Origin of the sequence: Azospirillum palustre, assembly GCF_002573965.1 — a bacterium.
Taxonomy (GTDB): domain Bacteria; phylum Pseudomonadota; class Alphaproteobacteria; order Azospirillales; family Azospirillaceae; genus Azospirillum; species Azospirillum palustre.
In genome coordinates this window covers 56272-112662 of record NZ_PDKW01000042.1, presented here as the reverse complement: position 1 = coordinate 112662, position 56391 = coordinate 56272, and the positions used below count along the sequence as shown (strand labels likewise).

At 67.6% G+C, this 56391-nt stretch carries 52 protein-coding genes (2 of these 52 cut by a window edge); 21 read left to right on the top strand and 31 right to left on the bottom strand.

Translation table 11 applies throughout. The features are described 5' to 3' along the window. The 3 genes from atpD to CRT60_RS18370 form a co-directional block, all read right to left on the bottom strand. Window positions 1-517: the start of a F0F1 ATP synthase subunit beta gene (atpD, locus tag CRT60_RS18380; RefSeq protein ID WP_098738009.1), read on the bottom strand. The gene continues 947 nt to the left of window position 1, outside the view; 517 of the gene's 1464 nt are visible here — the first part of the coding sequence; it begins with the start codon at window positions 515-517; the stop codon falls past the left edge of the window. A 238-nt stretch (window positions 518-755) separates the two neighbouring features. Beyond that, a complete protein-coding gene (locus CRT60_RS18375; RefSeq protein WP_098738718.1) occupies window positions 756-1301 on the bottom strand; it encodes an isoprenylcysteine carboxyl methyltransferase family protein in 546 nt (181 codons plus the stop codon). 11 nt (window positions 1302-1312) lie between these two features. Beyond that, window positions 1313-2371, bottom strand: coding sequence for a type III polyketide synthase (locus CRT60_RS18370; protein ID WP_098738008.1), 1059 nt, complete (start codon window positions 2369-2371; stop codon window positions 1313-1315). 204 nt (window positions 2372-2575) lie between these two features. Here CRT60_RS18370 and CRT60_RS18365 point away from each other — a divergent pair, with 204 nt between their 5' ends. The 3 genes from CRT60_RS18365 to CRT60_RS18350 all read left to right on the top strand — a co-directional run bounded on the left by CRT60_RS18365 (window position 2576) and on the right by CRT60_RS18350 (window position 4637). Beyond that, the gene (locus CRT60_RS18365; RefSeq protein ID WP_098738007.1) at window positions 2576-3124 is read left to right on the top strand and encodes a tetratricopeptide repeat protein; all 549 of its coding nucleotides are present in this window, start codon (window positions 2576-2578) and stop codon (window positions 3122-3124) included. A gap of 209 nt (window positions 3125-3333) precedes the next feature. Then, window positions 3334-3807 (top strand): RNA polymerase sigma factor, encoded by a 474-nt coding sequence (locus CRT60_RS18360; RefSeq protein WP_204562000.1) that lies wholly within the window; start codon window positions 3334-3336, stop codon window positions 3805-3807. Then, complete coding sequence (locus CRT60_RS18350; RefSeq protein WP_143273319.1) at window positions 3804-4637, top strand: anti-sigma factor family protein; 834 nt, start codon at window positions 3804-3806, stop codon at window positions 4635-4637. The genes CRT60_RS18360 and CRT60_RS18350 overlap by 4 nt, the downstream gene beginning before the upstream one ends. Window positions 4638-4729: 92 nt before the next feature. On the opposite strand, the gene amaB is transcribed toward CRT60_RS18350, so the two are convergent. Both amaB and CRT60_RS18340 read right to left on the bottom strand, forming a co-directional pair. Beyond that, window positions 4730-6226 (bottom strand): L-piperidine-6-carboxylate dehydrogenase, encoded by a 1497-nt coding sequence (amaB, locus tag CRT60_RS18345; RefSeq protein WP_098738004.1) that lies wholly within the window; start codon window positions 6224-6226, stop codon window positions 4730-4732. Window positions 6227-6305: 79 nt separating this feature from the next. Beyond that, on the bottom strand, window positions 6306-7964 hold the full coding sequence (locus CRT60_RS18340) for a thiamine pyrophosphate-binding protein (RefSeq protein WP_098738003.1): 1659 nt from the start codon (window positions 7962-7964) through the stop codon (window positions 6306-6308). 127 nt (window positions 7965-8091) lie between these two features. Between CRT60_RS18340 and gcvA the strand changes: the two genes are divergently transcribed. After that, on the top strand, window positions 8092-8997 hold the full coding sequence (gcvA, locus tag CRT60_RS18335) for a transcriptional regulator GcvA (RefSeq protein ID WP_098738002.1): 906 nt from the start codon (window positions 8092-8094) through the stop codon (window positions 8995-8997). Between the two features lies 1 nt (window position 8998). Here gcvA and CRT60_RS18330 read toward each other — a convergent pair whose 3' ends face one another. The 7 genes from CRT60_RS18330 to CRT60_RS18300 all read right to left on the bottom strand — a co-directional run bounded on the left by CRT60_RS18330 (window position 8999) and on the right by CRT60_RS18300 (window position 16692). Continuing rightward, entirely contained in the window at window positions 8999-10792 is a 1794-nt protein-coding gene (locus tag CRT60_RS18330; protein ID WP_098738001.1) for an ABC transporter ATP-binding protein/permease, read from the bottom strand. A gap of 78 nt (window positions 10793-10870) precedes the next feature. Then, entirely contained in the window at window positions 10871-11845 is a 975-nt protein-coding gene (gene yddG / locus CRT60_RS18325) for an aromatic amino acid exporter YddG (protein WP_098738716.1), read from the bottom strand. 189 nt (window positions 11846-12034) lie between these two features. Then, window positions 12035-12808 carry an HNH endonuclease family protein gene (locus CRT60_RS18320; protein WP_098738000.1) on the bottom strand — a complete coding sequence of 258 codons (774 nt, stop codon included), beginning with the start codon at window positions 12806-12808 and terminating at the stop codon, window positions 12035-12037. Between the two features lie 145 nt (window positions 12809-12953). Next, window positions 12954-13898 (bottom strand): SDR family NAD(P)-dependent oxidoreductase, encoded by a 945-nt coding sequence (locus CRT60_RS18315; RefSeq protein WP_098737999.1) that lies wholly within the window; start codon window positions 13896-13898, stop codon window positions 12954-12956. Between the two features lie 497 nt (window positions 13899-14395). Next, window positions 14396-15583: a phosphoserine transaminase gene (locus tag CRT60_RS18310; protein ID WP_098737998.1), complete on the bottom strand. Its 1188-nt coding sequence runs from the start codon at window positions 15581-15583 to the stop codon at window positions 14396-14398. 154 nt (window positions 15584-15737) lie between these two features. Beyond that, window positions 15738-16205, bottom strand: coding sequence for a hypothetical protein (locus tag CRT60_RS18305; protein ID WP_244592597.1), 468 nt, complete (start codon window positions 16203-16205; stop codon window positions 15738-15740). 121 nt (window positions 16206-16326) lie between these two features. Continuing rightward, window positions 16327-16692 (bottom strand): hypothetical protein, encoded by a 366-nt coding sequence (locus CRT60_RS18300; protein WP_244592596.1) that lies wholly within the window; start codon window positions 16690-16692, stop codon window positions 16327-16329. A gap of 186 nt (window positions 16693-16878) precedes the next feature. Between CRT60_RS18300 and CRT60_RS18295 the strand changes: the two genes are divergently transcribed. Continuing rightward, window positions 16879-17106 (top strand): hypothetical protein, encoded by a 228-nt coding sequence (locus tag CRT60_RS18295; protein WP_098737996.1) that lies wholly within the window; start codon window positions 16879-16881, stop codon window positions 17104-17106. Here the strand turns inward: CRT60_RS18295 and CRT60_RS18290 are convergent. Next, entirely contained in the window at window positions 17097-17864 is a 768-nt protein-coding gene (locus tag CRT60_RS18290; RefSeq protein WP_098737995.1) for a glycosyltransferase family 2 protein, read from the bottom strand. The two genes, CRT60_RS18295 and CRT60_RS18290, sit on opposite strands and share 10 nt — an antisense overlap. A gap of 111 nt (window positions 17865-17975) precedes the next feature. Between CRT60_RS18290 and CRT60_RS18285 the strand changes: the two genes are divergently transcribed. Continuing rightward, a complete protein-coding gene (locus tag CRT60_RS18285) occupies window positions 17976-18368 on the top strand; it encodes a DUF423 domain-containing protein (protein WP_098737994.1) in 393 nt (130 codons plus the stop codon). Window positions 18369-18440: 72 nt separating this feature from the next. Here the strand turns inward: CRT60_RS18285 and CRT60_RS18280 are convergent, their stop codons facing one another. Continuing rightward, window positions 18441-18830: an ArsR/SmtB family transcription factor gene (locus CRT60_RS18280; protein ID WP_098737993.1), complete on the bottom strand. Its 390-nt coding sequence runs from the start codon at window positions 18828-18830 to the stop codon at window positions 18441-18443. 336 nt (window positions 18831-19166) lie between these two features. On the opposite strand from CRT60_RS18280, the gene CRT60_RS18270 reads away from it, so the two are divergent. From CRT60_RS18270 to CRT60_RS18240, 7 genes are all read left to right on the top strand, one after another. Continuing rightward, window positions 19167-19394 (top strand): sulfurtransferase TusA family protein, encoded by a 228-nt coding sequence (locus tag CRT60_RS18270; protein ID WP_098737991.1) that lies wholly within the window; start codon window positions 19167-19169, stop codon window positions 19392-19394. Between the two features lie 205 nt (window positions 19395-19599). Beyond that, the gene (locus CRT60_RS18265) at window positions 19600-20529 is read left to right on the top strand and encodes a histone deacetylase family protein (RefSeq protein WP_098737990.1); all 930 of its coding nucleotides are present in this window, start codon (window positions 19600-19602) and stop codon (window positions 20527-20529) included. A 189-nt stretch (window positions 20530-20718) separates the two neighbouring features. After that, window positions 20719-20982, top strand: coding sequence for an exodeoxyribonuclease VII small subunit (locus CRT60_RS18260; RefSeq protein WP_244592595.1), 264 nt, complete (start codon window positions 20719-20721; stop codon window positions 20980-20982). 1 nt (window position 20983) lies between these two features. Beyond that, window positions 20984-21886: a polyprenyl synthetase family protein gene (locus tag CRT60_RS18255; protein WP_244592594.1), complete on the top strand. Its 903-nt coding sequence runs from the start codon at window positions 20984-20986 to the stop codon at window positions 21884-21886. A gap of 25 nt (window positions 21887-21911) precedes the next feature. Further along, entirely contained in the window at window positions 21912-23825 is a 1914-nt protein-coding gene (gene dxs, locus CRT60_RS18250) for a 1-deoxy-D-xylulose-5-phosphate synthase (protein WP_098737988.1), read from the top strand. Between the two features lie 184 nt (window positions 23826-24009). Next, window positions 24010-25041 carry a sensor histidine kinase gene (locus CRT60_RS18245; RefSeq protein WP_244592593.1) on the top strand — a complete coding sequence of 344 codons (1032 nt, stop codon included), beginning with the start codon at window positions 24010-24012 and terminating at the stop codon, window positions 25039-25041. 95 nt (window positions 25042-25136) lie between these two features. Beyond that, the gene (locus CRT60_RS18240) at window positions 25137-25880 is read left to right on the top strand and encodes a TlyA family RNA methyltransferase (protein WP_098738713.1); all 744 of its coding nucleotides are present in this window, start codon (window positions 25137-25139) and stop codon (window positions 25878-25880) included. A gap of 52 nt (window positions 25881-25932) precedes the next feature. Here CRT60_RS18240 and CRT60_RS18235 read toward each other — a convergent pair whose 3' ends face one another. From CRT60_RS18235 to CRT60_RS18210, 6 genes are all read right to left on the bottom strand, one after another. Beyond that, entirely contained in the window at window positions 25933-27168 is a 1236-nt protein-coding gene (locus tag CRT60_RS18235; RefSeq protein WP_098738712.1) for an extracellular catalytic domain type 1 short-chain-length polyhydroxyalkanoate depolymerase, read from the bottom strand. 56 nt (window positions 27169-27224) lie between these two features. Next, window positions 27225-27644, bottom strand: coding sequence for a CopG family transcriptional regulator (locus CRT60_RS18230; RefSeq protein ID WP_098737986.1), 420 nt, complete (start codon window positions 27642-27644; stop codon window positions 27225-27227). A 187-nt stretch (window positions 27645-27831) separates the two neighbouring features. Further along, the gene (locus CRT60_RS18225) at window positions 27832-29694 is read right to left on the bottom strand and encodes a right-handed parallel beta-helix repeat-containing protein (RefSeq protein WP_098737985.1); all 1863 of its coding nucleotides are present in this window, start codon (window positions 29692-29694) and stop codon (window positions 27832-27834) included. A 348-nt stretch (window positions 29695-30042) separates the two neighbouring features. Beyond that, window positions 30043-30810, bottom strand: coding sequence for an amino acid ABC transporter ATP-binding protein (locus CRT60_RS18220; RefSeq protein ID WP_098737984.1), 768 nt, complete (start codon window positions 30808-30810; stop codon window positions 30043-30045). Beyond that, the gene (locus tag CRT60_RS18215) at window positions 30807-31487 is read right to left on the bottom strand and encodes an ABC transporter permease subunit (RefSeq protein WP_098737983.1); all 681 of its coding nucleotides are present in this window, start codon (window positions 31485-31487) and stop codon (window positions 30807-30809) included. Before CRT60_RS18215 ends, CRT60_RS18220 begins: the two co-directional genes overlap by 4 nt. Before the next feature lie 107 nt (window positions 31488-31594). Next, window positions 31595-32368, bottom strand: coding sequence for an amino acid ABC transporter substrate-binding protein (locus CRT60_RS18210; RefSeq protein WP_098737982.1), 774 nt, complete (start codon window positions 32366-32368; stop codon window positions 31595-31597). A gap of 396 nt (window positions 32369-32764) precedes the next feature. Between CRT60_RS18210 and CRT60_RS18205 the strand changes: the two genes are divergently transcribed. Further along, complete coding sequence (locus CRT60_RS18205; RefSeq protein ID WP_244592592.1) at window positions 32765-34768, top strand: methyl-accepting chemotaxis protein; 2004 nt, start codon at window positions 32765-32767, stop codon at window positions 34766-34768. A gap of 190 nt (window positions 34769-34958) precedes the next feature. After that, the gene (locus tag CRT60_RS18200) at window positions 34959-35636 is read left to right on the top strand and encodes a dienelactone hydrolase family protein (RefSeq protein ID WP_098737980.1); all 678 of its coding nucleotides are present in this window, start codon (window positions 34959-34961) and stop codon (window positions 35634-35636) included. Here the strand turns inward: CRT60_RS18200 and CRT60_RS18195 are convergent. The 3 genes from CRT60_RS18195 to CRT60_RS36220 all read right to left on the bottom strand — a co-directional run bounded on the left by CRT60_RS18195 (window position 35548) and on the right by CRT60_RS36220 (window position 37686). Next, window positions 35548-36306: a protein-methionine-sulfoxide reductase heme-binding subunit MsrQ gene (locus tag CRT60_RS18195; protein ID WP_098737979.1), complete on the bottom strand. Its 759-nt coding sequence runs from the start codon at window positions 36304-36306 to the stop codon at window positions 35548-35550. The genes CRT60_RS18200 and CRT60_RS18195 overlap by 89 nt on opposite strands. A gap of 2 nt (window positions 36307-36308) precedes the next feature. Next, window positions 36309-37256: a protein-methionine-sulfoxide reductase catalytic subunit MsrP gene (gene msrP, locus CRT60_RS18190; protein WP_098737978.1), complete on the bottom strand. Its 948-nt coding sequence runs from the start codon at window positions 37254-37256 to the stop codon at window positions 36309-36311. Window positions 37257-37362: 106 nt separating this feature from the next. After that, window positions 37363-37686: a hypothetical protein gene (locus CRT60_RS36220; protein WP_161958090.1), complete on the bottom strand. Its 324-nt coding sequence runs from the start codon at window positions 37684-37686 to the stop codon at window positions 37363-37365. 328 nt (window positions 37687-38014) lie between these two features. Here CRT60_RS36220 and CRT60_RS18180 point away from each other — a divergent pair, with 328 nt between their 5' ends. From CRT60_RS18180 to CRT60_RS18160, 5 genes are all read left to right on the top strand, one after another. Beyond that, the gene (locus CRT60_RS18180) at window positions 38015-43942 is read left to right on the top strand and encodes a HAMP domain-containing protein (RefSeq protein WP_211100116.1); all 5928 of its coding nucleotides are present in this window, start codon (window positions 38015-38017) and stop codon (window positions 43940-43942) included. Further along, the gene (locus tag CRT60_RS18175) at window positions 43939-46326 is read left to right on the top strand and encodes a response regulator (RefSeq protein ID WP_244592591.1); all 2388 of its coding nucleotides are present in this window, start codon (window positions 43939-43941) and stop codon (window positions 46324-46326) included. Before CRT60_RS18180 ends, CRT60_RS18175 begins: the two co-directional genes overlap by 4 nt. Window positions 46327-46389: 63 nt before the next feature. Further along, window positions 46390-46764 carry a hypothetical protein gene (locus CRT60_RS18170; RefSeq protein WP_098737976.1) on the top strand — a complete coding sequence of 125 codons (375 nt, stop codon included), beginning with the start codon at window positions 46390-46392 and terminating at the stop codon, window positions 46762-46764. An 85-nt stretch (window positions 46765-46849) separates the two neighbouring features. Next, window positions 46850-47119: a DUF5985 family protein gene (locus CRT60_RS18165; RefSeq protein WP_174473790.1), complete on the top strand. Its 270-nt coding sequence runs from the start codon at window positions 46850-46852 to the stop codon at window positions 47117-47119. Continuing rightward, entirely contained in the window at window positions 47119-47394 is a 276-nt protein-coding gene (locus CRT60_RS18160; RefSeq protein ID WP_098737975.1) for a DUF5985 family protein, read from the top strand. Before CRT60_RS18165 ends, CRT60_RS18160 begins: the two co-directional genes overlap by 1 nt. Before the next feature lie 22 nt (window positions 47395-47416). Here the strand turns inward: CRT60_RS18160 and CRT60_RS18155 are convergent, their stop codons facing one another. Further along, window positions 47417-47848 carry a hypothetical protein gene (locus tag CRT60_RS18155; RefSeq protein WP_098737974.1) on the bottom strand — a complete coding sequence of 144 codons (432 nt, stop codon included), beginning with the start codon at window positions 47846-47848 and terminating at the stop codon, window positions 47417-47419. A 225-nt stretch (window positions 47849-48073) separates the two neighbouring features. Between CRT60_RS18155 and purT the strand changes: the two genes are divergently transcribed. Continuing rightward, window positions 48074-49243 carry a formate-dependent phosphoribosylglycinamide formyltransferase gene (purT, locus tag CRT60_RS18150; protein ID WP_098737973.1) on the top strand — a complete coding sequence of 390 codons (1170 nt, stop codon included), beginning with the start codon at window positions 48074-48076 and terminating at the stop codon, window positions 49241-49243. 64 nt (window positions 49244-49307) lie between these two features. On the opposite strand, the gene CRT60_RS18145 is transcribed toward purT, so the two are convergent. The 7 genes from CRT60_RS18145 to CRT60_RS18115 form a co-directional block, all read right to left on the bottom strand. Next, window positions 49308-50486 (bottom strand): calcium-binding protein, encoded by a 1179-nt coding sequence (locus CRT60_RS18145; RefSeq protein WP_098737972.1) that lies wholly within the window; start codon window positions 50484-50486, stop codon window positions 49308-49310. Between the two features lie 242 nt (window positions 50487-50728). Further along, complete coding sequence (locus CRT60_RS18140; RefSeq protein WP_098737971.1) at window positions 50729-51964, bottom strand: MFS transporter; 1236 nt, start codon at window positions 51962-51964, stop codon at window positions 50729-50731. Then, window positions 51965-53131, bottom strand: coding sequence for a thiolase family protein (locus CRT60_RS18135; protein ID WP_098737970.1), 1167 nt, complete (start codon window positions 53129-53131; stop codon window positions 51965-51967). A 163-nt stretch (window positions 53132-53294) separates the two neighbouring features. Continuing rightward, window positions 53295-54782, bottom strand: coding sequence for a class I adenylate-forming enzyme family protein (locus CRT60_RS18130; protein WP_244592590.1), 1488 nt, complete (start codon window positions 54780-54782; stop codon window positions 53295-53297). A gap of 19 nt (window positions 54783-54801) precedes the next feature. After that, window positions 54802-55350: a biotin transporter BioY gene (locus CRT60_RS18125; RefSeq protein ID WP_098737969.1), complete on the bottom strand. Its 549-nt coding sequence runs from the start codon at window positions 55348-55350 to the stop codon at window positions 54802-54804. A 27-nt stretch (window positions 55351-55377) separates the two neighbouring features. After that, window positions 55378-56028 (bottom strand): energy-coupling factor transporter transmembrane component T family protein, encoded by a 651-nt coding sequence (locus CRT60_RS18120; protein WP_098737968.1) that lies wholly within the window; start codon window positions 56026-56028, stop codon window positions 55378-55380. Beyond that, window positions 56028-56391: the 3' portion of an energy-coupling factor ABC transporter ATP-binding protein gene (locus CRT60_RS18115; protein ID WP_098737967.1), read on the bottom strand. It continues 311 nt past the right edge of the window; the window shows 364 of its 675 coding nt (coding positions 312-675); its start codon lies off the right edge, out of view; it ends in the stop codon at window positions 56028-56030. The genes CRT60_RS18120 and CRT60_RS18115 overlap by 1 nt, the downstream gene beginning before the upstream one ends.

Here is a 56391-nt window from a genome sequence, read left to right as displayed (position 1 = left end):
CGAACATTGCCGCCTTGCCGCCGCGGGCCATCGGGGCCAGCAGGTCGATCACCTTGATGCCGGTCTCCATCAGGTCGCGGCGCGGACTGCGGCGGGCCAGCGGCGGCGGCTGGCGGTGGATCGGCGAGCGGGGCGTGCCGGGGGGCAGCTCCGGCCCGTCGTCGCGCGCAAGCCCCATCACGTCGAGCAGGCGGCCGAGCACCGCCTTGCCCACCGGGGCGGTCAGCGGGCCGCCGGTGGGGCGTGCCGGCGTGCCGCGCCGCAGGCCGGAGGTGCCCTGGAGGGCAATGGCGCGGGCGGTGCGGGCGTCCAGATGGCTCTGCACTTCCGCCACCAGCCGCTCAGGACCGTCCCACAGGATCTCCACCGCTTCGAACAGCGGCGGCAGGACCGCTTCGGGAAAGCGCAGGTCGATGACGGAACCGCGGACGGCGACCACCTGTCCCGGTTCCCGCTGTGGATCCGGGGCGGACGAACGGTCGGTGGATGCCGTTTCGGCGGAAGACTGAACGGACATGGTCACTCCGGCCGGTTGGGCAGGATGGGAACCGTACAGGATGGCGGTGGCGACGGCGGCGTCGCGGAAAGAAGCCCCACCCAGCCTTCCCCCGTTGGCCGGGGGAAGGGGCGCCGGAGAGCGGCGCCGTCGGGGTGGAGGGCAACGCGTCAACCAGATCGACCACCAGACCCAAGGATAGACCCGTTTGCCGCGTTGCGGCATTGCGTCAAATCAAACCCTGTGCCCACAAATTGTCTTAACCGGCGCGGAGAGCGGTCTCCTGTCTTCGACCGAGCGCCCGGTCCTCCGCCCGGATTCGCACGGCGAGCATCGCCGCGTTGAGGAGGGAGAAGAGAAGGGCGTAGCCGGCCATGCCGAAGGCGAGCGGAAGAGCGGCGATCTCCACCGCGACCGCCAGATAGTTGGGATGGCTGGTGAAGCGGTAGGGGCCGGTGCGGACCGGCGGCGTTCCGTCGAGCACGAGGATCCGGGTGGTCCAGCGCCGCCCCAGCGTCGCCTGCACCCAGAGGCGGAGCGCCTGCATGGCGAGGAGAACCGCCAGCCATACCGGCTCGACAGGCATGATCCCCGCCGGTCCCGGAGTCCACAGCGGGCCCCCCAGCGCTGCATTCCAGAGGCCGGCCAGCCAGCCGACATGCAGCAGCACCATCACCGGGTAATGGCCGCGCCCATGTTCCCGCGCACCTTCGGCCAGCAGCGCTATGCGGTTGCGCCGGTCGATGACCAGTTCGCTGAGGCGCTGCGCCGTCACCAGCAGCATGACGACGATCGGAACTGTCATGGCCTGCGCCGTCATTGCGGACCCCGCCGCATCGTGATCAGGTTCGCGGCAAAGCCGGGGCCGAGCGCCAGAAGCGCCGCCCGGTCCGGCAACCCCGCCCGACGCGCCCGGTCCAGCACGAACAGCACCGTGGGGGCGGACATGTTGCCGTGATCGGCCAGCACCGCCCGTTCATGGTCGAGGCTGCCGGTCTCCAGCCGCAGCACCTCTTCCAGCGCCGCCAGCACGCGGGTGCCGCCGGGATGGCAGATGAAGCGGCCGATCCGCTCTTCCTCCGCACCGCACTGGGCGAGCAGCCGGGCAAGAGCGGGGCGGAGATGGGTTTGCAGGAATTGCGGCAGCGCCGCCGACAGCACGATGCCGAAGCCGCCATCGTCGATGCGCCAGCCCATGATGTCCTGCGACCGTGGGAACAGATGCTGGCCGGCACCGTCGATGACGGCGAAGGCGCGCTCCTCCGCACCGCCGCGCAGGACGCAGGCGGCGGCACCGTCGCCGAACAGGGCGGTCGCCACCAGATTGGCGCGGCTGCCGTCATCCTGCCGGAAGGCGAGGCTGCACAGCTCCATGGTCACGAACAGCACGGTGCGGCCGGGAGGTGCCGCCAGCCGCGCGGCGGTCGCCAGCCCCGCCACGCCGCCGGCGCAGCCGAGCCCGAACAGCGGCAGCCGCTCGATGTCGGGCCGGAAGCCCATGGCCTCGGCGAGCTGCGCGTCCAGGCTCGGCACCGCGAAGCCGGAGGAAGAGGAGACGACCACGCAATCGACCTCCGCCGGAGCGACGCCGGCATCCGCCAGGGCCGCGCTCGCCGCCTGGACGAACAAGGCCTCGGCCGCCTGCCGGTAGGCGGACATGCGGTCGCTCCAGCCATGGGGGGCGGCGTACCAGTCGGCCGGGCGGGCGCAGTGCCGACGGGCGATGCCGGTGTTGGCGAAAACCCGCTCGAACTGGGGGAAGCCGGCAAGCCGGTCGCCGAAGATGCGGGTGGTGAGGAGGGCGGCCTCCTCCTGCGACAGGACATGGGGCGGCAGGCCGAGGCCCAAGCCAAGCAAAGCCACGGGTGGGAACACGGGGGGCGGCTCCATTCGGGAAATCACGGCCGCAAGCGGAATGCTGGCGGCGCGGCGGGTGGGGAACACGCCGGTGGGGCCGTCTATTCGCTGCCGCCGAGGGCCCGAAAAAACTTATCTGCGACCGAATAGCTGCCGGGGGTGGCGTGTTGTCCGCCAGCGCCGCGATACGGCGAACCGTCCCCCCGAATTCCAGGAGAAGTCATGAAGAGCGTTTACGCCAAGGCCGGAAGCACCGTCCTTGCCGGCCTGCTGTGCGCCGCCATTCTCGGCACCGGCCTGCTGGCCTCCGTCCCCGCCCGTGCCATGGGCGACGACACCACCCCGACCTGCAAGCCGGGGGAGGTCTATGACAAGAAGACGAAGCAATGCGTGAAGCAGAGCGGCGCCAACCTCACCGACGATAACATCGCCGACTACGCCTATTCGCTGGCGAAGGCGGAGCGCTATCGGGAGGCGCTGGACATTCTCGCGACCGCGCGCGATCAGGACAGCCCGGTCGTGCTGAATTACCGCGGCTATGCCACCCGCAAGCTGGGCCGGATCGACGAGGGCATCGGCTATTACCTGAAATCGGTGGCGGCCGACCCCTCCTATGCCAAGGTCAGGGAATATCTCGGGGAAGCCTACATGCTCAAGGGGCGTTCCGATCTGGCGCGGGAGCAGCTGGCGGCGATCCGTTCGATCTGCGGCACCGGATGCGAGGAGTACCGCGACCTAGAAGAGGCCATCGCCGCGCCGGCCAGGGGCTGACGCCACCGGCGGGGACGCTTCCTTCCCCGTGCGGGGGGTGTTCCCGCCGCTTTGTTCGGTCACCGGAAAGGCGGATGATGGCTATCGTCGAGAGCGGCCGCGAGGCATATGGTTGGTCGCGGCCGGTACAGCGCCGAAAGGACCGGATCGGCCCGGATGCCATGCGAGGGAGCGGTGAGATCGCAAGCGAAGCGGAAGTCAGGCACGGCTTGTCCGTCACCTTGCCGCGCCTTTGGCGCTATGGCTTCGTCCTGTCGCGGCAGCGCGACTGGGCGGACGATCTGGTTCAACAGACCTGCCTGCGGGCATTGGAGCGGCACGGCCAGTTCCAGCCCGGCTCCCGCATCGACCATTGGCTGTTCGCCATCCTGAATTCGGTCTGGCTGAACGAGGTCCGGGCGCGGCGGGTCCGCTTCGGCCAGGGAACCGTCGAGGCGGAGACGAGCCTGGAAGTGGACGGCGCGCGCGAGACCGAGGCGAAGGTTCTGGCAGGCCAAGTGATGAGGCTGGTCGGCGATCTGCCGGAAGCGCAGCGGGCCGCGGTGTTTCTCGCCTATGTGGAAGGCCTGACCTACCGCGAGGTCGCCGCTGTTCTCGACGTGCCGGTCGGAACGGTGATGAGCCGTCTGGCGGCGGCGCGGGCGAAGCTGGCGGACAGGATGAGCGACGGAGCGGCGAAATGACCGGAGAGAATGACGAGTCCGCGATGCCCTCCGACGAGGAATTGACCGCCTTCATCGACGGCGAACTGGAGGAGCCGCATCGTGCCCGCCTGCTCGACCTGATCGAGCGCGATCCGGCGGTCGCCGCGAGGGTGGAGCATCTTTCCCGCGCCAGCCTGCCCTACGGCGAGGCATTCCAGCCCCTGTTGGACGCCGCCCCGGCGATGGATCTGCAGCGCATGCTCGACGGAATGGCCGTGCCGCCGGTTGCCGCCAACGCGGTCGTTCCGCTGACACGCCGCCGTCTGTTCGGCGCCATTGCCGCGTCGGTGGCGGCGGGCGTGCTGGGCGACCGGCTTCTGGTCCGGCTGTTCGGAACCGGCGACGGCGACGAGTTGGCCGACGATGACGGCGGGCCGGACCGGGAGCGCCACTGGCATGGCGTGGTCGCCCAATATATGGGGTTGTACACGCGGGAAACGCTGGGCGGGACCACGCCCGGCCGGGATGCCCAGTCGGCACAGCTCGCCACCCTGAACCGGCCGCTCAACCTGTCCCTGACGCCGGAGGCGGTGGAGGTCGCCGGAGCGGAATTCCGCCGGGCGCAAATTCTGTCCTATGACGACATGCCGTTGGCCCAGATCACTTATCTCGATCCGCGCAGCGGCCCGCTGGCGCTCTGCATCCTGCGCCGTCCCGGCACCGTGCGAGGGGTGGAGCAGGAAATGCGCGGCGGGCTGTCCATCGCCTATTGGACCGGGCCGGACCATGCCGCCCTGCTGATCGGCCGGTTGCCGCCCCAGGATCTGACGGCCAAGGCCGAAGCGGTCCGGGGGCGGCTGGCGATCTGATACCGGCGATCTGATACGCGTGCCGATCCGGCCGGGACAGGTTCGCCGATGGCGGTTCCGTCCCGGCCGGAAAAGCCTTAGCCCATGAGCTCTCAGCCGATCTCGAACTTGATGCCCTGGGCGAGCGGCAGCGCGGAGGAGTAGTTCACCGTCGCGGTCTGGCGGCGCATGTAGGCCTTCCAGGAGTCGGACCCCGACTCGCGGCCGCCGCCGGTCTCCTTCTCGCCGCCGAAGGCGCCGCCGATCTCCGCACCGCTGGGACCGATGTTGACGTTGGCGATGCCGCAGTCGGACCCGGCGGCCGACAGGAAGCGCTCCGTCTCACGCAGGTCGGTGGAGAAGATGCAGGAGGACAGGCCCTGCGGCACGGCGTTCTGAAGCGCGATGGCCTCCTCCAGCGTGTCGTAGGTCAGGACATAGAGGATCGGCGCGAAGGTCTCGTGCCGGACCACCTCGGTCTGGGCCGGCATCTCGACGATGGCGGGGGTGACGTAGTAGGCGTTGGGGAAACGGTCGGTCAGCGTGCGCTCGCCGCCCGTCGTCACCGTGCCGCCCTCGGCCTTGGCGGCCTCCAGCGCGCGCTGCATCGCCTTGAAGGCGTCGGCATCGACCAGCGGACCCATCAGCACGCCGGACTCCAGCGGGCTGCCGATCGGAACGGAGGCGTAGGCCGCCTTCAGGCGCGGCAGCAGCTGGTCCTTGACCGAGCGGTGGACGATCAGGCGGCGCAGCGTGGTGCAGCGCTGGCCGCAGGTGCCGACGGCGGAGAACAGGATGGCGCGCAGCGCCATGTCGAGGTCGGCCGACGGCGCCACGATCATGGCGTTGTTGCCGCCCAGCTCCAGGATCGAGCGGCCGAAGCGCTCCGCCACTACCTTGGAGACTTCGCGGCCCATGCGGGTGGAACCGGTGGCCGAGACGATGGGGAAGCCGGGATGGGCGACCAGCGCCTCGCCGACCTCACGGCCGCCCTGGACGATCTGGGACAGGTTGGCCGGGGCATCGCCGAAGCGGGCGACGGCGCGCTCGAAGATCACCTGGCAGGCGGCGGCGGTCAGCGGGGTCTTCTCCGACGGCTTCCACACGACCGGGTCGCCGCAGACCAGCGCCAGCGCCGCGTTCCACGACCACACCGCCACCGGGAAGTTGAAGGCGGAGATGACGAGGCAGGGGCCGGCCGGGTGCCAGGTCTCGCGCATCGTATGGCCCGGACGCTCCGACGCGATGGTCAGGCCGTAGAGCTGGCGGGACAGGCCGACGGCGAAGTCGCAGATGTCGATCATCTCCTGCACTTCGCCCAGGCCTTCCTGGTAGATCTTGCCGGCTTCCAGCGAAACCAGACGGCCGAGATCCTCCTTGGCGGCGCGCAGTTCCTCGCCCAGCAGGCGGACCAGCTCGCCGCGGCGCGGGGCCGGCACCGAGCGCCACGCCTCGAAGGCGCGGGCGGCGTTGGCGACGATGTCCGAAACCTGCGACGGCGCGGTCTCCGCCACCGTGGCGAGCGTGGCGCCGTCGACCGGCGAACGGGCGGTGAGCCCGGCTCCGCTGGAGGTCAGGCCGAAACGGGAGAGGATGTCGCTGTGCTGCACCGGGGTGGCTCCTTGGGTCAAAAAGCGAGGCATATGATGTTCCCTGTCCCATGCCGGGAGAGGGAGGTATTCGCTCAGATCACTTTCCCTTGCCCGCTGCACGGATCTCGGAAAGCGTCCGGCTGGGGGTCAGGGCCTCGGGGTCGAGCTTGACGTGGATGATCGCCGGCAGGCCTGACGCGCGGGCGCGTTCGAAGGCCGGGGCGAACTGCTCGGTGGTCTCCACCGTCTCGCCATGTCCGCCATAGGCGCGGGCGAAGGCGGCGAAGTCGGGATTCTGCAGTCGGGTGCCGGACACGCGGCCGGGATACTCGCGCTCCTGATGCATGCGGATGGTGCCGTACATGCCGTTGTCGACGACCAGCACGATCACGGCGGCGCCCTCCTGCACGGCGGTGCCGAACTCGATCCCCGTCATCTGGAAACAGCCGTCGCCGGCGAAGCACAGGACATCGCGGGTGCGATGCTGGAGCTTGGCGGCGATGGCGGCCGGCAGGCCGTAGCCCATCGATCCGCAGACCGGCGCCGCCTGGGTGCCGAAGCGGCGGAAGCGGTGGAAACGGTGGATCCAGGTGGCATAGTTGCCGGCGCCGTTGGTGAAGATGGCGTCATGCTCCAGCCGCTCGTCCAGCCAGGCCATGATGCGGCCCATCTGAACGTCGCCGGGGATGGCGTCGGGCGGGGTGCTCCAGGCGTCGTAAGCGGCGTGGGCCGCTTCGGCGCGGGCGGCCCAGCCGGGCTTCGCCGTCACGCTCAGCCCCGCCATCGCCTCCAGGAAGGCGGCCGGCGTGGCGACCATGCCCAGCGTCGGGCGATAGACGCGGCCGATCTCCTCGGCGCCGGGGTGGATGTGGACCACCGCCTTGCCCGGATTGGGGATGCCCAGCAGGTCGTAGCTCTGCGACGGCACTTCGGAGAAGCGGTCGCCCAGCAGGATCAGCAGGTCGCTGTCCTTGACCAGCGCCGAAAGCTTGGGGTTGATGCCCAGCCCGATGTCGCCGGCATAAAGCGGATGGCAATGGTCGAACAGCATCTGGCGGCGGAAGGTCACGGCCACCGGCAGGGCCAGCCGTTCCGCGAAACGCTGGAGTTCGGCGACCGACTCCTCGGTCCAGCGGGAGCCGCCGACGACCAGCAGCGGCCGTTCCGCCTTGGCCAGCAGGGCGCCGAAGGACGCCACCTGTGCCGGCGTGGGGGCGCCGTCGACCGTCTCCGCGCGCGGGGCGACGGGGACGTCCGCGGTTTCCGTCAGCGTGTCTTCCGGCAGGGCCAGCACGACCGGGCCGGGGCGGCCGGCCATCGCGGTGTGGAAGGCGCGGGAGATCATCTCCGGCACGCGGTCGGCGCTGTCGATCTCGGCGACCCACTTGCACATGCCGCCGAACAGCTTGCCGTAATCCACCTCCTGGAAGGCGTCGCGGCCGCGCATGCCGCGCTCGATCTGGCCGACCAGCACGACCAGCGGGGTTTCGTCCTGCTGGGCGACATGGATGCCGGAGGCGGCGTTGGTGGCGCCGGGACCGCGGGTGACGAGGCAGACGCCGGGGCGGCCTGTCAGCTTGGCCTGCGCCTCCGCCATCATCGCCGCACCGCCTTCGTGGCGGGCGACGACCATCTCGATCGGGCTGTCGTGCAGGGCGTCCAGCACGGCGAGATAGCTTTCGCCCGGCACGCCGAACACCCGCCGCACGCCCTGCGCCTCCAGCGCCTCGACGATCAACTGACCACCGGTCTTCATCGCGAACCCGCCCCGCCCTGCCTATGGGAATTTTCTGGATCTCCAGGATATCGAGCGTGACGTGCCGCGCGCCAGGGCGCAAACGACTTTCTTTCCACAGGTCATGAGCTTTGGTAATGAGGTCGTCATGGATCTGCAGCGCCGCCTTCTTCCGTCCATGAGCATGCTGTCCGCCTTCGAAGCGGCAGCCCGCACCGGCAGCTTCACCGCCGCTGCGGCGGAACTGTCTCTGACGCAAGGGGCGGTCAGCCGGCAGATCAAGGCGCTGGAGGACCAGATCGGCACCGCCCTGTTCATCCGCAAGGGCCAGCGGGTGACGCTGACCCCGACCGGGGCGCTCTATGCCGATCCGATCCGCGACGCGCTGCGCCAGATCGCGGCGGCCACGGTGCGGACCATCGCAGCACCCAAGGGCGGCGTGCTGAACCTCGCCATCCTGCCGACCTTCGGCACGCGCTGGCTGGTGCCGCGGCTGCCGGCCTTCCAGACGGCGCACCCGCAGGTGACGATCCACTTCACCACCAAGCTGGCGCCTTTCGATTTCCGCCTGCACGATCTGGATGCGGCGATCCATTACGGCTTCGGCGACTGGCCCGACGCCGTCTGCGACCATCTGCTGGACGAGGAGGTGCTGCCGGTCTGCTCCCCTGCCTTCCTCAAGGCGCATCCGGTGGCGGAACCGGGGGACCTGTTGGCCCTGCCGCTGCTGCACACGAGCACGCGCGCCGATGCGTGGAACGAGTGGCTGTCGGCCCAGGGGCTGCCTCCGCGGCCCGGTGCCGGCATGGTGTTCGAGCAGTTCGCCACCACTGCCCAGGCAGCCGAGGCCGGGCTGGGCGTCGCCCTGCTGCCGACCCTGCTGGTCCGTGCCGAGCTCGACGACGGCACCCTGCTCCCCGCCATCGACCGGCCCCACCGCAGCGCGCGGGCCTATTACCTCGTCCACCCCCGCGGCAAGGCCAACCACCCGCCCTTCGCCGCCTTCCGTCAATGGCTGCTGTCGGAGGCGCGGGGGGAGCAGCCTCAGGCGTAGCTCACACCGCCGCCAGTTCTCCGCCCCCGTCTCCGTTGCGCCGGACCGTCATCCGCCGGTCGTGGAAAGCGGCGAGGCTGGGACGATGGCCGATGCTGACCAGCGTCGTGCCGGGCAGGCGGGCGCGCAGCAGGCCATAGAGCCGCTCCTCCGTCTCCGGATCGCAGGCCGAGGTCGCCTCGTCGAGATAGAGCCAGTCGGGTTTGTGCAGGAGGGCACGGGCGATGGCGATGCGCTGCTGCTCGCCGCCGGACAGGCGTTGCGACCAGTGGTCCTCCGCCGCCAGACGGTCGGCGAAGCCGGCCATGCCGACGGCGTCCAGCACCTCGCGCACCGCCTCGTCCGGAAAGGCGTCGGGAGTGGCGGGGTAGGTGACGGCGGCGCGCAGGGCTCCGATGGGCAGGTAGGGTTTCTGCGGCAGGACCATGCTGCCGTTGGCCGCGATGGTGCCGCCTCCAGCCATAATGGTGCCCGGCAGTGCGATCCGGCCGCGGCCGAAGGGCCAGATGCCGGCGATGGCGCGCAGCAGGGTGCTCTTGCCCGACCCCGACGGGCCGGTGATCAGAAGAGACTCGCCCGGCTGCACCGTCAGATCGGCGTGGACCAGCGGCGTACCGCCGTCCGGCAGGGTCAGGGCCAGCCCGTCCAGCGTCAGGGCGCCGTCGGCCGCCGCAGTGCGCTCCACCCCGGCATGGTCGCGGGCACCGGCGCGGACGATCGCTACAGCGTGGTGGAAGCCGGTCAGACGGCTCGTGGTGGCGTGCCAGTCGGCGAGGTTCACATAGGCGTCGATGAACCAGGACATAGCCCCCTGCACCTGTCCGAAGGCCTGCGAGGTCTGCATCAGCGATCCCAGCGGCAGGGCACCGCTGAAATAGCGCGGGGCGGCGACCAGCAGCGGGAAGATGATGGCGATCTGCCCATAGGCGGAGGTGAACCAGACCAGCCGCTTCTGCGTGCGCATCAGCGACCACCAGTTGGCGACGACGCGGGCGAAACGGTCGCCGAAGCCGCGCGCCTCCTGCACCTCACCCTGTTGCAGGGCGACGCTCTCGGCATTCTCGCGCAGGCGGACCAGGGAGAAGCGGAAGTCGGCCTCGTACCGCTGCTGGTCGAAGCTGAGACGGGCCAGCGGCTTGCCGATCTTGTGTGTGATCCAGGTGCCGCCCACGGCATAGACCAGCGCCACCCACACCATGTAGCCGGGCAGGTCGATGCCGAGCCAGGGGATGGTGACCGATCCGGACAGGCTCCACAGGATGGCGAGGAAGGAGATCAGTGAGACCAGATTGGTCATGAAACCCAGCGACAGGCTCAGCGTCAGCTGGACGAAGCTGCGCAGATCCTCGGCGATGCGCTGGTCGGGGTTGTCGGTGCCGGTGTTGGCGAATTGCAGGCGGTAATAGGTCTGGTTCTCCAGCCAGTCGCCGAGATAGCGCTCGGTCAGCCAGCGGCGCCAGCGGATTTGCAGCATCTGGTTCAGGTAGAGGCGATAGACCGCCACCGCGATGAAAACCAGCGCCAGCCCGCCGAACACCAGCAGGGCCTGGATGAAGCCGGCCTGGTCCTTCTCCTGCAAGGCGTTGAAGATGTCGGCGTTGATCTGGGTGAACCAGACCTCCATGAACACCGCCGCCAGATTGAGGACGACGATCGCCGCCAGCAGGCCGCGCGCCGCCCATTTTTCCTCCGACGACCAATAGGGCTTGGTCAGCCGCCAGACATCGGACAGGAATTGACGGGCGGCGGACAGGCGTCCGGAAGAGGACGGTGGGGAATACGCACGCGCGGGCATTGGTTGGGCACTCGCAAGCGGCCGGGACGATGCTTGCCGATTACCACCCTTTGCCGCGGCTGGGGCATGAAATCGCTGTCACTTGCCGTGGATCATGTTCCAGCTCGCCATCAGCGCCCCGCCGGCGATCAGCGCGCAGGCGGCCCAGACGGCCCAACCGCCGCTGGCCTGCCCGAACAGGATCAGCAGCAGGGTGGAGGCCGGCGGCACGGCATAGGACAGCACGCCCAGCGCCCGGATGTCGCCGCGCTTCATTCCATGGTCCCAGACGAAGAAGGCCAGCCCGTCCGGCCCGACGCCGAGGGCGAGCAGGACCAGCCAGCCCAGCGCCTCCTGCGGCCAGACGGTGGCATCCTCGAACAGCAGGTGCCCGGTCAGGCCCAGCAGGGCGGTGACGAGGCAGAACCCGCTGACCGCCTCGGTCGGGACCGAGCCGAAGCGGCGCGACAGGACCGAATAGGCCCCCCAGATCAGCGCCGCCGCCAGGGCCGCACCGTAGGCGGGCAGGTTGCCCCCCAGGGTGCCGGCGTCCAGGTGCAGCCCGCCGCCCCTCCCCGAAACGATCAGCGCGGTGCCGGCCAGCCCGCACAGCGCACCGGCCACATGGGCGGCCTTCAGCCGCTCCCCCGGCAGCAGGGCGGAGAACAGGACGATGCAGAGCGGCCAGAGATAGTTGATGAGATTGACCTCCACCGCCGCCGATGGCGCCAGATGGAAGGCAAGGAACAGGCAGGCGTGATAGCCGAACAGTCCGCCGACCCCGACCAGCCAGACGGGCAGCGGCTGGCGCAGGGCTCCGATCACGCTGCGGCCACGCAGAACCGCGACGCTGCTGCCGGTTAGGAAGGCAAGCCCGAAGGTGACCGCCACCAGTTGCAGCGGCGGCATGGCGCTGGACATCGAGGTCAGCAGCGCCGCCGTCGCCCACAGCAGGATGGCGATGGAACCGATGCCGGTGGCGCGCCGCACCTCCGCCATCGATGGCGTGGCGGTGGATGACCGGGACAGAACAGAACTGGGCAGGGTGGAATTGGGAAGGGTGTCGGCGCTCATGCGGGGGTGCATAGCCTATGGGTCAGCCGCCCGCAATGGCTGTCGGGAGCGACGTCTTGTCACCCGATTCCCGTCAACCGGCCCAGCGGCCAAGCCAGCGGTGCAGGCTGTGGACGACGACCGGCACACCATGCAGGAGCCCGATGGGCGACGGCAGGGCTCTGGCACGTCGGCACGGGCAGGGCTGCGTCAGCGCTGCTGTCCGGCCGAGGCGCGGCAGTCGTTCAGGATGTTGCCGACGGTCACCCGTTCCCGCTCATCCATGGACAGGCTCCAGCGCGCCTTTACCAGGACCCAGTCGGCGACATAGAGGCAGATGCCGTCGCGCTTCGGCGGCAGCCAGTCCTCCGGCCCCTTGGAGCCCTTGGCGCGGTTGGCCTCGCGGCTGGAAACCAGCAGGGTCAGCGGGTCGCTGGTGTCGTTGGCGTAGGCGGCGCGCTTCTCCCGGCTCCAGTCGTAGCCGCCGCTGGCGTAGGCCTCCTCCAGCGGCACGCGGTGGTCGATGTCGACCATCTGCGGGTCGGTGTAGCGCTCGCCGGTGTAGGGATCGAGCCAGTCGCCGGACTTCACGCCGCAGCCCTTGGCGTCGAGCGTCGCCGGGCGGCGGGAGTCGCGGATCAGCACCTTCTCGCGGGCATTCAGGCAGCCGCCGTCGAGCGCCAGCCAGTGCGGCCACTCCTCCCGCTGATAGCCCTTGCGCTTTTCGGGCTCCACCCGGATGCCGTCGAGCTGGCGGGCGACCTCGGCATAGTCTATCCGGTCGGCGGGGCGGGCGACGACCGGCGGTGGCGGTTCGGCGGGTTGCTGCTTGCGCGGCTGCCGGGGGCGGTGGGTTTCCTCGCCGAGCAGGCGGTCGAGGGTGCCGGGCGGGATGATGTGGAGCCGTTCCGCCACCGCGACGACGGCGAGGATCGCCAGGACGATCAGCAGCGCCCGGATGGGAAGGGATCGGCGGCGGGCCATGGTTCGCTCATCCTGATGGCGGCGTCCACTCCCGGGGCGGGAGACGGAGTTTATGGTTGGCGATCGGATTCACGCTTCAAATCGAGTTCGATTTTACGCGATCCGATCTGATCGGCCCCCTCATACCCCGGTATCGGTTCCAACCTCAAGGCATGCGGCCGGTCAGGGTGGCGCTCAATCCCTGGAGCAGGCCGACCTGGCACACGGTGTCGAAGGTGGAGCGCAGCAGCGACGGGTCGCCGATCGACACGCGGATGTCGCCGGCCCGCGCCTCGGTGTGACGGCGGCGGACCTTGCTGCCGCACAGCTCCTGCAACACCTCCAGCAGCATCACCAGCGACGTCGCGCGGCCGGTGCAGAGGTTGTAGACCTGCGCCCCGGCAAAGCGCCGCTCCATCGCCAGCGCCAGGATGCGCACCACGTCGCCGACGAAGACGAAGTCGCGGACCTGCTGGCCGTCGCCGTGAATCTCCACATCCTCGCCGCGGGCAACCCGGCGGGCGAAGATCGAGATCACGCCGGAATAGGGCGACATCGGATCCTGGCGCGGGCCGTAGACGTTGAAGAAGCGGAAGCCGACCGTCGGCACGCCCTGGATCGCCCAGGCGACGCGGGCGTGCATCTCGCATCCCAGCTTGTCGACGCCATAAGCGGACAGCGGGCGCGGCAACTCGTCCTCGTTCAGCGGGGTGTTGCTGTTGTCACCGTAAATGGCCGCGGAGGAAGCATAGACCACCGGGATCGGACCGCCGCGCCTGGCATCGCGCGCCGCCTCGAACACGGTGACGGTCCCCAGCAGGTTGGTGCGGTGGGTTTCCGCCCAAAGCTCCCGCGATTTTTGAACGGAGGCCACGGCGGCAAGGTGGAAGACGCCGTCGACCCCTTCGCCGGCATCACCGGCCATCGCCTCGCGCACCGCGTCGGGATCGGCCACGTCGCCCACCACCAGCTTCGCGGCGCTTGGCTTGTTCTCCAGCCTGCCGCTCGACAGGTTGTCGAGGATCGTCACCCGATGCCCGTCGGCCAGCAGCCGGTCGGCCAGATGCGAGCCGATGAAACCGCAGCCGCCGGTGATGAGGTAGTGCGCCATGGTCGGTCCAAGCCCTTCCTTCGTTGCACCGGCTTTGCCGCAGTGCAGCGGGGTCGCCGGAAATCCCCTTCAAGAGTCGGGACACAACCGGCGGTTTGCCAGACCATCTTCGGGATAGGGTGGGTCCCCAACAGGGGAAGCGGCGTCGCCCGTCCGGCGACGGCGGGGGCGAATCGGCCGCACGTCCTCCATGACAGTTTCCGGACAGGCGGGACCGATGGTTCAACAGGGTTATCCACCACCTTGTCCACGGTTCTGTGGATAACCATGGTCAAGCTTGTGAGGTTCGAACGCCCGTCACGCCAGTCACACTGGTGCAGAAATGCTGCTGTGTGCGAACGGTTGGCTGGCCGGATCCTTTGCTGCAAAGCACAACGGCAGCACATGCGAAAAGCCCCGCTGTGGCGCTTGTGCCACGGCAGGGCCGTTCGACGGCTGCGGAAGATGCTGTGGACGACAGTCCGGCTTGCGCTTGCCAGCCTGTGCCCGCTCCGGCGTCAGCCCTGCTTGGGACCGAACGTCTCGGCCTTCACAGTGGCGTAAGCCCAATCGAGCCAGGGCAGGACCGTCTCCATATCCTCGTTTTCCACCGTGGCGCCGCCCCACAGCCGCAGGCCCGGAGGCGCATCGCGGTAGGAACCGGCGTCGAAGGCGGCCTCTTCCTTCTCCAGCAGGGCGGACAGCTTCTTGGCGAAGGCGGCCTGGGCCTCCTCCGACAGGGCGGTCACCTCCGGATCGGTGAAGCGCAGGCAGATCGAGGTGCAGGAGCGGTTCGCCGGGTCCTTCGCCAGGAAGCCGGCCCAGCTGCTGGTCTCCACCCATTCGGCGACGATGCGCAGATTCTGTTCCGACCGGCGGATCAACTGGGTCAGGCCGCCCAGCGACAGGGCCCAGCGCAGGCCGTCGATGGCATCCTCGACGCAGAGCATCGACGGGGTGTTGATGGTGTCGCCTTCGAAGATGCCTTCGATCAGCTTGCCGTTCTTGGTCATGCGGAAGATCTTCGGCAGCGGCCGGTCGGGCTGGAAGCTCTCCAGCCGTTCCACCGCGCGCGGGCTCAGCACCAGCATGCCGTGCGCCGCCTCGCCGCCCAGCACCTTCTGCCAGGACCAGGTGGCGACGTCGATCTTCTGCCAGGGCAGAGCCATGGCGAAGGCGGCCGAGGTGGCGTCGCAGATGGTCAGCCCCTCACGGTCGTCGGCGATCCAGTCGCCATCGGCCACCCGGACGCCGGCGGTGGTGCCGTTCCAGGTGAAGACGACGTCGCGGCTGAAATCGACCGACGACAGGTCCGGCAGTTCGCCGTAGGGGGCGATCAGGTTGCGGACGTCCGGCAGCTTCAGCTGCTTGGCGACGTCGGTGACCCATTCCTTGCCGAAGCTTTCCCAGGCCAGCATGTCGACGCCGCGGGCGCCCAGCATCGACCACAGCGCCATCTCCACCGCACCGGTGTCGGAGGCGGGGACGATGCCGATGCGGTAGTCGCCGGGGATGCCGAGCGCCGCGCGGGTGAGGTCGATGACCTCCTTCAGCTTGGCCTTGCCCGGCTTGGAGCGGTGGGAGCGGCCAAGCAGCGCGCCGTCCAGCGCGTCGAGCGACCAGCCCGGACGCTTCGCGCAGGGACCCGAGGAGAAGAGCGGAGTGTTGGGCCGGCGGCTGGGCCGGCTGGCGCTGCTGGCAGTCATGGAGCGAACTTTCTGGGGCGAACTTCCTGTCCCGGAACGGGAATGTGCGGAGGTCCGGACCTTAAAAGCTGTGCCAGTCGTCGTCAATCGAGGGTGTGGCGAAGGATACGGGACCCAGCATGGCCTTGGCCGCAGGTCCCGCACCGGTAGCCGCCTACTTGCTGCGGCCGATCCTGCCGTTGCGGTAGGTCCAGGCGGCGTCCGCCCCGCCACCCGGCTGGGGCATGGACACCGTCAGGGTGTCGTTGTCGATGGTGACTTGGGCGGCGTCGCTGCAGGACCCGAAGGGATAGGAGACCGTCGGCTGCGGGCCGCCGACCTCCAGGATGCGGAAGCGGGTCGGGCAGTCCTTGGCGCCGGTGTCGGACTGGAACAGGGCGATCCAGCGGTCCTTCATCGAATAGGCACCGACGAAGGACAACTGGTCGCTCTCCTTGTCGTCGAACACCGGCTTGTCGTTCACCGCGACCTGGGTGTGCTTCGGCCCGATGTCGGTCATCGTCAGCACGGTGTTGCCCAGCGCCGCCATCAGGCGCGGCTCCGCCGCACTGGCGGAGGTCGCGATCCCGCAGGCAATCGAAAGGCTGCCCACCACCGCGGCGCACACACTAAGAACCCGCAAATGCCGTCTCCCTGGCTGCTGCGCCCCGGCGGGGCGGCTTAACCGAACGGGGCGCACCATAATGCGGTGGGCGCTCCGCCGGAAGCCGTCCTTTTGGTGCCGGTGTGCGGTCAGCGGCGGATCAGCGGATGTTGACGCTCAGGCCGAAGCCCGGAACCACCGGCTGCGGCGCATAGACGACGGGCGGCGGGGCATAGATCACCCGCGGCGGCGGGGGCGGCGCGTAAACCACGGGCGGCGGCGCGTAGATCACCGGGGGCGGGGCGTAATAGCCGCCGCGCTCCCGCCAGTGGCGGTGATGCGGGCGGTCCCAGCCGCCACGCCAGTCCGGCGGCCCGCCGCGCCATTCGCGGCCACGATCTCCCTGCCAGCCGTCACGCCAGCCATCATGGGCGGCGGCCGTGCCGACGGAAGCACCCAGCATCGATCCGGCGACCAGAGCGCCCAGAACCACGGCTTTCAATCCAGTACCAATGCGGCCAGTCATTCCGGCGTCCTCCTGGTGTCGGGGGTATCTTGTCCCCTCATGAGCCGATGAACGTCGCCACTCCCGCTTTCATTCCACCCGCCCGCAAAAGATTTCGTCCTATTGCTTTGGTCATGAGGGATGGACCGCGAATGTCACCGCGGCCCGCTCTTTTCCGGTCCGGGCATTTATGGTAAATGATCGGGCATGGTAGAGACCCGACGCACCGGCGACCGTTCGAACGATCCGATCCGCCCCGACTCCGGTGGCGGGCGCGTCCCCGCATCCGGTGCGCGCGCCCGGGCGGAAGGCGTCGTCCAGCAGGGGCGGCAGCGGGTTCCGAGCTTGCGCGAACTCGCCGCCCTGGTTGTGAATGGCGTGCTGACCCTGCCGCGCAACTACCGCCGCGGCATGTTCCTCGACGTTCAGGTGTAGGCGGCGGCCTCCGGGCCGAACAGCCGTTCGATCAGCGGCGGCGGCAGCTCGTATTGCGGCAGGCACAGGCTGGTGCTGCGGGCATGCAGCGTGTGCAGGCACAGCCCCTCCGCGTCCGGAAAGGCGCCGACGCGGAAGCGTTCGCGGGCGGCCTTCACGAAGGGTGCGTCCTCGCAGGCGTTCACCGCCGGAAAGCGCACCGTTTCCCAGACCGGCCGGCGGTAGGCGTAGGAGAAGCCATACCCATCGAGATTGTCGGGCGAGAAAGGGGCATCCGGCGCTTCGACATAGCCGCAAGTCTGCCGGCCCCAGCGATGATGCGATCCGCCGAGTGCCGTATCCCAATAACCGAAGCGCCGGTGCGGCACGCTGTAGAGGAACCAGCCTGACAGCTTGACGAGATCGTATCCCTGTTCCAGCCAGCCCAGCATGCGCTCCACATAGACCGGCGCATAGAAATCGTCGTCGTCCATGTGGACGATCACCGATCCCTTGGCATGCTCGGCCAGGATGTTGCGCTTCTCGCCGATCGCGTAGCGGCTGGGAGAGTAGAAATACTTCAGCCGCGGATTTGCCAATGGCTTCAGATAGGCCGAGGGCCGCGGGCTGTCGTCGAACACCAGCCACTCGATCTCGCCGTGGGTCTGCGCCTGGATGCAGGCGTGCAGGCGGGGCAGAAACTCCTCCCGCTGCCAAGTGGGCGTGACGATGCTGACCAAAGGGGCGCTGACCAGAGGGGCCGATGCAGGGGAGGACATCCGTGCTTTCTTGCTTGGGCGCAGGGCCTGCGTGTAGACAGGCGACAGGATAGCACCGCCCCCCGGCCCTGCACATGGGCCGGGGGGCGTTGAGGACGGGAAGGACACCCCTTGGGACTGATCGACCGCATCTGGATCGTTTTCGCCGCGCTGAACGGCGCCGTGGCGGTCGGCACCGGCGCCTATGCCAGCCACGCGCTGGCCGCCCAGCCGCAGGCCCAGGAATGGGTCCGCATCGCCGGGCAGTACCAGATGGCCCATGCGCTGGCGCTCGTCCTGCTGGTGGCGCTCGGTGGGCGGATGGGGGGCGGCAGTAAGGGAGGGTTGGCTCTGCGGATCGCCGGCTGGCTGTTCGTCGCCGGGATCCTGCTGTTCTGCGGCACGCTCTATGCGCTGGCGACGGTCGGTCCGCTGCCGGTGCCGATGACGGCGCCGGCCGGCGGATGGTGCCTCATGCTGGGCTGGGTGGCACTGGCGGCAGCGGCGCTGCGGACGCGCGGCTGAGGCCCGCAGCCTACAGTCAAGGGCGCTTGATTGGCGGCGCTCGATCCGCAGCGCCCGTTCGGTCTCGGGAGGTCAGCCGGCTGCGGCGGCGCGCAGGTCGGATCGGCCGGTGGACTGGTCGATGTCGCGCTCCTCCTCATCCGAGGTTTCGGCAGCATCCTCGGCGGCCTGCGTGCAGTAGAGGCCGTGCAACGTGGTCATGATGGTCTGCGCCTCATGTCCGTTCAACGAGTAGTAAATGTTCTGGGCGCTGCGCCGCGTGCGGACCAGATTGTCGTTGCGCAGACGGGCCAGATGCTGGGACAGCGCCGACTGGCTGAGGCCGACCAGATCCTCCAGTTCGCCCACCGACCGTTCGCCCTGGCTCAAATGGCACAGGATGAGCAGGCGCCGCTCGTTGCACATTGCCTTCAACAGCGCACTCGCCCGGCGGGCGTTGGCCTGCAAATCCTCGATCTTCATCGCTTTACCGTCGCCCTGTCCGTTCCGATTCGTTTCGCGCCTGAGCCGTCGTTGCGCGGCTTGGCAAAGAAAAATGCTCGTATCCTAGTATATTCGTACCTTGCGGGATTTGTCCACCTGTGGGAATCCAGCATGCGGAACATGCCGCTGCTTGGTGCCACCGTAGGCTTGAGCATCGCGATCCTCACTGTGCTCCGGCTTTTTCTCGCATCGCGAAGCAAAGCCGATGGGGCTGTATCAGCTACCGGTTGTGATCGACAATCAACCGCATTGGGCGTCGCAGCCCTCCCACCATGCATCGTGACAGCGCATGGCGAGTCGGGTAGCATTTTCGCCATGACCGACCATCCGTTGAATACCAAGGGCTTGCAGTGCCCGCTCCCCGTCCTGCGTGCCCGCAAGGCGATCAAGGCCATCGCCATCGGCGACACTCTGACGGTGGAGGCGACCGATCCCGGCGCCCGCAAGGATTTTCCCGCCTTCTGCGAGGCGACAGGCAACCGCCTGCTGTCGGTCGTGGAGGAGGAGGGCATCCTGCGTTTCGTCATCGAGCGGGCGGCCTGACCCGAACGGCCGCTCGCCGTGCCGCCGGCATCGCATCCGTTCGTACCCCAATCGTGCCGTGTCACGGATTGCCTCCGCTCCCGAAAGTGGGCTGTGACGAATCGTCCTGGATTCAGCCTGTACTTTCATTAGCGATGCGGGAAGAATGGTTTTCGGAAACGCCGCCTTTACCGCCCGAAAACCAACGATAACGACCGAAAAATCGATGTTCACCACCCTGTTTACCCACCCGGCGTGCCTGGAGCACGACACGGGTCTCGGTCATCCCGAATGCTCCGACCGCCTGCGCGCCGTGCTCGCCGCACTGGAGACGGAAGAGTTCCACATGCTGGAACGGCAGGAGGCGCCGCGCGCCACGGTTGAACAGCTTCTGCGGGCGCATCCGCAGTCGCACATCGACCGCGTGCTGTCCCTTATCCCCGATGTGGAGCATGCGGGCGTCGATGCCGATACGGTCGTCTCGCCCGGATCGGGGGAGGCGGCGCTGCGCGCGGCCGGTGCCGTCTGCGCCGCTGTCGACGCGGTGGCGACCGGCCAGTCGCGCAACGCCTTCTGCGCCGTCCGCCCGCCCGGCCACCATGCGGAGCGGGAGAAGGCGATGGGCTTCTGCCTGTTCAACAACGCCGCCATCGGCGCCTTCCATGCCCGCGCCGTCCATGGGTTGCAGCGCGTGGCGGTGATGGATTTCGACGTCCATCACGGCAACGGCACGCAGGACATCCTGCAGTTCGACCCCGACATGCTCTATTGCTCGACCCACCAGTCGCCGCTTTATCCCGGCACCGGCGATGCCGGCGAGAAGGGCGAATACGGCAACTGCGTCAACGCGCCGCTGCCGGCCATGGCGGGATCGCCCGAGTTCCGCCACGCGATGACGCACGTCATCCTGCCGGCCATCGACCATTTCAAGCCGGACCTGCTGATCATTTCGGCCGGGTTCGACGCCCATTCGCGCGATCCGCTGGCCGGCCTGCACCTGATCGACGACGATTTCGTCTGGGCCACGCGCAAGCTTGGCGAGCTGGCCCGCACCCATTGCGGCGCACGGATCGTCTCGGTGCTGGAGGGTGGCTACAACCTTCGCGCCCTGGCCTCCGCAAGCGCGGCCCATGTGCGGGAACTGATGTACTGCTGACCGGAGCCTTCCCCGCGGGACGGCGGCCTTCGTCTCCCGAAAGGGGTGATCCCGCCCTAACGCATAGGCCGCCCAGCGGCCGAACATAGTCCGCAAGGGCCGGAGTACGGGAGTGCCTCGGGCCTTGCGCCGGACGAGGGCGGGGCATACCTTCGCGGGCTTGAGGTTCCATCGATGGTTCTGCCCGACATGCCCCCTTCCACCGCTTTTGTTCCCATTCCGCCCGACATCGCCGCCCTCAGTTTCGAGGATGCGCTCGCCGAACTGGAGCGGATCGTCCGCCAGCTCGAGGAAGGCCGCGGCAAGCTCGACGATGCCATCTCTTCATACGAGCGGGGCACGGCGCTGAAGCGCCATTGCGAGATGAAGCTGCGCGAGGCGCAGGCCAAGATCGACCGCATCACCGTAAGCGCCGACGGCTCCCTCGGCACCGAACCCGCCCGGATCGACTGACGTGCAGACCATTTCCCAATCCGATTTGAAGTCCGCCATGGCGGAGATCGCCCAGGCCGTCGAGATGAAGATCGGCGCCCTGCTGCCGACCACCGACCTGGCTGAGGCGCGTGTGTTCGACGCCATGCGCTATGGTTGCCTGAACGGCGGCAAGCGGCTGCGCCCCTTCCTGGTGATGCAGTCCTCCGCCCTGTTCGGGGTGAACCCGGACTGCGCCATCCGCGCCGCCGCGGCGGTGGAGATGGTCCACAGCTATTCGCTGGTCCACGACGACCTGCCGGCGATGGACGATGGCGAGCTGCGGCGCGGCCGGCCGACCTGCCACCGCCAGTTCGACGAGGCGACCGCCATCCTGGCAGGCGATGGCCTGCTGACGCTCGCTTTCGAGGTGCTGGCCGATCCGGCGACGCACGAGGACCCCAACATCCGTTGCCAGCTGGTGACGGCGCTGGCCAAGGCGGCCGGCGGCCACGGCATGGTCGGTGGCCAGATGCTGGACCTGATCGCGGAGCACGAGACGTTCGACCTGGGGACCACCACCCGGCTGCAACGCATGAAGACCGGCGAGATGATCGCCTTCTCCTGCGAGGCCGGCGGCATCCTGGGCAAGGCGAACCCGCCGCAGCGCACCGCCTTGCGTGCCTATGCCCACGATCTCGGCCTCGCCTTCCAGATCGTCGACGATCTGCTGGACGTGGAAGGCACGGCGGAGGAGACCGGCAAGACCGTCGGCCGCGACGCCCAGGCGGGCAAGGCGACCTTCGTGTCGATCCTTGGCCGCGACCGTGCCCGGGCCCAGGCGGAAATGCTTGCCGATCAGGCTTCGCAGCACTTGGACATTTTCGATGGGCGTGCCGATATGTTGAAGGCCGTCGCCGACTTCGTCGTCGCGCGCCGCGCCTGACCAGAGCTTTGAGGACCATCACGACGTGACCGCCACCAAGACCCCGCTGCTCGACCTTTGTCCGACGCCAGCCAAGCTGCGGGCACTCAAGCCCGAGCAGCTCCGCCAGTTCGCAGACGAGTTGCGCACCGAGACGGTGGATGCCGTTTCGGTGACGGGCGGCCATCTCGGCGCCGGTCTGGGTGTGGTCGAGCTGACGGTGGCGCTTCATTACGTCTTCGATACGCCCTACGACCGGCTGATCTGGGACGTCGGGCACCAGTGCTATCCGCACAAGATCCTGACCGGGCGCCGCGACCGCATCCGCACGCTCCGCATGGGCGGCGGCCTGAGCGGCTTCACGAAGCGGTCGGAGAGCGAATACGATCCGTTCGGTGCCGGCCACAGCTCGACCTCCATCTCCGCCGGCCTCGGCATGGCGGTCGCCAGCAAGATCAAGGGCGAGCAGCGCAACGTCATCGCGGTGATCGGCGACGGCTCGATGAGCGCCGGCATGGCGTACGAGGCGATGAACAACGCCGCCTCGACCAAATCGCGTCTGATCGTCATCCTCAACGACAACGACATGTCCATCGCGCCGCCGGTCGGTGCGATGAGTGCCTATCTGTCGCGGCTGATCTCGTCCAAGCCTTATCTGTCCCTGCGCCATCTGGCGAAGGAGATCGCCGACCAGCTGCCGCGCCCGCTGCGCAACGCCGCCCGCCGGGCGGAGGAATATGCCCGCGGCATGGTCACCGGCGGCACCCTGTTCGAAGAGCTGGGCTTCTACTACATCGGCCCCATCGACGGGCACAATCTGGACCATCTGCTGCCGGTGCTTCAGAACGTCCGCGACGCCGACGACGACAAGCCGGTGCTGATCCACGTCGTCACCAAGAAGGGCAAGGGCTACGGCCCGGCGGAGGAGTCTGCCGACAAGCTGCACGCCGTCGCCAAGTTCGATGTGGTGACCGGCGCCCAGTCCAAGCCGAAGTCCAACGCCCCGACCTACACCCGCGTCTTCGCCCAGAGCCTGATCGCCGAGGCGGCCGTCGACCCGACCATCGTCGGCATCACCGCCGCCATGCCGTCTGGCACCGGGCTGGACCTGTTCGGGGAGCGCTTCCCCGACCGCTGCTTCGACGTCGGCATCGCCGAACAGCATGCGGTGACCTTCGCCGCCGGCATGGCGACGGAGGGGTTCAAGCCCTTCTGTGCCATCTATTCCACCTTCCTCCAGCGCGCCTACGATCAGGTCATCCATGACGTGGTGCTGCAGCATCTGCCGGTGCGCTTCGCACTGGACCGTGCCGGTTTGGTGGGCGCGGACGGGGCGACCCATGCCGGGTCGTTTGACACCGCCTATCTCGGCTGCCTGCCCGACATCGTCCTGATGGCGGCGGCGGACGAGCTGGAGCTGATGCACATGGTGGCGACCCAGGCCGCCATCGACGACCGCGCCTCGGCCCTGCGCTATCCGCGCGGCGAGGGTGTGGGGCTGGAACTGCCCGACCGCGGCAGCATCCTGCCCATCGGCAAGGGCCGCATTCTCCAGGAAGGCACCAAGATCGCCATCCTCAGCTACGGCACCCGGCTGGGCGAGGCCCGGCGCGCGGCGGCGGAGCTGGCGGCGCGCGGACTGTCGACGACGCTGGCCGACGCCCGCTTCGCCAAGCCGCTGGACGAGGAGCTGGTCCGCCGCCTTGCCCTGGAGCATGAGGTGCTGATCACCATCGAGGAAGGATCGGTCGGCGGCTTCGGCAGCTTCGTTCTGCAATTCCTGGCGACGGCCGGGCTGCTCGACGGCGGGCTGAAAATCCGGCCGATGGTTCTGCCGGACGCCTATCTCGACCATGACTCGCCGGCCAAGCAATATGAGACGGCCGGCCTGAGCGCCCAGCACATCGTCCACACCGCGCTCCAGGCGCTGGGGATCGAGAGCGCCGCCGCCCGCGCCTGACCCCGATGGCATTACGCCTTCCGAACGTCGTAATGCCATTTGTCTAGCAAAGTTTCGGGTTGTTGGACTGGTGCGGAGCGCGAGCCACGCCTTACACTATCCAGGCTGAAATGGTAGCCCGCCGACACCGGAGGGAAGAGCCGGCGGCAGGATGGCTACGGGGTCAGGGGCGATGGCGCATATCATGGCGGTCACGGCATTCCGTAACGCGGAGTTCGGCACCGATCCGGGAGCGGGACGGGTGGTCGGCACCGACGTTGCGGCCGGCGGTGCCGGCATCGACGATCCGGCGATGCTGCGCTGTCTGCTTGATCAGACGCCGACGCCCACCGCGCTGGTGGAGGGGGATGGCGATCGCTGTGCCTTCGCCAACGCCGCGTTCCGGGCGCTGGGGGTTGTTGCGGGGGCCGGCCTGATGGAGCGCTTTCCGGCCCTGGCGGCCTCTCTGCTCGCCGAGGCGCGGCGGACCGGACAGCCACAGCGCAACCGCGCTGCCGGCGACCGCTCGACCGACGGGGAACGCTTCTGGGATGTCCGCGTCACCCCGATGCTGGGCGTCAACGGCGTCGTCCGCGGCCTGATCGTCACAGCGGAGGAAACGCCGGAGTCGGTGGCCGAGCATGACCGCCGCTTGCGCGACGTCAGCCACCGCCTGAAGAACACCTTGCAACTGGTCTCCAGCCTGCTGACCCTTCAGACCTTGTCGAGCAAGGATCCGGAGGTCCGGCGGGCCTTGCAGAGCGCCGGCGGTCGCGTCGGCATCGTCACCCAGGCCCATCAGCGCACCCACGGCTCCCTGCGTGCCGGCACCATCGACATGGCGGTCCATCTGAGCGAGCTGTGCCAGGAGCTTGAGGCGACGCTGCCCGGCGCCCACCGCATCCATGTCACCGCCGACGCCACCGAAATGCCGACCGAGGCGGTCATTCCCTTCAGCCTGATCGTCAGCGAGCTTGTCAGCAACGCGGCGCGCCATGCCTTTCCCTCCGGCACGCCCGGGGCCATCGACGTGCGGCTTGGCCGTGGCGACGGGGGCAGCATCCGGCTGGAGGTGGTCGACCGCGGCGCCGGCCTGCCGCCCGGCCTCGAGCTGTCCCGCGCGACCACGCTGGGGTTGAAGGTGGTGCGTGCCTTTGTCGGGCAGCTGCGCGGCAAACTGACGGCGGACAGCAGCCCCTACGGCACCCGTGTGGTGGTGGAGTTCCCGCCCGCCTGATTCTTTCCTGACGTTTGCTCCCAGGAAGCGGGGCTTGCCCTTCCGGCCGTTCCGCGTCAGGAATGCGCCGTTGCGGGATTGCGAAGGGCGGCGGCATGGCACGGGTGAGGGTTGATGTGGCGCTGGTGGAGCGAGGGCTGGCGGAGAGCCGTGCCAAGGCGCAGGCGCTGATCCTGGCCGGTTTGGTCTATTCCGACACCAGGCGCATCGACAAGGCTGGCGACCAGATCGCGGCGGAGGCCCCGCTGGCGGTCAAGGGTCAGGACCATCCCTGGGTGTCGCGCGGTGGGTTGAAGCTGGTCAAAGGGCTGGATGTCTTCGTGATCGATCCCACCGGCCTGACCGCGGTCGATGTCGGTGCCTCCACCGGCGGCTTCACCGATGTGCTGCTGACCCGTGGGGCCGCCAAGGTCTATGCCGTCGATGTCGGCCATGGCCAGTTGGCCTGGAAGCTGCGCACCGACCCGCGCGTCGCGGTTCTGGAAAAGACCAACGCCCGCCACCTGACCGCTACCGAAATCCCCGACCCCATCGACCTCGTGGTGTGCGACGCCAGCTTCATCGGGCTGGAGATCGTGCTGCCGGCTGCGCTCGATCTGGTGGTGCCGGGCGGGCGGCTGGTCGCGCTGATCAAGCCGCAGTTCGAGGTCGGCAAGGGGCGTGTCGGCAAGGGCGGCGTCGTCCGCGAACCGGAGCTGCACCAGGAGGTTTGCGACCGCATCCGTGGTTGGCTGGATGCGCTGCCGGGCTGGCGGGTGCTGGACATCACGGAAAGTCCGATCACCGGGCCGGAAGGGAACAAGGAGTTCCTGATCGGCGCGGTGAAGGACCGGGGCTGAGTCCGCTCGCCAAGCCCTGTCGCGTCGGCGGGTCTTTCGGTCGCGGCCCCGTTCAGCGCGGGGAGGTCTCCAGCCGATGGTCGAGGAAGAAGCGCAGCATTTCCGCCGACGCGTCCGGACCTTGCGGGTCGGTGTAGGAGCCGGATGGGCTGCCGCCGGCCCAGGCGTGACCGGCGCCATGGATCGTCCAGTGCTCGCACTGGGTCCGCTCATCGGGATCGCGGAGGATGTTGCGGCTGTAGGCATGGCCGCCCGGGCTTCGACCCTGCTGCACCTCCGACCGCAGGTTGGAACTGGTGGCGGTGACCTGCGCGATAACGCCGTCGCCGTTGCTGGGGTGGACGACATGATCGCGGTCGCCGTGGAAGACGATGGTGGGCACCATGCGGTTGCCCCGAATCCCCGCCCGCGGGCTTCGGTTGCCACCCTGGCGCATCGCGGCGAGGGCGGATGGCAGATCCTGCGCGGCGCCGGCTGGCAGGCCGGAATGCACGCCGACCGCGGCGTAGAGATCCGGATAGGCCGCCGCCATGTTCGCTGCTGCGGCACCGCCGGCCGATAGCCCGGCGATGTAGACCCGCTCCGGATCGACCCGATGGTCACGCATGATCTGTCGCGTGATGCCGGCAAGCAGTGACGGTTCGCCCTGGTCGCGCCGCTGGTCTTCCGGCTTGAACCAGTTCCAGCAGCGCTGTGCGTTGGCGGAAGCCGGCTGTTCGGGGTAGGCGACGAGGATGCCGTGCCGCTCGGCAAAGGCGTTCATCCGGGTTCCGGCGGCGAAATCGTCGGGCGACTGGGTGCAACCGTGCAGCATCACCACCAGCGGGCGCGGTCCGTCGCCTGCCGCAGCTGGCACATAGAGCTTGTAGGCCCGTGTCCCGGCCGGCCCGCTGTACGAAAGCGTTGCGAAGGACGCTCCGTCCGGCAGTGGGTCGGGTGCCGGACGCGGGGCGCCGCCGTGAAGACCGGTCGGGGTGAAGCGTGCCGCGAGGCCGCGCAGGGTCTCGCCCAGTCCGGTGCGTGGCTTGGTTCCGGACCTCTTCTGCCCCCCACTGTCGCCGGCGGGCTTTGGGCCGGCATTCTTTGCCGACGGCGTCGGGTCGAGCCTTACGAACTCCCCCTCCAGGGTGGCCCCAGGGGCGGTCGTGTCCGGTGCCGGCTCGCCCTTGCCTTCCCCCCGCAGCAAGCGCTGGAGAAGGGTCGTCGCCTCGCCGAGCTTGCCGGCCCGGGTCAGGCGGGCGGCTTCGGCCATGCCGGGAAGCATGCCGGGTGGGGTGGTGTGGCGCATGTCCATACTTTCCTGGTTCGCATCGGGCGCAGGCGGTGGCCCGCGTCGAAAGACTTTCAGCGGATGCGGTCGGCGAGGGCCGCCTTGACCGCGGTCGGCGCATGCAGCGCGCCCAGCACGCTCAGCGAAGCGATGGCGGAACGGGCCAGCTCGGGAGTCACGTCCTGGGCGATGGTGGCGAGGCCGAGGACACGGATATCCAGCATCTGTCCCGCTGCCTGAGCCGCTTCGAGATCCGCCCGGGTGAAGTGGCGCAGGCCGAGATCGACGCTTTTGCGTGCCACCGTCTGCCGGACGACGTCGGCGTGCCGGTCGACCTGATTGCGGATGGCGGTGCGGATGAAGTCTGTACGGTTGGAGTAGAACCCTTCCTCGACCAGTAGATCGATGTGGCCGAGGTCGACATAGCCGAGATTGATCGTGATCTTCTCGCTATCGCCGGTTTTCGGTTTCACGCTCTGTTCCGTCTCGGCCATCGCTTTTCCATCCATAAACCATCCGTGTGGATGGTAGATGGATGTCTCTTGCGACTCATTCAAGAGCGTGCCCGCCAGTTCGGCAGATTGCTTGCCCGGTGTCAGCCGTTAATGCGGCAAGAAAAAAGCGCGGCCCCGAAGGACCGCGCTTGATCGGATCGTTATGCTCGGACGCGACCGGCTGCGATCAGCCCAGCAGCCCGATGTCATGGGTGGGGATATGGTCGAAGCCCAGCCCGTAGACCGCGGAGTCCGATGCCAGGCTGAAATCGTGTGCGCCCGGATTGACGAAGCTGGGGTCCAACTGCACCGAGCCGTTGTCGTAGCCGGCGGCCTTCCATTCAGCCAGATCGCCCTTGCCGCCGCCCGACATCACCTGCGGCCAGACGTCGAACATGTCCTTGGAGGCGTCGAGGTTGCTGTAGAAGTTGTTGTGGATGTTGCCGACGTTGGCCGGGCCGTAGATATGGACGGCCGTACCGTCACGGACATCGACGACGTTGCCGGAGATGTCGTTGCCGCTCATCTGATGGCCCTGCCAGCCGCTCCAGGCCACCGGCTGCTGAAGGCCGATCTGGGCGCCGCTGTTGTCGGCGATCACGTTTTCGGTGACCTTGTTGTCCCAACCGCCATGCAGGAACACACCGCCGATGTTGCCGTGGACGATGTTGCCCTTCACCGTGGCGCCGCTGGTCCAGTCGTCCAGATAGATGCCCCAACTGGCGACATCGCCCGACGGGTTGGTCGCGGTGGTGCCTGTCACCTCGTTGTTGACCACGGTGTGGTCGGACAGATCCTGCTGGCGGTTGATCAGGTAGATGCCGCCGCCGTCGTTGGACTCCAGATTGGCGTCGACCACCTTGTTGTTGGCGATGGTGACACGATGGGTGGCATCGCTGCCGTCCGTCTGGACCGAACCGACGGCGATGGCCTTCTCCGGCGAATCCTCGACGAGATTGTGCGTGACCTGCACGTCGGAGCTGCCGTTGATCCAGATGCCGGCATCGCCGCGGTCGGCGGCGTTGGGATGCGTGATGTGGTTGTCGGAGACGACCGTGGCGTTGGAGCCGGCCTTGACGAAGATGGCCTCCGCACCGGTGCTGTCGAACTGGTTGCCGATGACCTTGCTGTCAGCGCTGTTCTGCACCGTGATGCCGTAGCCGCCACCCTTGACCGCATTGTTGGCGAAGGTCAGGCCGGACGCATTGTCGGCGAAGACATAGTGGCCGCCCACCACGCCATCGGCGAAGGTCAGGCCTTCGATGGTGACGTTCTTGGCGCCGCCGAGGCCGAAGGACACGCTGGCGTTGGAGCCGCCGTGGATCACCGCCTTCTCGCTGCCGTAGCTGGTGAAGGTCACGCCGGAATCCTGGCCGTCCAGCCACATCCCGTTCTGGTGATAGTCGCCGCCGCGAATGTAGGTGGTGTCGATGTTGGGGTCGGCGCGCATGGCGGCTTGCGCCTTTTGCAGCGAGGCGAAGGGGCCGTCTGTGCCATCGGCGTTCGGGGCGGCCAGCTTGCCCGACCAGCTGTCGTTGCCGTTGGTGGCGACATAGAATCCCGGATCGGTCGGCTTCGGGACGGTCGGTGCCGGCGTGGACGGCGTCGGTTCGGGTGACGGCACTTCGCTGACCGGCGGGATGGTCGGGGGCGTCACGCTGGAGGTGGGGAAATAGCTCTTGTCGGCATCGACGACCAGCGTGCCGTTCCACCACATGCCGGCCTGACCGTCGGCGACATCGTGGCCGTCCAGGGCCCCCTTGTCATAGGTAACATGATCGGAGGTCGGCAGGACCGACTTGCCGTTGATCGTGATCTCGTTGACGATCAGGTTGCGGTCGGTCCCGTGAAAGATGCCATCATTGTCGTACTGGACCTGCACCTTGTGGCCCTGGCCCTCGACGATGTCCGTCTTGAAGACGAAATCCTTGGCCGTGGCATCCGTGGTGCCCTCACCGATCTTCTTGCCGTCGACCAGCAGGTTGAAATGCGCGTCGAGGGTGCCCTTCGCGCTCACCGTGATGGTCGAGTTCCCGGAGGTCGTGGCCATTGGTCCGTATCCTTAGCGGTTTTGATGCGGCGCCAAGATGGTCAAGTCGGCTGGGGCAATAGTGAGGCATTTTTCATGGATTCGACGAATAAGTGGTAAAATCCGTTATAATCCTGCGACCAAAGACAAATTATCTTTGGTTATAGTACGCATAAAGCCGTCTTCATTCAGTATGTGGTGCCTCCGCTGACGGTGGGGTGCCGTCATTTCTCTAGGAAATTATGTGCCTTGAATAACGGATATCTGTATGGATGCTTGGAAAGACGATCCGGTGGAGGCCGGCGAGGCAGTTTTCCTCTGTCGAACGCTGCTTGCCGCCGGTTCCTCCATAAGCCCCGCTGACGCCCCTTAAACGCCTTCCCCCTGCTGTCCCTGCTGGGTCAGGGTGGCGATGAAGCGCTGGGTGCGTTCGCGGGTCGGATGGGTGAACAGCGTTTGCGACGGCCCGGATTCCACCACCTGCCCGGCGTCGAGGAACACCACCTCATGCGCAATGCGCGATGCGAGACGCAGATCGTGGGTCGCCATCACCATGGTGGTTCCTTCGGCTGCCAAGGTGCCGAGGACCTCCACCACCTCGCCCGACAGCTCGGGATCGAGCGCCGAGGTCGGCTCGTCGCACAGCAGGACGCGGGGCGACGGAGCAAGCGCGCGGGCGATGGCGACACGCTGCTGCTGCCCGCCCGACAGGGTCGCCGGCCAGGCATCGGCCTTGTGGTCCATGCCGACCTTGCGCAGCAGGGCCATGGCACGGTCGCGTGCCTTCTCCGCCGGCCATTTCTGCACGGTCACCAGCCCTTCCATCACATTCTCGACCGCGGTGCGGTGGGGGAAAAGCTGGAAGTTCTGGAACACCATGCCGGTCTGGCCGCGCAGCCGCTGGATGTCCTTCCATCCGGGCTTGCCGCCGGGTTGAAAGGACAGCTCCTCCTCGCCGATGCGCACGATGCCGGAGGTCGGGATTTCCAGCAGGTTGATGCAGCGGAGCAGCGTGCTCTTGCCGCCACCGGACGGCCCGATCAGGGCGGTGACACGGCCTTCGGCCACGGTGACCGACACGCCCTTCAGCACGGTGAGGTCGCCGAAACGCTTTTCGATGTTCGACAGCCGGATCACGACTTAACCTCCAGGAAACCGCCATATTGGTTGAGCCGCTTTTCCAGCCGGACCTGCAACGCCGACAGGACGGAACTGAGCGCGAGATAGATCAACGCCGCCTCCACATAAAGGATCAGCGGTTCGTAGCTGGTGGCGACGATGCGCTGGGCGGCCTGGAACAGCTCCGGCACGGTGATGGCGGCGGCGAGCGAGGTGTCCTTCACCAGCGAGATGAAGCTGTTGGACAGCGGCGGCACGGCGACGCGTGCAGCCTGCGGCAGGATGGTGCGGCGCATCGCCTGCGACCAGCTCATGCCGATGGAATAGGCGGCCTCCCACTGGCCCTTCGGCACCGAGCCGATGACGGCACGGATGATCTCCGAGGTGTAGGCGCCGACATTCAGCGTGAAGCCGATCAGCGCCGCCGGAAAGGCGTCCAGCACGATGCCGGCGCTGGGCAGGCCGTAGAAGATCAGGAACAGCTGCACCAGCAGCGGCGTGCCGCGGATGATCCAGACATAGAAACGGACGATGGCGGCCAGCGGAGCCGGCCCGAACAGCCGGACCACCGCCGCCACCAGCCCGACGACAAGGCCGAGCGCGAAGGAGGCCAGCGTCAGCGGAACGGTGAAGACCAGCGCCGCCCACAGCAGCGACGGAAGCGAGTCCGCCATCAGGGTAAGCCAGTGCAGCACGGGGAAGGTGCCTCTCGTGAAGATGGAACGACAATGCCCCCGGCCCGGATGGGGCTGGGGGCATTGTGGCGGGCGTTGACGTAAGACGGGAAACTAGACTGAAAAGGTCACTTGGAAACGTCGGCGCCGAAATACTTCTGCGAAATCGTCCCATAGGTGCCGTCGGCCTTCATGGCCGTCAGCGCCTCGTTGATGGCGGAGACCAGCTTGGCCTCGCCCTTGCGGACGATGATGCCGGACTGGTCGGCATTGTCCTGGGTCGCGGCGATCTTCACGTTGGCGTCGGGCTTGTGCTTCTTGAAATCCAGGAAGGACAGGCTGTCGTTGACCGTCGCATCGGCCCGGCCGTTCAGGACCAGCTGGATCGACTGGTCGAAACCGTCGGTGCCGACCAGCTGCGCACCGGATGCCTCGGCCAGCTTGCCAAAGTTGCTGGTCAGCGACTGGGCCGACTTCTTGCCCTTCAGGTCCGCGAAGCCTTTGATCGCGCTGTTGTCGCCCTTCACGATCAGGACGGCGCGGCTGGTGATGTAGGGGTCGGAGAAATCGTACTTGGCCTTGCGCGCCTCGGTGATGCCGACCTGATTGATGACGGCGTCGTAGCGGCGGGCGTCCAGGCCGGCGATCAGCCCGTCCCACTTGCCTTCCAGGAACTCGGCCTTCACGCCGATGCGCTTGGCGATCTCGCGCCCGATCTCCACATCGAAGCCGACGAGCGCGCCCGAGGCGTCATGGTAGGTGAAGGGGGCATAGGTCCCCTCCGTGCCGATCTTCAGCACGCCGTCGGCCTTGATGCGGTCAAGGTCGGCCTGAGCGTGTGCGGCGGAGACGGCGGCGACCTGCATAAGGCCGGCGACGAGAAGCGATTTCAGCCATTTCATCGGTTGATGCCCGGTGTTTCTTGAATGGGTTGGGTTGGTTCGCCGCCTTCGGCACGTTGCGGCCGACGCTGGTTCCGGCATTGGACGGCTCGGGTCACGCTACATGAATGAATATTCCCTAACAAGGGAACATCATATATATTTAGCACATAACAACTGTACATGCTGCGTACCGCATTCGGGTTCCTGCGGGAAATAAGCGCCGAGCGGTGCAGGCCCGGAACCGGTCACGCCGGAGTACGGATGTCCCCTAAGTGACCGGGCGGCGAAACTTATTTAGACTCCCGATGGCTACCGGACACAGCAGAATCCGGTAAGCCTCCCTGGGGGATACGCATGAATATTCGTACGAAAATTCTGTGCGCGAATATCCTGATTGCCGCCTTTCCGATCTGCATGGCTGCCGTCCTCGCATGGGATGCGGTCGGTGCCTTGCAGCAGCGCCACCGGACCGAACGCTCGCTCTATGCCTTCGAAGCGACTTTGCAGATCGGCCCCTTGCTGGCGAGCGAGCGTGGGCGCTGGGCGGTGGCGTTCGACAGCGAGAAGCCGCTGGAGGCCGCCACCGCCAAGCCGCTGGACGACGCCGTCGCGGTCACCGACGCCGCCATCGAAAAGGCCCGGGTGCGGATCGAGGCCGCCGGCCTGTCCGCCGCTCCCATCCTGAACGCCGCCAGCCAGATGAAGGCCGCCCGGATGGCAGCCCGGCAGGCGGCTGAGCAGGCGAAACCCGCCCGCCCGGCGGCCATCGCGGCAACCACCGTGGACGCCATCGCCGCAGCCAACCGGAGCGTCGGCAAGGCGATCGACGACACCTACCGATCCACCATCGTCAACAGTCCCGACCTGTTCGGGCATGTCAATCTGGCGCGTCTGGCGCAGGACATGCGCGACATCGGCGGCACCCGCTCCGCGTCGGTCGGGCTGTTCGTCGCCGGCATGGCGTTCGGGCCGGACCGCTTGCAGGCCGCCACGGAGATGGCGGGCAAGGTTGCCGTCCTGTGGCAGATGATGCAGCAGGCGGTGCTGACTCTCGGCAATCCGCCGGAACTGACCAAGGCGCTGGACCATGTGCGCTCCACCATGATGACGCAGGGCGAGCAGCGCTTCCAAAGCGTGATCGATGCGGCGCGGAAGGGCGCGCCGCCGCCGGTCGCTCTGGCCGACTGGCGTCCCTGGGTGACGCCGATGCTGAACAACGTCCTGGTGATGCGCGATGGGGCGCTTGCCGTTGCCCATCAACTGAACGAGGAAAGCATCGCCGAGGCCTGGACACAGCTGATCCTGGCCGGCCTGGTTCTGGCCGCGGTGTGCATCACCTTCGGCATCGTGCTGATCATGCTGTCGGTGCAGGTGACGCGGCGGCTGGGATCGCTGACCTCCACCGTGGTTCGGCTGGCCGACGGCGACCTTGGCGTCGACATCGCCTATTCCAAGCAGCCGGACGAGATCGGCGCCATGGCGCGGGCCATCCAGGTGCTGAAGGAAAGCGCCATGGAGCGCGTCCGGCTGGAAGCCGATCAGGAGGCCCAGCGCGTTGCCCGTGAGAAGCGCACCGCCGTGGTCGAACGGATGGTGCAGGGTTTCGACCGCACCGTGTCGGCCATCCTCGGCAGCGTCTCCGGCGCCTCCGCCCAGTTGAGCGACACCGCCGGGGCGATGGCGGCGCTGGCGGAGGAGACCAGCCGGCAGGCCTCCGCCTCCACCGCGGCGGCGGAGCAGACCTCGGTGAACGTGCAGACGGTTGCCTCCGCGACCGAGGAGATGACGGCGTCGATCCGCGAGATCGGCGAACAGGTCTCCCGCTCCAACAGCGTTGCCGCCCGTGCGGTGCGGGAGGCGCAGGATACCACCGGATCCGTCCGCAATCTGGCCGGAGAGGTCGCTCGCATCGGTGAGGTGGTGAAGCTGATCCAGTCGATCGCGAGCCAGACCAACCTGCTGGCGCTGAACGCCACCATCGAGGCCGCCCGCGCCGGAGAGGCCGGCAAGGGCTTCGCCGTCGTCGCCAGCGAAGTGAAGCAGTTGGCCAACCAGACGGCCAAGGCGACGGAGGACATCTCAGCCCAGATCGACAGCGTCCAAAACGCCACCCGGGGGACGGTCGGCGCCATCGAGGAGATTGGTGGAACCATCGGCGCAATGAACGAGATCGCTGCGACAATCGCCGCCGCCATCGAGGAGCAGAGCGCCACCACGGCGGAGATTTCCCGCAACGTCCAGCAGGCGGCCCAGGGCACCGGCGAGGTCAGCGGCAACATCGCCCAGGTTCATGAGGCCGCCGCACAGACTGGGCAGGCGGCATCGCAGGTGCTCGACGCCTCCACCGGCCTGACCCGCCAGGCGGCCGATCTGCGGCGGGAGATCGAGACCTTCCTGGCCGGCATCCGCGCGGCCTGAGGTCCGTTCCGGCGGACGCGCTCCACAGGGTGACGAAGCGATTCCCCGCGGCGACGGGAAGGGGGATATGCCGAAGAAGGCCATGCGTTGCCCTGTCGCCAGTTGCCCCGACGTCTCAGCCCCCTATGATCATCCGCAATGACCGCCCGGACGATCCGGGAGCGGTCCCGCAAGGAAGAGGGGTCAGGACATGAGTGACGCAACGGCTGCCGGCTGGATCGAACTGACGGCGGCGGACGGCCACCGGATGCGTGCCTATCGCGCACCGGCCAAGGGCGAGGAGATCGGGCGCCTGATCGTGGCTCCGGAAATCTTCGGCATCAACCATCACATCCGCAGCGTCTGCGACGGCTTCGCCCAGCAGGGCTTCACCACCGTGGCGCCCGACCTGTTCGACCGGGCCGAGCGCGGGGTCGAACTGCCTTATGACGATGCCGGCATTCAGCGGGGCATCGCGCTCAAGGGGGCGGTGGCGACCGCCGACGCCTTGCAGGATATCGCTGCGGCGCTGGCCCATCTCGGCGGTGACGGGGCCGCGGCCATCGTCGGCTATTGCTGGGGCGGCAGCATCGCCTGGGCGTCGGCGGCGGCGCTGCCGGTACGCGCCGCCATCGGCTATTACGGCGGCGAGATCGGCAAGTCGCTGGACAGCGCGCCGCGGGTTCCGACCCTGCTGCATTTCGGCGAGCAGGACCACGCCATCCCGCTTTCGGTCGCCGAGGGGGTGAAGGCCCGCTATCCGTGGGTGCCGGTGCATGTCTATCCGGCTGGCCATGGCTTCAACTGCGACGAACGGGGGAGCTTCCATCCGGAAAGTGCGGTGCTGGCGCTTCGCCGGACCGTGGGGCTGCTGCGGGCCGTGTTCTGACCGGGGCCTCCTTCCGCCGCCCGTCCTTCCGCTGCCCGAGCCGGATCGGCCAGCGGCGGAAGGCGAGCAGCCCGATACAGATCAGCGCATAGACGAGCGGCGCCGTCTGCCAGCCCTTCACCAGCATGATGAAGTGCAGGCAGCCGGCCAGCCCGGCGACGAAGACGGCCATGTGCAACGCGCGCCAGCGCTTGCCGCCCAGCCGCTTCACCATGCCGTCGGTGGAGGTGGCGGCCAGCGCCGTCAGGATCAGGAAGGCCCCCATGCCGACGGTGATGTAGGGCCGCTTGACGATCTCCTTCCAGATCGCCGGCCAGTCGAAGAACTGGTCCAGCCCGACGTAGGTGGACAAATGGACGGCCGCATAGAAGAAGGCGAACAGTCCCAGCATCCGCCGGAACCGCGCCAGCCCGGCCACCCCCGTCAGCATGCGCAGCGGTGTCAGCGCCAGCGCGATCAGCAGGAAACGCAAGGCCCACAGCCCGCTGGCCTTGACGCTTTCCAGCACTGGCTCCGCCCCCAGTTCGCCGGTGTAGGCGAGCCAGACGGTCCAGACCAGCGGGACCAGGGCGAGGGTGAAGACGACAGGCTTGGCCCAGCGCGAGGTGAGGGCGGCGTTCGCGGCGGCGCGCGCATCGACGCCGCCGGCGGAGGCGAGGGGGGCAACCATGGTCAGTAATTCGCCTTCAGGTCCATGCCGGCATAGAGCGACGCGACCTCTTCGCCATAGCCGTTGAAGGGCAGGGTCTTGCGGCGCGAGAAGTCGCCGACCCGCCGCTCGGTCGCCTGGCTCCAGCGCGGATGGTCGACATCCGGATTGACGTTGGAATAGAAGCCGTACTCACGCGGCTGCGACTTGTTCCAGGCGGTCGCCGGCTGGTCCTTCACCAGCGAGATCTTGACGATCGACTTGATCGACTTGAAGCCGTATTTCCACGGCACCACCAGCCGGATCGGGGCGCCGTTCTGGTTGGGCAGCACCTCGCCATACATGCCGACGGCCAGCATGGTCAGGGGATGCATCGCCTCGTCCAGTCGCAACCCTTCGGTATAGGGCCAGTCCAACACCCAGGAGCGCAGGCCCGGCATCTGCTTCGGGTCGTTCAGGGTCTGGAAGGCGACGTATTTCGCGTTGCCGGTCGGCTCCACCCGCTTCAACAGTTCTGCCAGCGGGAAGCCGACCCAGGGAATCACCATCGACCAGCCTTCGACGCAGCGCAGGCGGTAGACGCGTTCCTCCATCGGGAACTTCAGCAAATCCTCGATGCCGATGGTCATCGGCTTGCCGACCTCGCCGCCGATGGCGATTTCCCAGGGGCGGGTCTTCAGCGTGCCGGCATTCTCGGCCGGATCGCTCTTGCCGGTGCCGAACTCATAGAAGTTGTTGTAGGTGGTGGCCGACTTCATCGGCGTCGTCGGATCGAACTTCGGATCGGCCGGCTTGATCGTGGTCGCCGCCTGGAAAGGGCCTGCCAGCGCATTGCCGCTCCATACCGGCAGGCCGCCCAGCGCCATGGCGGCGGCGCCACCGGCGATCAGGCTGCGGCGCGACAGGAACAGCTCCCGCGGCGTCACCTCGTCTTCGCGTGCCTGCGACGCGGTGGGAAACTTGAACAGCATCGACCCTCTCCCGAACGGACCATTCCTGCCACTAACCATAGGGCTGCGGCCCGCCGTCGGCAAATCACAGGGTCTACACAATTGCGTGAACGGATCTGCTGCGCGATCAGCGCCGGCCGAGCGGAATCACCACGGCCGGACCGCCGAAACCGCCGCCCCGCGCCATGCGTCGTGTGGGAAATGGCAGCACGGCGGCCGGTGGACGCGGAGGGGGCAGGAGCGGCCTTCCGGTAAAGGAATGGGCAAGGGCAGCACCCTGCTGGCAGGCGCGCATCCAAGAAAGCATGCAGCACATCGAAGCCTGCATGGAAAACGTCCAAAAATTCATCGCCAAGCCCCAGGCTGTGATGTGTCGGGTCGTCTTGCCCTGCGGAAGGCGCCCGGCGCCGAAATATCCCGCCATGGCTGGATCCATAACGATGTCCGACATCGAATCGTTCCGAAGCCTGAGATTCGCATAATGGACGGCCAGCTGAGTTAAGCCGGTGACAAGGCCGGCTAAGCTCAAGAAAATGCTCACTTCATCCTAAGTTATAGGCATAGTCCTTATGCCGGAAGGCGGAGTGCCTACGAAAGGCCAAGTTGACCCGAATAGCCTTTACTTCATCGTGCGGGGCTGTAGGACTGCGCAGTCACGCTCCGGATGAGGATGGAGTGCGCACACTGTCGGTGCGGACGTTCTGAATTCCGGTTGTGTTGGCCTACGTTTTCTTCGACCGTGCAGTGGAGCGGTCCTGAGGATGGGCGGAGCGCGGTCCATGGTGGGCACGGCGCGCGGATTGGGGAACGGCATGACGGCGATGGTCGAGACGGCGGACGCGTTGGATCCGAAGGTTCTGCTGATGGCCCTGCGGCAATTGCGCAAGGGTGAATTCTCGGTGCGGCTGCCGCTGGACCTCACCGGAATCGACGGTGAAATCGCCGCCGCCTTCAACGACGTGGTCGAACTGAACCAGAACCTGACCGCCGAGGTCAGCCGACTCAGTGTCGCCATCGGCAAGGAAGGCCGCATCAGCCAGCGCGCCAAGCTGAACAATGCGTCCGGCGGGTGGGAAACCTGCGTCGACAGCATCAACACGCTGGTCGGCGACATGATCCAGCCGACGACGGAAATCGCCCGCGTCATCGGCGCGGTCGCCAAGGGCGACCTGTCCAAGACCATGGCGCTGGAGATCGAGGGCCGGCCGCTGCAGGGTGAATTCCTGCGCACCGCCCGCAACGTCAACACCATGGTGGACCAGCTCGTCACCGTCACCACCGAGCTGACGCGCGTTGCGCGCGAGGTCGGGATCGAGGGCAAGCTGGGCGGTCAGGCCCAGGTCAAGGGCGTTGCCGGTACCTGGAAGGACCTGACCGAGAACGTCAACGTGATGGCGGCCAACCTGACGGGGCAGGTCCGCAACATCGCCGAAGTCACCACCGCGGTCGCCAAGGGCGACCTGTCGAAGAAGATCACCGTCGACGTGAAGGGCGAGATCCTTGAGCTGAAATCGACCATCAACACGATGGTGGACCAGCTGAACAGCTTCGCCTCGGAAGTGACGCGCGTTGCGCGCGAGGTGGGCTCGGAGGGCAAGCTGGGCGGTCAGGCGAAGGTCGAAGGCGTCGGCGGGACGTGGAAAGACCTGACCGACAATGTGAACATGATGGCGGAAAACCTGACCGGTCAGGTCCGCAACATCGCTGAGGTGACGACCGCGGTCGCCAAGGGCGATCTGTCGAAGAAGATCACCGTCGACGTGAAGGGCGAGATTCTGGAGCTGAAATCGACCATCAACACGATGGTGGACCAGCTGAACAGCTTCGCCTCGGAAGTGACGCGCGTGGCGCGCGAGGTGGGCTCCGAAGGCAAGCTGGGCGGTCAGGCGAAGGTGGAGGGCGTCGGCGGGACGTGGAAAGACCTGACCGACAGCGTGAACATGATGGCGGCCAACCTGACCGGTCAGGTCCGCAACATCGCCGACGTGACCACCGCCGTTGCAACGGGTGACCTGTCGAAGAAGATCACCGTCGACGTGAAGGGCGAGATTCTGGAGCTGAAATCGACCATCAACACGATGGTGGACCAGTTGAACAGCTTCGCTTCGGAGGTGACGCGCGTGGCGCGCGAGGTGGGCTCGGAGGGCAAGCTGGGCGGTCAGGCGCGGGTTGAGGGTGTCGGCGGCACCTGGAAGGATCTGACTGACAGCGTGAATCTGATGGCGGCGAACTTGACCGGTCAGGTCCGCAACATCGCCGATGTGACGACGGCTGTCGCGAATGGCGATCTGTCGAAGAAGATCACCGTGCCGGTGAAGGGCGAGATCCTCGAGTTGAAGAACACCATCAATACGATGGTGGACCAGCTGAACAGCTTCGCCTCGGAAGTGACGCGCGTGGCGCGCGAGGTGGGGTCCGAAGGCAAGCTGGGCGGTCAGGCCCAGGTGAAGGGTGTCGGCGGGACGTGGAAAGACCTGACCGACAGCGTGAACGCGATGGCGACCAACCTGACGGGGCAGGTGCGCAACATCGCGGAGGTGACGACGGCGGTCGCGAATGGCGATTTGTCGAAGAAGATCACCGTCGACGTGAAGGGCGAGATTCTGGAGCTGAAATCGACCATCAACACGATGGTGGACCAGCTGAACAGCTTCGCCTCGGAGGTGACGCGCGTGGCGCGCGAGGTGGGCTCCGAAGGGAAGCTGGGCGGTCAGGCCCAGGTGAAGGGCGTCGGTGGCACCTGGAAGGATCTGACCGACAACGTGAACGCGATGGCGACCAACCTCACGGGGCAGGTCCGCAACATCGCGGAGGTGACGACGGCGGTCGCGAATGGCGATTTGTCGAAGAAGATCACCGTCGACGTGAAGGGTGAGATCCTCGAGCTGAAATCGACCATCAACACGATGGTGGACCAGCTGAACAGCTTCGCCTCGGAAGTCGCCCGCGTGGCGCGCGAGGTCGGCATCGAGGGCAAGCTGGGCGGTCAGGCGCAGGTGAAGGGTGTTGCCGGCACCTGGAAGGATTTGACCGACAACGTGAACATGATGGCGGCGAACCTGACCGGTCAGGTCCGCAACATCGCCGAAGTCACCACCGCGGTCGCCAAGGGCGATCTGTCGAAGAAGATCACCGTCGATGTGAAGGGCGAAATCTTCGAGCTGAAATCGACCATCAACACGATGGTGGACCAGCTGAACAGCTTCGCCTCGGAGGTGACGCGCGTGGCGCGCGAGGTGGGTTCCGAAGGCAAGCTGGGCGGTCAGGCCAAGGTCGAGGGCGTCGGCGGCACCTGGAAGGACCTGACCGACAATGTGAACATGATGGCGGCCAACCTGACCGGTCAGGTGCGCGGCATCGCCAGCGTCGTCACCGCGGTCGCCGACGGCGACCTGAAGCGCAAGCTGGCGGTGGACGCCAAGGGCGAGATCGCGGCGCTGGCCAACACCATCAACGGCATGATCGACACGCTGGCGACCTTCGCCGATCAGGTCACCAACGTGGCGCGCGAGGTGGGCATCGAAGGCAAGCTGGGCGGTCAGGCCCGCGTGCCGGGTGCCGCCGGCCTGTGGAAGGACTTGACGGAGAATGTGAACCAGCTGGCCGCCAACCTCACCACCCAGGTGCGCGCCATCGCCGAGGTCGCCACCGCGGTGACCAAGGGCGACCTGACCCGCTCGATCACCGTGGAGGCGATGGGCGAGGTCGCGGCGCTGAAGGACAACATCAACGAGATGATCCGCAACCTTCGCGACACAACGCTGAAGAATGCGGAACAGGATTGGCTCAAGACCAACCTCGCCAAATTCACCCGCATGCTGCAGGGCGAACGCGATCTGGTCACCGTCTCCAACATGATCCTGTCGGAGATCGCCCCGCTGGTGAACGCCCAGCACGGCGTCTTCTATGTCGCCACCCGCGACCGCGACGAGCCGCTGCTGGAGCTGGTCGCCAGCTACGCCTTGAAGGAACGCAAGAACCTGTCCAACCGCTTTCACCTGAAGGAAGGTCTGGTCGGGCAGTGCGCCTACGAGAAGAAGCGCATCCTGCTGACCAACGTGCCGCGCGACTATGTCGCCATCAGTTCCGGGCTGGGCGAGGCACCGCCGCTGAACATCATCGTCCTGCCGGTGCTGTTCGAGGACGACGTGAAGGCGGTGATCGAACTGGCGAGCTTCGGCCGCTTCAGCGAGACGCACCAGAGCTTCCTGGAGCAGCTGACCGAGAGCATTGGCATCGTGCTGAACACGATCGCCGCCAACATGCGCACCGAAGGCCTGCTTAAGCAGTCGCAGCGCCTGACCACCGAGCTGCAAAGCCAGCAGGAGGAGCTGAAGACCACCAACGAGCGGCTGGAACAGCAGGCCGCTTCGCTGCGCAAGTCGGAAGAGCTGCTCAAGGCCCAGCAGGAAAAGCTGACCACCACCAACGAGGCGCTGGAGGAGAAGGCCGAGCAGCTGGAGAAGCAGAACATCGAGGTGGAGCGCAAGAACCGCGAGGTCGTGTTCGCCAAGGCGGCGCTGGAGGAGAAGGCCGAACAGCTTGCCCTGACCTCCAAATACAAGTCGCAGTTCCTGGCGAACATGAGCCACGAGCTGCGCACGCCGCTGAACAGCCTGCTGATCCTGTCGAAACTGCTGGCCGACAACCCCGACACCAACCTGTCCGACCGTCAGGTGGAGTTCGCCCGCACCATCCACTCCGCCGGCTCCGACCTGCTCGGCCTGATCAACGACATCCTCGACCTGTCGAAGATCGAATCCGGCACGGTGACGCTGGAGATCGGCGAGGTCGTGCTGGGCGACCTGCGCAACCATGTGGAACGCACCTTCTCGCAGCTGGCGCAGGAGAAGAAGCTGGACTTCGCCATCGAGATGGACGAGGCGCTGCCCGCCAGCATCCAGACCGACGAGAAGCGGCTGGCCCAGGTGCTGAACAACCTGCTGTCCAACGCCTTCAAGTTCACCGAAAGCGGCGGCATCACCTTCCGCGTCGCCCCGGCGACGGAAGGGTGGAGTGCCGCCCATCCGACGCTGGACGCCGCGTCCTCGGTGCTGGCCTTCACCGTCATCGACACCGGCATCGGCATCCCCGAGGACAAGCAGCGCATCATCTTCGAGGCGTTCCAGCAGGCCGACGGCACCACCAGCCGCAAATATGGCGGCACCGGCCTCGGCCTGTCGATCAGCCGCGAGATCGCCCGTCTGCTGGGCGGCGAGATCCGCGTCGCCAGCACGCCGGGCAGGGGCAGCGCCTTCACGCTGTTCGTCCCGCGCAGCTACGACATCGTTGCAGAACCGGTCGCGCAGCTCGGCACGCCCGTCATCGCCGCGGCCAGCGCCGCCATGCCGCCCACCGCGCTGCTGCCCAAGCGGACCGAGACGGCGACCCGCCCGGTGGTAGCCTCCGGCCCGCAGGAGGGGCTGGCGCTCCTGGACATGCAGCAGCCGGCCGGCGACGACCGCGAGCGCCTGCGCCCCGGTGAGCCGGTGGTGCTGATCGTGGAGGACGACAACACCTTCGCCTCCATCCTGATCGATCTGGCGCGGGAGAAGGGCTTCCGCACCATCCTGTCCAGCGGCGGGTCTGCGGCGTTGCCGCTGGCGCGCAAATACCGGCCGGATGCCGTCCTGCTCGACATCGGGTTGCCGGACATGGATGGCTGGGCGCTGCTCGACCTGCTGAAGCGCGACCCGCAGACCCGGCACATCCCGGTCCACGTCATCTCCGCCAAGGACGAGCGGCGGCGCGGCCTGGCGATGGGCGCCTTCGACTATTCGGAAAAGCCGGTGGAGCGCGAGGCGATCTTCGACGCCCTGAACCGGGTCAAGAGCTTCCGGGAGCGCGACCACCGCAGGCTTCTGGTGGTGGAGAAGGACAGCCCGCAGCCGGGCGGCGTCGCCGCCCTGATCGGCAACGGCGATGTGGAGACGCACACCGTCACCTCGATCGAGGCCGCGATGGCGGCGCTGAGCGCCGACCATTTCGACTGCATGGTGCTGGATCTGTCGAGCCCGACCCTGCCCGGTCCGGTGACGGTGGATTTCGAGCTGATCGAATGGCTGCGCACCCGCGACACGCTCGCCTGGATGCCGGTGGTGATCTATGTCGCCGCCGACATCGCGGCGGAGGACGAGGCGCGGCTGCGCCGGCTGGCCGAAACCGTGGTGCTGAAGAGCGCCCGGTCGCCGGCCGGGCTGCTGGACGAAACCGCGCTGTTCCTGCACCGCGCCGTCGACCGGCTGCCCGACGAGAAGCGGCGCAGCATCCTCGACCTGCGCCAGCACGACCCATCGCTGGCCGGCAAGCGGGTGCTGGTGATCGACGACGACATCCGCAACATCTTCTCGCTGGCCAGCGTGATGGAGGCCCACAGGATCGAGGTTCTGCATGCCGAAAGCGGACGCGAGGGCATCGAGCGGCTGCGTACGGACCCCGGCGTCGACGTGGTGCTGGTCGACATCATGATGCCGGAAATGGACGGCTATGAGACCATGCGCACGATCCGCAGCATCGACGAGTTCCGGGCGCTGCCGATGATCGCCGTCACCGCCAAGGCGATGAAGGGCGACCGCGACAAGTGCATCGAAGCCGGCGCGACCGACTACATCGCCAAGCCGGTGGACATCGACCATCTGCTGTCGCTGCTGCGGATCTGGACCGCCAAGAACAACCGGCAGCAACCACGTGGCGGGGTGCAGGCATGACCCGGCGCAAGTTGCAGCCCGTTCGGGCGGTGCGTCGCGCGCCGTTCGCTCCCCCGGCCGCCAGCCCGGTGCCGGCGGCCCGCCGGTCGCGCCTGCTCGGCACCGCCAGCGCCCAGCCGACCGGCGGGGACGCCGTCCGTAAGCCACCTCTGCCGCCGGCCGCAGCCGCGGTGGAAGCGGCGCTGGCGGCCCCTGTGACGCCACCGCCGGCCGCCGTTCCCGCGGGATGCGAAAGCGGAACCATGACCACCGACTCACACCCGCAGCCCGACAAGGCGGACGTCGCGATCCTGATCGTCGACGACGACCCGCGGAACCTGTTCGCCGTGCGGGAGACGCTGGAGGATCTGGGCGCGCAGCTGGTGCTCGCCCGGTCGGGGGAGGAAGCGCTGAAGCATCTGCTGCGCCAGGACTTCGCCCTGATCCTGCTGGACGTGCACATGCCGGGGATGGACGGCTACGAGACGGCGGGGCTGATCCGCCTGCGCGAGAAGTCTCGCCATATCCCGATCATCTTCCTGACCGCCATCAACAAGGACGAGACGCACATCTTCCGCGGCTATGCCACCGGCGCCGTGGATTACATGTTCAAGCCGGTCGACCCGCAGATCCTGAAATGCAAGGTGTCGGTCTTCGTCGACCTCTATCGCAAGACGGAGGAGGTCAAGCGCGAGGTCGAGGCCAAGCAGCGCCTGCTGGACGAGAACGAGCGGGTGCGGCGCGAGATGCGGCAGGCCGAACAGGCGCTGCGCCGGTCGGAGGAGCGGCAGGCCCTGATCCTGGGCCAGCTTCCCATAGTGCTCTACACCGCCGACCTGACGCCGGGCATTCCGTTCCGCTATCTGTCCGACACGACGCGGACGGTGCTGGGCTGCCCCGCCGCCCGTTTCATCGAGGACCCGAATTTCTGGGAGTCCGGTCTGCATCCGGACGACCGCAACCGCGTGCTGCGCCAGTTGGCGTCGATCCACGATGCCGGGCTGACCACGGTGGAATATCGCTGGCGCGGGCCGGACGGCGGCGAGCGCCATCTGCTGGACCAGGCTGTGGTGGTGCGCGACGAGGACGGCCGGCCGGCCGAGCTGTTCGGCACCATCATGGACGTGACCGAGACGCGCCAGGCCCAGCAGCAGTTGGCCCACGCGCAGAAGATGGAGATGGTCGGCCAGCTGACCGGCGGCATCGCCCACGATTTCAACAACATGCTGATGGTGGTGATCGGCAGCCTGGAGCGGCTGGTCCCCGGCCTTGCCGACGATCCCAAGGCGGCGCGGCGGGCGGAGATGGCGCTCCAGGCGGCGCTGCGCTGTTCCGACATGACGCGGCGGCTGCTGACCTTCGCCCGGCGCCAGCAGCTTCACCCGGAGCCGGTGGATCTCGGCGATCTGGTCGCCGGCATGGGCGAGTTGATGGAGCGCACGCTGGGCGGCGGTGTCGCCATCGCCATCGAAGCGCCTCCGGCCGATGCCGAGCCGCTGTGGATCGCCTCGGTCGACCGTTCCCAGGCGGAATCGGCCCTGCTGAATCTGGTCATCAATGCCCGCGACGCCATGCCCGGCGGCGGCACTCTGCGGATCGGCACGGCGAACACCCGGTTCACGGAGCCGCAGACCGGAAACGGCATGTCGGTGCCGGCCGGCGACTATATCCTGCTGTCGGTGGCGGACAGTGGATGCGGCATGCCGGCGCACGTGCTGGAGCGCGCCTTCGAGCCCTTCTTCACCACCAAGGAGACGGGGAAGGGCACCGGCCTGGGCCTTGCCATGATCCATGGCTTCGTCAAGCAGTCGGGCGGGCTGATCGGCATCGACAGCGAGCCCGGCCGCGGCACCGTTTTCCGCCTCTATCTGCCGCGTGCGGCGGTGGACAGCGCCCATGGCGTCTCGACCGACGAGGATGACGGCCACGAAGCCTTCGCCGGCCGTGGCGAGACCGTGCTGGTGGTCGATGACGACGCCGACGTGCGGTCGGTCGCGGTGCAGGCGGTGGCGGCGCTGGGGTATCGCGTGCTGGAGGCCGACGGTGCCGAGGCGGCGCTGACCCTGCTGGACCGGCAGCCGGTCGATCTTCTGTTCACCGACATCGTCATGCCCGGCGGCCTGAACGGGCGCGAACTGGCGCTGGAGGGGTTGCGCCGCCACCCCTCCTTGCGGGTGCTGTTCGCCTCGGGCTACGCCAACGGAACCTCTGCGCCGGGACCGGAGGCCGGCGCGTCCACCGACGCCGGCGGCACCGCCGATCCCGGCGCCGTTCTGGGGGCTGTGCTGAGCCGGGCGGAAACGCTGTCCAAGCCGTACCGTGACGGCGATCTGGCCCGTGCCCTGCGGCGCGCGCTGGATCCGCAGGCCCCTCTCGCCCCGGCGGAGGCCGTCCGGGGGGGATGAGGGGGATCGAGGGCGGCGTTACCCCACGCCGCCGGTTGTGCATATCAGGTCAGGTTCTGGTTCATGGTTTTGTCCGATGATGCGCTTACCCTGTTGCGAGGTTCGATCCGGTCTGTCTGGGCGTTGGAGCTTCTTCTTCTTCTGCGGCGGACTCCCGACCGGGACTGGTCGAACGGCGATCTGGTCAGCGAGTTGCGTGGCAGCGACGTGGTGGTGCAGGAGGCGCTGGCCGGGTTCCTCGGTGCTGGCCTGCTGGTGGCACAGACCGACGGCCGCCACCGCTACCGCCCGGCTTCCCCGCTTCTGGACCAGTGGGTGGAGGAGATCGAGCAGGCCTACGCCACCCGTCCGTCCGCCATCATCCGGGAGATCTTCGCGGCTCCCGGCAACAAGGTGCAGATCTTTGCCGATTCCTTCCGCTTCCGCCTCAACGATTGATCCCAGTGAATGAAATGACCGCGGTCTTCATAGTCAGGAATGCGTGCCGTCCCCTGCAGGGGGAGAGCGGGGTGGGAGCGACGACATGGATGTCGTGAAGTCGGCGGTCTATCTGCTGTGCTTTGCCGCCAGCCTGCTGTGCATGGTCCTGCTGCTGCGCAGCTGGCTGCGGTCCCGCAGCCGGCTTCTGCTGTGGAGCACGCTGTGCTTTGTCGGGCTGGCGGTGAACAATCTGCTGCTGTTCATCGATGTCGTCGTCCTGCCGACGCAGGTCGACCTGCTGCCGCTGCGCCAATTCTCCGCCATGGCCGGCGTGGGGGTGCTGCTGTACGGCTTCATCTGGGATGCCGAGTGATGCTGCCCACCACCTCCAGCTTCTTCACCGGCGTGCTTGCGGCGCTCTATGCGGTGGCCGGGCTGTTCTTCCTCGGCTTCTGGAGACGGACGAGGGACGCGCTGTTCGTCAGCTTCTCGCTGGCCTTCCTGCTGCTGGCGCTGAACCAGATCGTGCTGGCGCTCGGCGGGCTGGAACGCGAAGAGCAGAGCTGGGTCTATGTGCTGCGCCTGCTGGCCTTCCTGCTGATCATCGGCGCCATCGTCCGCAAGAACCTGGAGGGGCGGCGGCGCTGAACCGCAATCGGACGGCCGCCTTTTACTTGCGGCCGTCACCGAAGCGGCGGCAGTCCCGTTCGTCGGTCCCGGCCTCCGCCCGCCCGCCGTTGGAGGTGCGGTAGCGGGAATCGTCGCATTGGCCGTTGCCGGCATAGCGGCTGTAGCCGCCGCGGCCCCGGCCCTCATAGCCGCTCGCATAGCCATTGCCGTAATAGCCGCTGTTGTCGTAGCCGCCGCGATGGCGCTGATGCCGGCCGCGGTTGTTGTCGCCATCGTCGTCATCGCCGCCGGCAGTGGCGGCCAGCACGCCCAGCCCGACCACCGCGGCACCGATCAGCAGGGCGCCGGCCATGTCGTCGTTGCCGTTGCCGGCGCATCCCGGCAATGCCAGCGAGCCGGCCAGGCAGACGGCCATCAGGGTCCTGCCGCCGAAGAACCCGCGCCTTGCCGCCGCTTGTGTGGTCGTTGCCATTGTTGCCTCCCGAAACAGGGGTTCATTTACGCATGAACACATGAGCGGAGTTTTTCATCCGCTACCATTATAATTTCTTTTTAGAAATATTTGTGCGGCCTCGCTTCCGTCTCGCCGCTGCATACGGAAGGCTTACGGCGGGGCTTGGCCCGGCTGACCGGAAGCCCTATGGTCGGCCAGCTGTCGCCACTGTTGCCAGCTGTCGCCAATATCGGGAGTGCGTCGATGTTCACCGCCAGGATCCTGCTGCTCGGCTCCGGGGAGCTGGGCAAGGAATTCGTCATTGCCGCCAAGCGGCTGGGCTGCGAGGTCATCGCCTGCGACAGCTACGCCAACGCGCCGGCGATGCAGGTCGCCGACCGGGCGGAGGTGTTCTCCATGCTGGACGCCGACGCCCTGCGCGCCGCCATCGCCAAGCACCGCCCGGACTACATCGTGCCGGAGGTCGAGGCCATCCGAACCGAGGTGCTGCACGAATTCGAGGATGCCGGCACAATTGTCGTACCGTCGGCCCGTGCCGCGACCATGACGATGAACCGTGACCGCATCCGCGAGGTTGCGGCGACGGAACTCGGCCTGCGCACCTCGCGCTACCGCTATGCCGAGAGCCTGGAGGAGGTGCGCGCCGGGGCGGAGCACACCGGCTTCCCCTGCGTCGTCAAGCCGGTGATGTCGTCGTCGGGCAAGGGGCAGAGCACGGTGCAGGACGCCGCCGGGCTGGAGGCCGCCTGGGACTATGCGGTGGCGAACATGCGTGGCGACCGCCGCAAGGTGATCGTCGAGGAGTTCGTTCCCTTCGAATACGAGATCACGCTGCTGACCGTCCGCACCCGCGATGGCATCCTCTATTGCGAGCCGATCGGCCACCGGCAGGAGCGCGGCGATTACCAGGAATCCTGGCAGCCGGTCGCCATGCCGCAGGCGATGCTGGACGACGCCAAGGCGATGGCGGCGCGCGTCGTCGACAATCTCGGTGGCTACGGCATCTTCGGCGTCGAGTTCTTCGTCACCGCCGACGAGGTGATCTTCTCCGAACTGTCGCCGCGGCCGCACGACACCGGCATGGTCACTCTGCTGTCGCAGAACCTGTCGGAGTTCGAACTGCACGCTCGCGCCATCCTGGGCCTGCCGATCCCGAACATCCTGTGCCGTGCCCCGTCGGCCTCCGCCGTCATCCTGGCCGACCGCGAGGCGGAGAATTTCCGCATCGAGGGGCTGGCGGACGCGCTGCGCCTGGGTTCGACCGAGCAGGAGGTCGACGTCCGCCTGTTCGGCAAGCCGACCACCCGCAAGAACCGCCGCATGGGCGTGGCGCTGGCGACCGGCACCGACACCGACGATGCGCGGGCACGGGCCAAGCAGGCCGCCGACAAGGTGACGATCCGGTATCTGTGATCCGTTGATTTCGGCCCTGCGGGCGGGGATGACCCGCCTGCAGGAGCCTTGTCAGACGGTGGCGTCAGACGGTGGCGGCGAGCATGCCTGCCGAGGCATCCGACTCGAGCATCGGCGCCGCCCGGCCGGTCGTCGCCAGCGGGGTGGTGGAGCGTCCTTCGCGGTAACCGAAGTTCACGTAATGGGCTGCTGCCGACGCTTCGCTGTTGCCAAACCGACGCTGAAGATCGGGGTTCCGCGCCAGATAGGCAGCCGCGTTGAACGTCGTCGTCCGCCCTTCGAGCCGTCCCGTGGTTGCGTAATGAAGGGCCGCTGCGGTGGTGCTGGAGCCGAAGGCCTGGATCAGATCCGGGTTGGCCGCCAGATAACTTGTCGCATTGAAGGAGGTGTTCCGCCCCTCCAACCGACCGTTGGTGATGTAATGCCGGGTCGCTGTGACAGTGTCCACCCCGAAGGCTGCGGCCAGATCCGCGTTGGCAGCCAGATAACCGGCGGCATCGAAGCTGGTCGCGCGGTTCTCGGTATAGCCGCTCCGAATGTAGTGAGTGAAGGCAACGGCCTGATTGGTGCCGAAAACGGCGGCCAGATCCCGGTTTGCCGCCAGATACCCCAGGGCATCGAAGCCGGCGGCACTCGAAGTCGGCACCATCCCGTCGTAATATCTGACGTATTCGACATTCATCAGAACGTCGCTGCTATTGCTGCGATCAAGAATGGCAACCTGTCCATTGAAGGCGACCAGCCTCGCGGTGCTCGTATATTGGAGATTGATAACGGTATCGATACCTTCTCCGCCATCGATGGTATCGAAACCAGGGCTGGTGTAGATCTGATCGTCACCTCCACCGCCGCTGATGTAATCGTTTCCCGCGTATCCCTGTAAATAGTCCGTCTGGGATGAGCCAAATATTTGGTCGTCGCCTGACAACAGCGACGGGACCGTCAAAACATTAGAGAAATCATATGCATTTGAAAAGCTCAAATTCGCATTGCTGATCGACAGCAGGATATTTCCACTGGGCTGCGTCGCCGTGAGGGACGTAATTCTTCCTGATATGTTATTTCCGGTTATATTGATATTACCATTTACTGTAGCATCCATCACGGTCGCGCCGTTTTTTGTAAATCTGGCAACGATCTGCGATGGAGTTATTGAATATAGAAAAGAGTTGTCATAATCGATACCGGTACCGCTTCCGCCATCCCATAAATGCAAGGGTACGTTTCCAACGACAATGCTCATATCAATCTCTCTTTCTGCCTTCTGATTCCATCGCGCGGTCGGCATTCATTTCCGCATTCCGCAAGAGAACAGCTAAAATCGCCTTCGGAGGAATGTTGCTCTTATTTCCAGTCATCATGCAGAACAGAGGATTTAACAGCCTGAACGCACCTTTAAGTGTATGCAGGTATCTCTAAAAAGTCTAGGGTTGAGCCCATCGGCTTCTGGACATATGCAGCGATGTGTGAGGGGCTCGCCTCTCACTACCGTCCCAGCAACCTGTCCACCCGCCGCAGCGCCGGGAACATCGCCGCCCACAGCCCGGCAAGCCCGACCGCGCCGACGCCGCCCAGCACAACTGCCGGAACCGCGCCGATCAGTGCTGCGACGCTGCCGGATTCGAACTCGCCCAACTGGTTGGACGCGCCGATGAACAGAGAGGTGACGGCGCCGACCCGGCCGCGCATCTCGTCGGGGGTGGACAGCTGGACCAGCGTCTGGCGGACGAACATGCTGACCTGATCGGTGGCGCCGACCGCCAGCAGGGCGATGAAGGACAGCACCGGATCGGCCGACAGTCCAAAGGCTATGGTTGCGACGCCGAACCCGGCCACCGCGATCAGCATCCAGCGCCCGGCATGTCGCTTCACGCCCCAGCGGGTGATGACCATCGCCATGGCGAGCGCCCCCAACGCAGGCGCCGAGCGCAGCAGGCCGAGCCCCCACGGCCCGACATGCAGCACGTCGCGCGCATAGATCGGCAGCAGCGCCGTCGCCCCGCCCAGCAGCACCGCGAACAGGTCGAGCGAGATGGCGCCCAGAATCTCCGGCCGGCTGCGGATGAAGGCGGCGCCGGCCAGCATGCTGGTCAGGCTCATGGCCCGCTTGGTCATGGTGACGGGGCGCGGCCGGCAGGCGGCGATCAGCAGGACCGACAGCACCAGCATCGCCGTGCTGACGCCATAGACCGCCGCCGGTCCGGCGATGTAGAGCAGGCCGCCCAGCGCCGGGCCGGAGATCTGCGCCACCTGCACGCCCGACGACTGCCAGGCGACGGCGTTGGGCAAATCCTCCACCGGGACGGTTGCGGACAGGATCGCCTGGTTGGCCGGACCCTCGAAGGACTTGGCGAGGCCGATCAGCGCCACCACGGCAAAGATGGCGTGGGGCGACAGGGCGCCGGCCATGGTCAGCAGGAACAGGGCGGCGACCGCGATCATCTCGATCGACAGGGCGCCGAACAGGACCGTCTTGCGGTCGTTGTTGTCCACCACATGGCCGGCCACCAGTACCAGCGCCAGCGAGGGCAGGAACTGGAACAGACCGACCAGCCCGAGGTCGAGCGGGTCGCCGGTCATGGCATAGACCTGCCAGCCGACCGCCACCACCTGCATCTGGATCGCCAGCATCGAGCAGACCCGCGCGCTCCAGAACAGGGCGAAGGCGCGGTGACGGAAGGCCGACCGGAAACTATCCCCGGCCGCAGGGGCGCTGGTCATTCAAACTGGCTCCAGAAGTGTGGCGAGCCCCAGCCCGCCGCCGATGCCGAGCGTGGCGAGGCCCCGGCGGGGCGTACGTCCTGCCGCCGGGAACAGCATTTCGCTGAACAGGCGCGTCACCAGGATCGCCCCGGATGCGCCATAGGGATGGCCGAGCGCCAGGGCGCCGCCGCCGACCGACACGCGCGATCGGTCGATGCCAAGCGCGTCGAGGCTGGCCAGCACCTGGGCGGCGAAGGCCTCGTTGAACTCCACGAGGTCGATGTCGGCGATGGTCAGGCCGGGATTGCGGGCCAGCAGCCTGGTCACCGCCGGAATCGGGCCGGTGCCGAGGAGCTTCGGATCCACGCCCGCTGCGGCGCTGTCGACCACCGCCAGCCCATGGGTGAGGCCGAGCGCGCGGAACTTCCGCTCCGACACCACCGCCACCATTGCGGCACCGTCATTGACCGGGCAGGCGTTGCCCGCCGTGACCGTGCCATCGGGCCGGAGGATGGGCCGCAGCGCCGCCAGCTTTTCGAGGCTGGTATCGGCGCGCGGGCAGTCATCGAAGGCGACGACGCGGCCGTCATGGAGATGCAGCGGAACGATCTCGCGGTCGAAGCGCCCGGCGGCCTGCGCGGCCAAGGCCTTGCGGTGGCTGTCCAGCGCATAGCGGTCCTGGCGGGCGCGGTCGATGCCGTAGGCTGTGGCGACAGTCTCCGCCGCCTCGATCATCGACGGGTCGCCGACCTCGTCGGGAGCGAAGCGGGCACGGTCGTAGAAGGCCGGGCTCTGGTAGAGGCAGGACGGCTTGGCGACGCGCCACGGGGCGGTGCTGGTGCTCTCCACCCCGCCGGCCAGGACCACGTCGCAGGCGCCGGACTGTACCAGCCGGGCGGCAAGGTTGATCGCCTCCAGCCCCGATCCGCACTGCCGGTCCACCGTGACGCCGGGCACCGATACCGGCAGCCCGGCGGACAGAGCCGACAGCCGTGCGACATTGCCGCCGGGACCGACCGCATTGCCCAGCAGAACCTCATCCACCTCCGCGGGATCGAGGCCGGCGTCGGCCAGCACCGAGCGGATGACCGGGGCGGCGAGATCCTCGACGGGAAGCTCGCGCAAGCTGCCGCCGATGCGTCCGACCGGAGTCCGCCTTGCCGCGACGATGATGGGGCGGGTCATGTGAGGTTTCCCCAGATTCCCCTCTCCCCCCCCGGGGAGAGGGGTAGGGTGAGGGGGATGCATTGCGAGGATCTCTTCGGCTTGCCGAACCCCCTCATCCCAACCTTCTCCCCAGGGGGGAGAAGGGGTTTGATGTGGGGTCGGGCACGTGCAGCACTCGTTCTCACGCCACCAACTCCAGCCCGCCCGCCTTCGCCCGCTCTCGCACATCGGCGCGGGCGATCTTGCCGCTGCCGGTCAGGGGCATGTCGGACGCGGCGAAGACCCGCCGCGGCGCCTTGTAGCCCTCCAGCCGGTCATGGCACCAGCCGCGCACGTCGGCGAGCGAGGCGCGCGCGCTTCCGCGCCACCACACGACGGCCGACAGGGCGTCGCCCCAATAGGGATCCGGCAGGCCGAACACCACCGCCTCCGCCACCGCGGGATGGGCGCGCAGGACCGCTTCGACCTCCGCCGGGTAGACGTTCAGGCCGCCGGTGATGACCATGTCGCCGGCCCGCCCGACCAGCCGCAGCCAGCCCTCGCCATCGATCCAGCCGTAATCGCCGACGGTGCCCCAGCCGTCCCGCTCGCGGTAGCCGGCGCCGTCGGTGACACCGAGATAGCCATCGCTCAGCATGCCGCTGCGCACCCAGACGGTGCCGGGCCGGCCGCGCTCCACCGGACGGCCGTCATCGTCGCGCAGGCTCAGTTCCACCCCATGGAAGGGACGGCCGACGCTGTCGGCAGGGGCGCCTTCGCGGGACGAGCGCAGGCTGACGAAGCTCAGCTCGGACGCGCCGTAATATTCCAGCACGGCGGCATCGGGGCAGAGGGCGGCCAGCCGGTCATGCACCGCGGGTGCCAGCTTGGCGCCGGAACAGACCACCCGGCGAAGAGCGGGGAAGCGTCGGCCATCGCGCTCCGCAGCGTCGAGGATGCCGACCAGCATCGTCGGCACCAGCACCAGCGTGGTGATGCCGCGCTCCGCCAACTGCGCCGCCGCGTCGGTTCCGTCGAATTTCGGCTGCACACAGACCGTGGCGCCGGCCGACAGCCCCTCCACCGCGCCGTAGAGGCCCAGGCCATGGACCAGCGGCCCCGGCACGAGAATGACATCCTCGGCGCCGATGCCGAACTCCATCCGGCTCGCCTCCAGCGTCGCCAGCCAGGAGCCCTGGTTGCGGATGAAGGCCTTGGGCCGGCCCGTGGTGCCGGAGGTGAAGCCGACCAGGAACGGGGTCTTCGGATCGATGGCGGGGATGGTCCAGCCTGCCGGCTGCGCTGCGATCCAGGTGGCGGCGGTCCCGGTCGTCAGGTGCAGATCGGGGCGGAAGGTCTCGATGGCGGCGGCGGTCTGCGCGGCGCTCCATTTCGGGTCGAGCAGGCCGACGATGCCGCCGGCCGCGACGATGCCGAAGAACAGCGCCAGCAGGTCCGGCCGGTTGCCCAGGCTGAGCGCCACGCGCGGAGGCGTTCCATCCCGGCCCAGGGCGGCCACACCGGCGCCGGCGCGCCGCACCTGCTCCAGCAGCGCGCCATAGGACAGCCAATCGTCGCCGAGGATCAGCGCCGGATGGTCAGGCGCCCATTCGGCGGCCAGCGCAAAAGGGCGGACGAGGCTGTCCGCGTCCATATAGCCGCCGGTCAGCAATGGCTGCTCCGGAACCATTCTCTCAGGCGCCATTCTCTCAGGCATGGATCGGCAGGATGCCGGCGCGGCGGACGCCCGAGGCGGCGACGGCGGCGATGCCGGCCTTGATCAGGTCGCCCGGCACGAAGGCCAGCGAACCGAACACGGCCTTGTCGATCGGCAGGCCGGCGACCAGCCACAGCCAGGGAATGCCGCCGGCATAGACGACCAGGATGCCGCCAAGCACGCTGACCGCGAACAGGCGGATCGGGTTGGCGGTGGTGGCGAAACGCTCGGCCAGCCAACCGGTGACGAAGGCGCCGACCGGCCAGGACAACACGAAGCCGCCGGTCGGCCCCATCAGGACGCCGATGCCGCCGCGGCCTCCCGCCAACAGCGGCAGGCCGGCCGCGACCAGCAGAACGAACAGCGATGCCGCGATGCTGCCGCGCTTGGCGCCCAGGATGGTGCCGGCCAGCATGACACCCAGAGTCTGCGCCGTGACCGGCACCGGCAGGAAGCCGAGCGGAATCGGCGGCGCCATGCCGAGCCCACCCAGCAGGGCGGCGAACAGGGCGCAGAGGACGAGATCGCGGGTGGACAACATGGCGGACGCTTCCTTCGGCTGGTGACGTTATCGTTGAGTGCTATTTTTGGTTTTGCTGTCGTTCGTCCCGGCATCCACCGGGTCATAACCGCGCGCTTCCAGTGCGGCGGTCAGATCATCGGCCATGGTGAGGATCTTGACCAGCAGCGGAACGAACAGGGCGGCTATGTTGCGCTCCACGCCGCGGGCGCGCTGGGCCATCCGCACCTCGCGCACCTGTTCGCCCAGCAGCGGGATGAAGCGGATGGTCAGGGCCAGCATCAGCGCCATCTTCGCCGGGTTGACCCCGACCGGCCGCAGCCGGCCGAACAGCTGCTCGAACAGATCGACCATGTCCATGACGCGGGTGGTCAGCGTGACCAGGGTCGCCAGCAGGATCAGGGCGGCGAAGCGGGCGACGGCAACCGCCGTCTCCTCCCACCCGCCGCCGGCCAGCAGCGCCTGGAAACCGAACAGCAAAGCCAGCATCAGCACCGGCGCCCGCAACTCCGCCAGCACCCGCCTGGCCGGCAGTCTTGCCGCCACCAGAACCGCGGCGCCGATCAGTCCGGCAGCCAGCGCTCCCCAGCCACCGGGCAGGGCCAGCACCAGGACGGTCACCAGCAGCAGGCCGCCGAGCTTCGCCCCTGCCGGCAGGCGGTGAACGACCGACTCCCGATGCAGGTAGAGGCCAAGCATCAGCCGAGCCGCTCGATGTAGGCCGGCACGGTTTCCGCCGGCGGGCCGTCGGCGACGATGCGGCCATCCTCCAGCACCAGCGCCCGGTCGAAATCCTTCACCATGTCGAGGTCGTGGGTGACGACGATCACCGTCTGCGGCAGGCCGCACAGCAGGTCGATCACCTTGCGGCGGTTGCGCAGGTCGAGCAGCGTCGTCGGTTCGTCGAAGATGACATAGGCCGGCTCAAGAACCAGCACCCCGGCGATGGCGAGCAGCTGTTTCTCGCCACCGCTCATCTGGTGGGCCGGCTGGTGCCGGTAGCGGTCGAGGTTGTAGCGCTCCAGCGCCCCGGCGACGCGGCGGGCGATCTCGTCCTTCGGC

What these genes read in the sequence shown, in the direction of transcription:
- CRT60_RS18175 (WP_244592591.1), top strand. Translation starts at nt 43,939, where the DNA reads ATGACCCGGCGCAAGTTGCAGCCCGTTCGGGCGGTGCGTCGCGCGCCG.
- CRT60_RS18330 (WP_098738001.1), bottom strand. Translation starts at nt 10,792, where the DNA reads ATGCCCGCGCGTGCGTATTCCCCACCGTCCTCTTCCGGACGCCTGTCC.
- CRT60_RS18375 (WP_098738718.1), bottom strand. Translation starts at nt 1,301, where the DNA reads ATGACAGTTCCGATCGTCGTCATGCTGCTGGTGACGGCGCAGCGCCTC.
- CRT60_RS18120 (WP_098737968.1), bottom strand. Translation starts at nt 56,028, where the DNA reads ATGCTTGGCCTCTACCTGCATCGGGAGTCGGTCGTTCACCGCCTGCCG.
- CRT60_RS18235 (WP_098738712.1), bottom strand. Translation starts at nt 27,168, where the DNA reads ATGCGCCACACCACCCCACCCGGCATGCTTCCCGGCATGGCCGAAGCC.
- CRT60_RS18165 (WP_174473790.1), top strand. Translation starts at nt 46,850, where the DNA reads ATGGATGTCGTGAAGTCGGCGGTCTATCTGCTGTGCTTTGCCGCCAGC.
- yddG (WP_098738716.1), bottom strand. Translation starts at nt 11,845, where the DNA reads ATGAGCGCCGACACCCTTCCCAATTCCACCCTGCCCAGTTCTGTTCTG.
- purT (WP_098737973.1), top strand. Translation starts at nt 48,074, where the DNA reads ATGTTCACCGCCAGGATCCTGCTGCTCGGCTCCGGGGAGCTGGGCAAG.
- CRT60_RS18350 (WP_143273319.1), top strand. Translation starts at nt 3,804, where the DNA reads ATGACCGGAGAGAATGACGAGTCCGCGATGCCCTCCGACGAGGAATTG.
- CRT60_RS18260 (WP_244592595.1), top strand. Translation starts at nt 20,719, where the DNA reads ATGCCCCCTTCCACCGCTTTTGTTCCCATTCCGCCCGACATCGCCGCC.
- msrP (WP_098737978.1), bottom strand. Translation starts at nt 37,256, where the DNA reads ATGCTGTTCAAGTTTCCCACCGCGTCGCAGGCACGCGAAGACGAGGTG.
- CRT60_RS18200 (WP_098737980.1), top strand. Translation starts at nt 34,959, where the DNA reads ATGAGTGACGCAACGGCTGCCGGCTGGATCGAACTGACGGCGGCGGAC.
- CRT60_RS18180 (WP_211100116.1), top strand. Translation starts at nt 38,015, where the DNA reads ATGGTGGGCACGGCGCGCGGATTGGGGAACGGCATGACGGCGATGGTC.
- CRT60_RS36220 (WP_161958090.1), bottom strand. Translation starts at nt 37,686, where the DNA reads ATGTCGGACATCGTTATGGATCCAGCCATGGCGGGATATTTCGGCGCC.
- CRT60_RS18290 (WP_098737995.1), bottom strand. Translation starts at nt 17,864, where the DNA reads ATGTCCTCCCCTGCATCGGCCCCTCTGGTCAGCGCCCCTTTGGTCAGC.
- CRT60_RS18155 (WP_098737974.1), bottom strand. Translation starts at nt 47,848, where the DNA reads ATGGCAACGACCACACAAGCGGCGGCAAGGCGCGGGTTCTTCGGCGGC.
- CRT60_RS18170 (WP_098737976.1), top strand. Translation starts at nt 46,390, where the DNA reads ATGGTTTTGTCCGATGATGCGCTTACCCTGTTGCGAGGTTCGATCCGG.
- CRT60_RS18140 (WP_098737971.1), bottom strand. Translation starts at nt 51,964, where the DNA reads ATGACCAGCGCCCCTGCGGCCGGGGATAGTTTCCGGTCGGCCTTCCGT.
- CRT60_RS18310 (WP_098737998.1), bottom strand. Translation starts at nt 15,583, where the DNA reads ATGACTGCCAGCAGCGCCAGCCGGCCCAGCCGCCGGCCCAACACTCCG.
- CRT60_RS18195 (WP_098737979.1), bottom strand. Translation starts at nt 36,306, where the DNA reads ATGGTTGCCCCCCTCGCCTCCGCCGGCGGCGTCGATGCGCGCGCCGCC.
- CRT60_RS18210 (WP_098737982.1), bottom strand. Translation starts at nt 32,368, where the DNA reads ATGAAATGGCTGAAATCGCTTCTCGTCGCCGGCCTTATGCAGGTCGCC.
- CRT60_RS18265 (WP_098737990.1), top strand. Translation starts at nt 19,600, where the DNA reads ATGTTCACCACCCTGTTTACCCACCCGGCGTGCCTGGAGCACGACACG.
- CRT60_RS18145 (WP_098737972.1), bottom strand. Translation starts at nt 50,486, where the DNA reads ATGAGCATTGTCGTTGGAAACGTACCCTTGCATTTATGGGATGGCGGA.
- CRT60_RS18295 (WP_098737996.1), top strand. Translation starts at nt 16,879, where the DNA reads ATGGTAGAGACCCGACGCACCGGCGACCGTTCGAACGATCCGATCCGC.
- CRT60_RS18270 (WP_098737991.1), top strand. Translation starts at nt 19,167, where the DNA reads ATGACCGACCATCCGTTGAATACCAAGGGCTTGCAGTGCCCGCTCCCC.
- CRT60_RS18125 (WP_098737969.1), bottom strand. Translation starts at nt 55,350, where the DNA reads ATGTTGTCCACCCGCGATCTCGTCCTCTGCGCCCTGTTCGCCGCCCTG.
- CRT60_RS18160 (WP_098737975.1), top strand. Translation starts at nt 47,119, where the DNA reads ATGCTGCCCACCACCTCCAGCTTCTTCACCGGCGTGCTTGCGGCGCTC.
- CRT60_RS18320 (WP_098738000.1), bottom strand. Translation starts at nt 12,808, where the DNA reads ATGGCCCGCCGCCGATCCCTTCCCATCCGGGCGCTGCTGATCGTCCTG.
- gcvA (WP_098738002.1), top strand. Translation starts at nt 8,092, where the DNA reads ATGGATCTGCAGCGCCGCCTTCTTCCGTCCATGAGCATGCTGTCCGCC.
- CRT60_RS18315 (WP_098737999.1), bottom strand. Translation starts at nt 13,898, where the DNA reads ATGGCGCACTACCTCATCACCGGCGGCTGCGGTTTCATCGGCTCGCAT.
- CRT60_RS18135 (WP_098737970.1), bottom strand. Translation starts at nt 53,131, where the DNA reads ATGACCCGCCCCATCATCGTCGCGGCAAGGCGGACTCCGGTCGGACGC.
- CRT60_RS18340 (WP_098738003.1), bottom strand. Translation starts at nt 7,964, where the DNA reads ATGAAGACCGGTGGTCAGTTGATCGTCGAGGCGCTGGAGGCGCAGGGC.
- CRT60_RS18225 (WP_098737985.1), bottom strand. Translation starts at nt 29,694, where the DNA reads ATGGCCACGACCTCCGGGAACTCGACCATCACGGTGAGCGCGAAGGGC.
- CRT60_RS18365 (WP_098738007.1), top strand. Translation starts at nt 2,576, where the DNA reads ATGAAGAGCGTTTACGCCAAGGCCGGAAGCACCGTCCTTGCCGGCCTG.
- CRT60_RS18280 (WP_098737993.1), bottom strand. Translation starts at nt 18,830, where the DNA reads ATGAAGATCGAGGATTTGCAGGCCAACGCCCGCCGGGCGAGTGCGCTG.
- CRT60_RS18130 (WP_244592590.1), bottom strand. Translation starts at nt 54,782, where the DNA reads ATGGTTCCGGAGCAGCCATTGCTGACCGGCGGCTATATGGACGCGGAC.
- CRT60_RS18300 (WP_244592596.1), bottom strand. Translation starts at nt 16,692, where the DNA reads ATGACTGGCCGCATTGGTACTGGATTGAAAGCCGTGGTTCTGGGCGCT.
- CRT60_RS18205 (WP_244592592.1), top strand. Translation starts at nt 32,765, where the DNA reads ATGGCTGCCGTCCTCGCATGGGATGCGGTCGGTGCCTTGCAGCAGCGC.
- CRT60_RS18240 (WP_098738713.1), top strand. Translation starts at nt 25,137, where the DNA reads ATGGCACGGGTGAGGGTTGATGTGGCGCTGGTGGAGCGAGGGCTGGCG.
- CRT60_RS18230 (WP_098737986.1), bottom strand. Translation starts at nt 27,644, where the DNA reads ATGGCCGAGACGGAACAGAGCGTGAAACCGAAAACCGGCGATAGCGAG.
- CRT60_RS18245 (WP_244592593.1), top strand. Translation starts at nt 24,010, where the DNA reads ATGGCGGTCACGGCATTCCGTAACGCGGAGTTCGGCACCGATCCGGGA.